Source organism: Sphingobacterium endophyticum, from assembly GCF_009733535.1.
In the GTDB taxonomy this organism is placed as follows: Bacteria; Bacteroidota; Bacteroidia; order Sphingobacteriales; family Sphingobacteriaceae; genus Sphingobacterium; species Sphingobacterium endophyticum.
In genome coordinates this window covers 57672-115342 of the sequence record NZ_SMMI01000004.1, presented here as the reverse complement: position 1 = coordinate 115342, position 57671 = coordinate 57672, and the positions used below count along the sequence as shown (strand labels likewise).

General features: G+C 35.6%; 50 protein-coding genes (2 of these 50 cut by a window edge). 28 read left to right on the top strand and 22 right to left on the bottom strand.

Going from position 1 to position 57671, the window contains the following annotated elements; genetic code table 11:
• Together E0Y80_RS06310 and E0Y80_RS06305 are read right to left on the bottom strand one after the other, a co-directional pair.
• Positions 1-560, bottom strand: the 5' portion of a protein-coding gene (locus tag E0Y80_RS06310) for an SMUG2 DNA glycosylase family protein (RefSeq protein ID WP_156306803.1). It extends 136 nt beyond the left edge of the window; only the first 560 of its 696 coding nucleotides appear in the window; its start codon is at positions 558-560; its stop codon lies off the left edge, out of view.
• A gap of 42 nt (positions 561-602) precedes the next feature.
• Positions 603-1736, bottom strand: coding sequence for an acyloxyacyl hydrolase (locus tag E0Y80_RS06305; RefSeq protein ID WP_231595976.1), 1134 nt, complete (start codon positions 1734-1736; stop codon positions 603-605).
• 121 nt (positions 1737-1857) lie between these two features.
• On the opposite strand from E0Y80_RS06305, the gene E0Y80_RS06300 reads away from it, so the two are divergent.
• From E0Y80_RS06300 to E0Y80_RS06260, 9 genes are all read left to right on the top strand, one after another.
• Positions 1858-2772: an AEC family transporter gene (locus E0Y80_RS06300; RefSeq protein ID WP_156306801.1), complete on the top strand. Its 915-nt coding sequence runs from the start codon at positions 1858-1860 to the stop codon at positions 2770-2772.
• Positions 2773-2872: 100 nt separating this feature from the next.
• Positions 2873-3838: a formylglycine-generating enzyme family protein gene (locus E0Y80_RS06295; protein WP_156306799.1), complete on the top strand. Its 966-nt coding sequence runs from the start codon at positions 2873-2875 to the stop codon at positions 3836-3838.
• Positions 3839-3878: 40 nt separating this feature from the next.
• Entirely contained in the window at positions 3879-5192 is a 1314-nt protein-coding gene (locus tag E0Y80_RS06290; RefSeq protein WP_156306797.1) for a Gfo/Idh/MocA family protein, read from the top strand.
• Between the two features lie 27 nt (positions 5193-5219).
• The gene (locus E0Y80_RS06285; protein ID WP_156306795.1) at positions 5220-6200 is read left to right on the top strand and encodes an FAD:protein FMN transferase; all 981 of its coding nucleotides are present in this window, start codon (positions 5220-5222) and stop codon (positions 6198-6200) included.
• Between the two features lie 27 nt (positions 6201-6227).
• On the top strand, positions 6228-7154 hold the full coding sequence (locus E0Y80_RS06280) for a hydroxypyruvate isomerase family protein (RefSeq protein WP_156306794.1): 927 nt from the start codon (positions 6228-6230) through the stop codon (positions 7152-7154).
• A 102-nt stretch (positions 7155-7256) separates the two neighbouring features.
• A complete protein-coding gene (locus tag E0Y80_RS06275) occupies positions 7257-8507 on the top strand; it encodes a nucleoside permease (RefSeq protein WP_156306792.1) in 1251 nt (416 codons plus the stop codon).
• Positions 8508-8524: 17 nt separating this feature from the next.
• The gene (locus E0Y80_RS06270) at positions 8525-10210 is read left to right on the top strand and encodes a GMC oxidoreductase (protein WP_156306790.1); all 1686 of its coding nucleotides are present in this window, start codon (positions 8525-8527) and stop codon (positions 10208-10210) included.
• Positions 10211-10228: 18 nt separating this feature from the next.
• The gene (locus E0Y80_RS06265; RefSeq protein ID WP_156306789.1) at positions 10229-11653 is read left to right on the top strand and encodes a Gfo/Idh/MocA family protein; all 1425 of its coding nucleotides are present in this window, start codon (positions 10229-10231) and stop codon (positions 11651-11653) included.
• A 10-nt stretch (positions 11654-11663) separates the two neighbouring features.
• Positions 11664-12233 (top strand): gluconate 2-dehydrogenase subunit 3 family protein, encoded by a 570-nt coding sequence (locus tag E0Y80_RS06260; protein WP_156306787.1) that lies wholly within the window; start codon positions 11664-11666, stop codon positions 12231-12233.
• A 45-nt stretch (positions 12234-12278) separates the two neighbouring features.
• Here the strand turns inward: E0Y80_RS06260 and E0Y80_RS06255 are convergent, their stop codons facing one another.
• Positions 12279-12986 carry an acyl-[acyl-carrier-protein] thioesterase gene (locus E0Y80_RS06255; RefSeq protein ID WP_156306785.1) on the bottom strand — a complete coding sequence of 236 codons (708 nt, stop codon included), beginning with the start codon at positions 12984-12986 and terminating at the stop codon, positions 12279-12281.
• A gap of 122 nt (positions 12987-13108) precedes the next feature.
• Here E0Y80_RS06255 and E0Y80_RS06250 point away from each other — a divergent pair, with 122 nt between their 5' ends.
• A complete protein-coding gene (locus tag E0Y80_RS06250) occupies positions 13109-13375 on the top strand; it encodes a hypothetical protein (RefSeq protein ID WP_156306783.1) in 267 nt (88 codons plus the stop codon).
• A 50-nt stretch (positions 13376-13425) separates the two neighbouring features.
• Here the strand turns inward: E0Y80_RS06250 and E0Y80_RS06245 are convergent, their stop codons facing one another.
• Positions 13426-14574, bottom strand: coding sequence for a calcium:cation antiporter (locus E0Y80_RS06245; RefSeq protein WP_156306781.1), 1149 nt, complete (start codon positions 14572-14574; stop codon positions 13426-13428).
• A gap of 513 nt (positions 14575-15087) precedes the next feature.
• On the opposite strand from E0Y80_RS06245, the gene E0Y80_RS06240 reads away from it, so the two are divergent.
• Entirely contained in the window at positions 15088-16560 is a 1473-nt protein-coding gene (locus tag E0Y80_RS06240) for a hypothetical protein (RefSeq protein WP_156306779.1), read from the top strand.
• Positions 16561-16565: 5 nt separating this feature from the next.
• Here the strand turns inward: E0Y80_RS06240 and E0Y80_RS06235 are convergent, their stop codons facing one another.
• Genes E0Y80_RS06235 through E0Y80_RS06215 form a run of 5 tightly spaced genes read right to left on the bottom strand, consistent with a single transcriptional unit; the run spans position 16566 to position 20987 of the window.
• A complete protein-coding gene (locus E0Y80_RS06235) occupies positions 16566-17750 on the bottom strand; it encodes a class I SAM-dependent methyltransferase (RefSeq protein ID WP_156306777.1) in 1185 nt (394 codons plus the stop codon).
• Complete coding sequence (locus tag E0Y80_RS06230) at positions 17743-19011, bottom strand: aspartate kinase (RefSeq protein ID WP_156306775.1); 1269 nt, start codon at positions 19009-19011, stop codon at positions 17743-17745. Before E0Y80_RS06230 ends, E0Y80_RS06235 begins: the two co-directional genes overlap by 8 nt.
• A 5-nt stretch (positions 19012-19016) precedes the next feature.
• A complete protein-coding gene (locus tag E0Y80_RS06225) occupies positions 19017-19868 on the bottom strand; it encodes a DUF3298 and DUF4163 domain-containing protein (protein ID WP_156306773.1) in 852 nt (283 codons plus the stop codon).
• A complete protein-coding gene (locus E0Y80_RS06220) occupies positions 19849-20298 on the bottom strand; it encodes a GNAT family N-acetyltransferase (RefSeq protein WP_197091500.1) in 450 nt (149 codons plus the stop codon). Before E0Y80_RS06220 ends, E0Y80_RS06225 begins: the two co-directional genes overlap by 20 nt.
• Positions 20298-20987 carry a YggS family pyridoxal phosphate-dependent enzyme gene (locus E0Y80_RS06215; protein WP_156306770.1) on the bottom strand — a complete coding sequence of 230 codons (690 nt, stop codon included), beginning with the start codon at positions 20985-20987 and terminating at the stop codon, positions 20298-20300. Before E0Y80_RS06215 ends, E0Y80_RS06220 begins: the two co-directional genes overlap by 1 nt.
• Before the next feature lie 77 nt (positions 20988-21064).
• Between E0Y80_RS06215 and E0Y80_RS06210 the strand changes: the two genes are divergently transcribed.
• The 4 genes from E0Y80_RS06210 to E0Y80_RS06195 all read left to right on the top strand — a co-directional run bounded on the left by E0Y80_RS06210 (position 21065) and on the right by E0Y80_RS06195 (position 28915).
• A complete protein-coding gene (locus tag E0Y80_RS06210) occupies positions 21065-21793 on the top strand; it encodes a DUF4296 domain-containing protein (RefSeq protein ID WP_156306768.1) in 729 nt (242 codons plus the stop codon).
• Positions 21794-21796: 3 nt separating this feature from the next.
• On the top strand, positions 21797-24175 hold the full coding sequence (locus tag E0Y80_RS06205) for an endonuclease MutS2 (protein WP_156306766.1): 2379 nt from the start codon (positions 21797-21799) through the stop codon (positions 24173-24175).
• Positions 24176-24623: 448 nt separating this feature from the next.
• Positions 24624-27776 (top strand): TonB-dependent receptor, encoded by a 3153-nt coding sequence (locus E0Y80_RS06200; RefSeq protein WP_197091499.1) that lies wholly within the window; start codon positions 24624-24626, stop codon positions 27774-27776.
• Between the two features lie 116 nt (positions 27777-27892).
• Complete coding sequence (locus tag E0Y80_RS06195) at positions 27893-28915, top strand: SDR family oxidoreductase (RefSeq protein ID WP_156306764.1); 1023 nt, start codon at positions 27893-27895, stop codon at positions 28913-28915.
• Positions 28916-29020: 105 nt separating this feature from the next.
• Here E0Y80_RS06195 and E0Y80_RS06190 read toward each other — a convergent pair whose 3' ends face one another.
• Entirely contained in the window at positions 29021-29725 is a 705-nt protein-coding gene (locus E0Y80_RS06190) for an LOG family protein (RefSeq protein ID WP_156306762.1), read from the bottom strand.
• 213 nt (positions 29726-29938) lie between these two features.
• Here E0Y80_RS06190 and E0Y80_RS06185 point away from each other — a divergent pair, with 213 nt between their 5' ends.
• Positions 29939-31216 (top strand): Gfo/Idh/MocA family protein, encoded by a 1278-nt coding sequence (locus E0Y80_RS06185; protein WP_156306761.1) that lies wholly within the window; start codon positions 29939-29941, stop codon positions 31214-31216.
• A gap of 98 nt (positions 31217-31314) precedes the next feature.
• On the top strand, positions 31315-31929 hold the full coding sequence (recR, locus tag E0Y80_RS06180; protein ID WP_156306759.1) for a recombination mediator RecR: 615 nt from the start codon (positions 31315-31317) through the stop codon (positions 31927-31929).
• 1 nt (position 31930) lies between these two features.
• Here recR and E0Y80_RS06175 read toward each other — a convergent pair whose 3' ends face one another.
• From E0Y80_RS06175 to E0Y80_RS06150, 6 genes are all read right to left on the bottom strand, one after another.
• Positions 31931-33142 carry an MDR family MFS transporter gene (locus tag E0Y80_RS06175; protein WP_156306758.1) on the bottom strand — a complete coding sequence of 404 codons (1212 nt, stop codon included), beginning with the start codon at positions 33140-33142 and terminating at the stop codon, positions 31931-31933.
• 18 nt (positions 33143-33160) lie between these two features.
• Positions 33161-34126 (bottom strand): bifunctional metallophosphatase/5'-nucleotidase, encoded by a 966-nt coding sequence (locus tag E0Y80_RS06170; RefSeq protein ID WP_156306756.1) that lies wholly within the window; start codon positions 34124-34126, stop codon positions 33161-33163.
• Positions 34101-34865 (bottom strand): 5'-nucleotidase C-terminal domain-containing protein, encoded by a 765-nt coding sequence (locus E0Y80_RS06165; RefSeq protein WP_231595975.1) that lies wholly within the window; start codon positions 34863-34865, stop codon positions 34101-34103. Before E0Y80_RS06165 ends, E0Y80_RS06170 begins: the two co-directional genes overlap by 26 nt.
• Positions 34866-34965: 100 nt before the next feature.
• Positions 34966-36201, bottom strand: a complete 1236-nt coding sequence (locus E0Y80_RS06160; protein WP_156306754.1) for an ROK family protein — start codon at positions 36199-36201, stop codon at positions 34966-34968.
• Positions 36202-36577: 376 nt separating this feature from the next.
• Positions 36578-37837, bottom strand: a complete 1260-nt coding sequence (locus E0Y80_RS06155; protein WP_156306752.1) for a PQQ-dependent sugar dehydrogenase — start codon at positions 37835-37837, stop codon at positions 36578-36580.
• Between the two features lie 34 nt (positions 37838-37871).
• The gene (locus E0Y80_RS06150; protein ID WP_156306750.1) at positions 37872-38438 is read right to left on the bottom strand and encodes a YqgE/AlgH family protein; all 567 of its coding nucleotides are present in this window, start codon (positions 38436-38438) and stop codon (positions 37872-37874) included.
• A 133-nt stretch (positions 38439-38571) separates the two neighbouring features.
• Between E0Y80_RS06150 and pdxH the strand changes: the two genes are divergently transcribed.
• From pdxH to E0Y80_RS06135, 3 genes are read left to right on the top strand one after another with little or no spacing between them, the layout of a single operon-like run.
• On the top strand, positions 38572-39222 hold the full coding sequence (gene pdxH, locus E0Y80_RS06145) for a pyridoxamine 5'-phosphate oxidase (protein WP_156306748.1): 651 nt from the start codon (positions 38572-38574) through the stop codon (positions 39220-39222).
• Between the two features lie 2 nt (positions 39223-39224).
• The gene (locus E0Y80_RS06140; protein ID WP_156306746.1) at positions 39225-39716 is read left to right on the top strand and encodes an NADH-quinone oxidoreductase subunit C; all 492 of its coding nucleotides are present in this window, start codon (positions 39225-39227) and stop codon (positions 39714-39716) included.
• A 5-nt stretch (positions 39717-39721) separates the two neighbouring features.
• The gene (locus E0Y80_RS06135; protein ID WP_197091498.1) at positions 39722-40915 is read left to right on the top strand and encodes an NADH-quinone oxidoreductase subunit D; all 1194 of its coding nucleotides are present in this window, start codon (positions 39722-39724) and stop codon (positions 40913-40915) included.
• 612 nt (positions 40916-41527) lie between these two features.
• On the opposite strand, the gene E0Y80_RS06130 is transcribed toward E0Y80_RS06135, so the two are convergent.
• Both E0Y80_RS06130 and E0Y80_RS06125 read right to left on the bottom strand, forming a co-directional pair.
• Positions 41528-41845 carry a GNAT family N-acetyltransferase gene (locus E0Y80_RS06130; protein WP_156306743.1) on the bottom strand — a complete coding sequence of 106 codons (318 nt, stop codon included), beginning with the start codon at positions 41843-41845 and terminating at the stop codon, positions 41528-41530.
• 160 nt (positions 41846-42005) lie between these two features.
• Positions 42006-43862 carry an AMP-dependent synthetase/ligase gene (locus E0Y80_RS06125; RefSeq protein WP_197091497.1) on the bottom strand — a complete coding sequence of 619 codons (1857 nt, stop codon included), beginning with the start codon at positions 43860-43862 and terminating at the stop codon, positions 42006-42008.
• A 161-nt stretch (positions 43863-44023) separates the two neighbouring features.
• On the opposite strand from E0Y80_RS06125, the gene E0Y80_RS06120 reads away from it, so the two are divergent.
• Entirely contained in the window at positions 44024-45799 is a 1776-nt protein-coding gene (locus E0Y80_RS06120) for an aromatic amino acid hydroxylase (protein ID WP_317163527.1), read from the top strand.
• Here the strand turns inward: E0Y80_RS06120 and E0Y80_RS06115 are convergent.
• Together E0Y80_RS06115 and E0Y80_RS06110 are read right to left on the bottom strand one after the other, a co-directional pair.
• Positions 45785-46681, bottom strand: a complete 897-nt coding sequence (locus E0Y80_RS06115) for a flavin reductase family protein (protein ID WP_156306741.1) — start codon at positions 46679-46681, stop codon at positions 45785-45787. The two genes, E0Y80_RS06120 and E0Y80_RS06115, sit on opposite strands and share 15 nt — an antisense overlap.
• A gap of 21 nt (positions 46682-46702) precedes the next feature.
• Complete coding sequence (locus E0Y80_RS06110; RefSeq protein ID WP_156306739.1) at positions 46703-47686, bottom strand: fumarylacetoacetate hydrolase family protein; 984 nt, start codon at positions 47684-47686, stop codon at positions 46703-46705.
• A gap of 333 nt (positions 47687-48019) precedes the next feature.
• On the opposite strand from E0Y80_RS06110, the gene E0Y80_RS06105 reads away from it, so the two are divergent.
• The 3 genes from E0Y80_RS06105 to E0Y80_RS06095 are packed head-to-tail and all read left to right on the top strand — an operon-like array spanning position 48020 to position 51575.
• Positions 48020-49177: a homogentisate 1,2-dioxygenase gene (locus E0Y80_RS06105; protein ID WP_156306738.1), complete on the top strand. Its 1158-nt coding sequence runs from the start codon at positions 48020-48022 to the stop codon at positions 49175-49177.
• Between the two features lie 17 nt (positions 49178-49194).
• Entirely contained in the window at positions 49195-50322 is a 1128-nt protein-coding gene (hppD, locus tag E0Y80_RS06100; RefSeq protein ID WP_156306737.1) for a 4-hydroxyphenylpyruvate dioxygenase, read from the top strand.
• A gap of 23 nt (positions 50323-50345) precedes the next feature.
• Positions 50346-51575, top strand: coding sequence for a Glu/Leu/Phe/Val dehydrogenase dimerization domain-containing protein (locus tag E0Y80_RS06095; protein WP_156306735.1), 1230 nt, complete (start codon positions 50346-50348; stop codon positions 51573-51575).
• A 56-nt stretch (positions 51576-51631) separates the two neighbouring features.
• Here E0Y80_RS06095 and E0Y80_RS06090 read toward each other — a convergent pair whose 3' ends face one another.
• A complete protein-coding gene (locus tag E0Y80_RS06090; RefSeq protein ID WP_156306733.1) occupies positions 51632-52027 on the bottom strand; it encodes a (deoxy)nucleoside triphosphate pyrophosphohydrolase in 396 nt (131 codons plus the stop codon).
• An 88-nt stretch (positions 52028-52115) separates the two neighbouring features.
• A complete protein-coding gene (locus tag E0Y80_RS06085) occupies positions 52116-53450 on the bottom strand; it encodes a DUF3472 domain-containing protein (RefSeq protein WP_156306731.1) in 1335 nt (444 codons plus the stop codon).
• A 308-nt stretch (positions 53451-53758) separates the two neighbouring features.
• Between E0Y80_RS06085 and E0Y80_RS06080 the strand changes: the two genes are divergently transcribed.
• From E0Y80_RS06080 to E0Y80_RS06065, 4 genes are all read left to right on the top strand, one after another.
• Positions 53759-55498, top strand: coding sequence for a helix-turn-helix domain-containing protein (locus tag E0Y80_RS06080; RefSeq protein ID WP_156306729.1), 1740 nt, complete (start codon positions 53759-53761; stop codon positions 55496-55498).
• A gap of 119 nt (positions 55499-55617) precedes the next feature.
• Positions 55618-56403 (top strand): DUF695 domain-containing protein, encoded by a 786-nt coding sequence (locus E0Y80_RS06075; protein WP_156306727.1) that lies wholly within the window; start codon positions 55618-55620, stop codon positions 56401-56403.
• A 32-nt stretch (positions 56404-56435) separates the two neighbouring features.
• Entirely contained in the window at positions 56436-57119 is a 684-nt protein-coding gene (locus E0Y80_RS06070; protein ID WP_156306725.1) for a hypothetical protein, read from the top strand.
• A gap of 3 nt (positions 57120-57122) precedes the next feature.
• On the top strand, positions 57123-57671 hold the 5' portion of the coding sequence (locus E0Y80_RS06065) for a hypothetical protein (RefSeq protein ID WP_156306723.1). It continues 27 nt past the right edge of the window; the window shows 549 of its 576 coding nt (coding positions 1-549); it begins with the start codon at positions 57123-57125; its stop codon lies beyond the right edge, outside the window.

The following is a 57671-nucleotide window of genomic DNA, read 5'->3' as shown; positions in this document are numbered from 1 at the left end:
TCAATAAAAATGGCGTTTCTTTTTCCTAACACAAAGACTTCATTCCGATCCAAACCCAACTCAAAATGTTTACGTAAAGTCTCAATCATATAATCTTTAACCATTAGAAATAATTGAGCATCATCATAATAATTAGCATTTATAAATTGTCCAGGTTTTACTTCCTTGATTATGGCTAATGGAAACGGAGAGTTTATATAAAAATCAGCATAAAAAGATTTTGCTCCTCCCAATGCTTGAATTACATCATACAGATATACGGATGATATTTCATGAGTTTTAGCACTAATCATCTTGATTCCGCAGATACTCTCCAACCTTTTAGTGTCAGTAAAGGGTACACCGGTAACACCTGCTCCATGTCGACTAGGATTTATACCAACTATAAACTTTCGAGAATTATTATCAGAATAATATTTATTATAAAATTGCTGCATAACATCCATGGTTTCTGGATTGTCGTTGAAGGGATTCATAACATAATATCCCCTAGGCAATTGTCCTGGATATTGAAGGTTTTTATTGAACTGAATGACCCTTTCAGCAAATTTTCTTAGCATAGTTAAACTTTTAAGGGGAACAAAACTATCCTTTAAAAGTTTCTATTTATTTCTATTAAATGTATAACCAACGGTCCATTCGATGAAATCAGCTTTTCCCATATGTGCCTTGATCGAAACTCCGGCATTTATGTTTTTATAAACATAATATCTGGCACCTGCACGGAGGAAGACTCGTCTTATTTCTCCATTAAATCTTTGGTTATGCAAATAATAGCCGACATTACCATTTAATACCAATCTTTCATTTAAGATATGAGCAACATATAATGAAGGACCGCCAGAAAGTTTGGAGCCAATTTTTCCGGATTTATCTCCTGCAATTTCAGCATCATTTCCAGAGGATGAATAGAATAAATCAAAACCACCTCCTAATCTCCATTTATAGGAAACATGTCTGCTGGCATATGCACTTAAAGTTGTTTTAAAGAATCTTTCGTCTGAATCATCTTTTAATTGCTTAAACCCAACCCCATAGTTTATATGATAAAGGATTTTCTTTGAATAGGGTTTTAATATTGAATCTCTTCTTATATCTAATTCTGGGTTCAATTGATAATTTACTGATAACGTTAATGGCACTAGATTAACACCCTTATTGGGAAGTCTTAATGCTCCATTTGAAAAGTGATGAAATGCTAATCCAACACCTGCTTTCCAATGCGGGTTAATTTTGTATTGTGTCCTAATCCCCAAATCAATAAAGACATTGTTTTTAGAGCCAATTACGAGGTTAAGTGGATTTTCATTTTCATTATAGGGTTTAAAGTTTCCTGACAATCCTAACCCAATTCTATAATCATAACTCCATCTACTATCTTCTTTAGGCGCAATTGGAGTTTGTACAAAACCGTATATGGCGAAAGGACTACCTAAGATATCTGTATTGAAGGTGCTCGAATACAATCCGATACCGTATATGGGGTAATTGTAAATTTGATAATATTGATCTTTTTTCGCTCTTTGTTTCCAGCCAATTTTAAAATTTAATCCATTGTAATATGCGCCTTCATAGGTGCTTGATTTTAATCCTTTCTGAGCTAAGATTCCTCCATTTTCTGTCTCAAGTTCTAATATTAAGGGGCTGGATTTTATTTCTTTCGTAAGTTCTGAAAGTTGACTATACCCTATAAAAGGAAAGATTAGGAAGGTAAAAAATATGAATAAGCGAGTCACAGAATAATATTTATGGAATTTACGATCAGAGGACAAAAATAGTAATAACTTTGGGGCATAGAACGCAGGCTATGTCATTTTTGTTTCAAATGATAGTTAATTCTTTAATAAATTTTAAATCGTGTCAAACTTTATCCTTATTATTTTTTGCCTTGCCGCCGGAATAATCAGTAGGAAATTCAATTGGGTCGCCAAAGATGGTTTTAAAGCGCTAAACGCTTGGGTTTTATACTTTGGACTTCCTGCAATTTCCTTCAATTTTCTTCCAAAACTTTCCTGGAATAATAGCTTAATATTTACGATGCTTGGGCCGATCCTTGTTTTATCGGGGTCAGTCTTGTTTTTCTATATTGTTGAGAAAGTTACCCGTATTTCAAAGAGAACGTCCCATACATTAATGTTAATTGCCGGTTTAAGTAATACCTCATTTGTTGGATTTCCATTAATTACAGCATATTTTGGAGTCGATGCACTTCCAATTGGTATTGTAAGCGATCAAATGACCTTTTTCTTATTATCAAGTGTAGGGGTTATCATTGCGATGAAAGGAAGTCTGAAAAAAAATAAACAAGTAGATTATAAATTCATTCTAAAACGAGTATTTACATTTCCTCCTTTAATTGGATGTTTGTTAGCTCTTATTATTCCTAAATTCATCGATATAAGTAGTCTTGATGATTTTTTTAAAATTTTAGGATCAACAGTATCTCCAATAGCTTTATTTTCAATTGGACTTCAATTGAATTTTGGAATTGTAAAAAGTGAGATTCCTAATATTTCCTATGCCTTGATCTATAAACTTATTTTAGCTCCAGCACTAGTTGTTCTAATTGCCTTAAGTTTAGGATTGAAAGGTGAAATAATTCAGGTATCTATGTTTGAAATGGCAATGCCTAGTTTAGTGGCAACCAGTATCATATTAAATCAATTTAAATTAAATACAAAAGTGGGCAATAGTGTGATTGGACTTAGTATTCCTATAGGTTTATTGACCACTTTCATATGGTATCAGCTATTGATTACTTTCTTTATGTAACCTAAATGTTATCGAAATATTTCTAGAATTGCTTATCTTTATTGCTATTAATTTAACGAAATACTAGTTTTATTTAAGTTTTAACATACTATAGTAGTTTATGAAAAGAGTTTTATTCTTTGCATTATTAGCAGGGATACAAATGTCTAATGCTCAGGATAAACATGAGCGTTATACGCAGAAGATTGAGGGGACGAGTTTGGAATTCACAATGGAAGCGATTCCTGGAGGTGAATTTAATATGGGAAGTTCAAAATCTCCCAATGCAGATGAAAAACCAGTTCATAAAGTAAAATTAGACCCATTCTGGATGGGTACTTATGAGGTAACATGGAATATTTTTGAACCTTTTTTATATAAGGATTACGAAATTACAAAATCTAATGATGGAAAAGTTCCGGCTGATGTTGATGCTGTAACAAGACCTACTAAGCCATATCTTGATATGACTTTTGGATTTGGCAAAGATGGACAACCTGCTTTAGCAATGACACATTATAATGCTATTCAATTTTGTAAGTGGTTATATGTAAGAACAGGTGTATTCTATAGATTACCGACAGAAGCAGAATGGGAATATGCAAGTAGGGCAGGTGCAGAAACTGAATATTTCTTTGGAGACGATGCTGCACAATTGGCTGATTTTGCTGTATTTAAAGATAATTCAGCGGGTAAAACTGCTAAAGTTGGGACAAAAAAGGCTAATCCTTGGGGATTATATGATATCTATGGTAATGTTTCGGAATGGACTTATGATCAATATGATGCCGACTTTTACAAAGCATCTGAAGGAAAGGTTGCTTCAAATCCGGTAAATATTCCGACAAAATTATATCCGCATGTTGTTCGCGGAGGATCATTTGAAAGTGAGGCGAAAGATTTACGTTCAGCTTCAAGAATTGCATCTGACCCATTCTGGAAACAATTGGATCCTCAGATTCCAAAATCTAATTGGTGGTTTCCTGAAGCACCATTTGTTGGGATGAGATTAGTTAGGCCGGTAAATCAACCGTCGCATGATCAAATTATGGAGTATTATGACAAAGCTCCAATTAAAGATTTTTAATCAAATAAAACCGTATAATACTCAATTTAAATCTATTTTCATGGAAAGTTTAAAACGCAGGGATTTCATAAAATCTTCTTCAGCCTTAGTAGGCGCTGCTGCATTAACTAGCAGTTCAGTAAGCAGCGTATTTGCTGCGGGTTCTGACGTTATAAAAATTGCCTTAATTGGTTGTGGTGGTCGTGGTACCGGAGCTACATTTGACGCTTTTGCATCTGGTCAAAACATCAAATTGGTCGCGATGGCTGATGCATTTAAAGATAATCTTGATTCAACTTATTCAACACTAAAAGAAAAATTTGGTGATAAGATTGATGTACCAGATAGCCGGAAGTATGTTGGTTTTGATGGCTACAAAGCAGCTATCAAAGATGCGGATGTTGTATTATTATGTACTCCTCCAGGCTTCAGACCTATACATTTTGAGGAGGCAGTAAAAGCAGGTAAGCATATTTTTATGGAAAAACCTGTAGCTACAGATATTCCAGGGATAAGAAGGGTATTGGCAGCTGCTAAGGAAGCAAAAGCTAAGAAATTAAATGTTGTTGTTGGTCTACAAAGACGTTATCAAACCAACTATAGAGAGGCAATTAAACGTATTCAAGACGGAGCTATAGGCGATGTGGTTTCTGGTCAAGTATATTGGAATAGTGGTGGCGTATGGGTTAGACCTCGTAAACCTAACCAAACAGAAATGGATTATCAAATGAGAAATTGGTACTATTTCAATTGGTTATGTGGGGATCATATTGTAGAACAACACGTCCATAATATCGATATTGCTAACTGGGTGAAAGGTAAAACTCCAGTTTCAATCCAAGGGACAGGAAGTCGTGCTCAAAGAACTGGAAAGGAATATGGGGAGATCTATGACAATTTTGCGATAGAACTAACTTATGATGACGGTGCTGTTGTTTACAGCCAATGTCGTCACTTTGAAGGTATTTCAAACCGAGTTGATGAAACATTCCAGGCTACTAAAGGTAGAGTGTATCTATCTGCTGGAAATCAGGCTGTTTTGTGGGGTCCAGATGGGAAAGAAATCTATCGACATGATCCTAAAGGAAATCCTAATGCATATCAACAAGAGCATAAGGAATTATTTGAAGCCATCGCAAAAGGTGAATATAAATTTGACAATGCTGAATATGGTGCACATAGTACATTGACAGGTATCATTGGTCGAATTGCTTGTTATACAGGTAAAGTTATTAAATGGGATGAAGCTATTCAATCGAATATCGATATCATGCCTACTACTTATTCATGGGATGCAAAACCGAAAGTTTTACCAAATGCTGAAGGTTTCTATCCTGTTGCTGTACCAGGTATCAATGTTGAAAAATATATCTAAGTGATAAAATTCTGTAATTTTATTACAATGATGTTAATTGGTTGCGGTGTTTATGCACAGCAACCAATTTCTTCTTTACAGAAACACGAACTATTCGGGAGAGCCCAAGGAACAACCTATACTATTACGTATTACTCCACAGTTCAAAGCATTTCACAATCATCCATCGATAGCATTTTTAATATTATTGATCAATCCATGTCCTTATATAAAAAGGATTCTAATATTTCTATTTTCAACGATTCCAAAACTGTTAAACAAAAGTTGGATCCTCATATGTTGAAAGTTGTGAAAGAATCTTTTCGGGTTTATAGGGCATCAAAAGGTTTGTTTGATATTACTGTTATGCCATTAGTATCAATCTGGGGATTTGGCCCACAAAAAGTAACGGATATTCCTGATTCGGCTAGAATCTTGGAAACGCTGAAAATTGTTGGTATGGACAAATTAAAACTTAAAGGGAATACTCTTATTAAAAAAGTTGAAGGAGTTCAGATTGATTTAAATGGAATTGCTCAGGGCTATACAGTAGATGCATTATATGATTTTTTGATTGAGAATAATATCAATGATTTTATTGTAGAGGTGGGGGGAGAGATACGATCACATGGGCTAAAACCTGGCAAGATACCTTTTAAAGTTTTAGTACAGAGACCTGAGATGGCAGGAGAAGGCAAGAGTTATGTCTTGAAATTAGAAAATAAATCTATCACAACATCAGGTAGTTACGAGAAGTATCGTGAAGTAAAAAATTACAAGTTTTCACATCATATAGATCCCAAAACGGGTTACCCTTTAAAATCACAAACTATTTCGGTTACTGTTTTAGCAAATTCAGCTATGGAAGCTGATGCATATGACAATGTATTTATGGCAATGAGGCCTGATGATGCAATTTCATTTGCGAATGCAAAAAATATAGTTGATATTTATTTGATGTATTTGGAAGATGGTGAGGTAAAAGAAGCCTATTCTTCTGGATTTCAAAAGTATTTGCTAACCGATTAAATACTTAATTTTAAAACTTATTCCTAAATGAAACGTTCAGATTTTTTAAAAAATAGTTCCTTATTGGTTGGAGCTTCATTATTTTCAAATGGACTCTCTGCCAAAGATCAATCATCAAACCTTATGGATACAAAATCAGCTAATCAGCCTTTTAAATTAAACTATGCCCCGCATCAAGGGATGTTCAGCGCTTCTGCTGGAAAGAATTTTTTAGATGAAATTCAATACATGTATGACCTTGGCTTCAGAGGGATTGAAGATAATGGAATGCCGGGACGTTCTGCAGAAGAACAAAAGAAAATTGGCGATTTATTAGCTAAGCTTGGTATGACCATGGGAGTTTTTGTAGTTCCTAAGGGTGGAAACGGTGCAAATTCTTTAGCAGCAGGTAAACAAGAATTTGTGGATGTATTCCTTAAAGGATGTAAAGAATCTGTTGAAATTGCTAAGCGTTGTCATGCAAAAAATGTGACCGTTGTGCCTGGTGATTATGTTAGGAACTTACCTATTGGTGTACAAACAGCAAATGTTGTAGAAGGATTGAGGAGAGGTGCTGAAATCTTTGAACCCCATGGAATCACAATGGTCCTGGAACCACTAAGTGATACTCCTGATCTATTCTTGAGATTTACAGACCAAACCTATGAAATTTGTAAGGCAGTTAATAGTCCATCATGTAAAATTCTTTATGATGTTTACCATCAACAAAAAAATGAAGGAAATTTAATTCCTCTAATGGATATGTGTTGGAGTGAAATCGGCTATATCCAAGTTGGAGATAACCCTGGAAGAAAGGAACCAACAACTGGAGAGATAAATTATAAAAACCTATTTAAGTGGTTGTATGAGAAGGGATATAAAGGCATAGTTGGTATGGAACACGGGATGTCAAAATCTGGAAAAGAGGGAGAAGAAACCTTGGTTAAAGCTTACAGGGAGGTGGATTCATTCTAATGCTAAAGGGATTTAGTAATGAAACAAATTCGTTATTAAATTTTGATATTAGCATATTATCTCTATCTTTAAAATGACAAGATTTTTATAAAACCTGTGAGAATGTCTTCATCTATTAAATTTAAACTATCTTTTATGATGTTCCTCGAATTCTTTATTTGGGGAGCTTGGTTCGTGACGCTCGGAACATTTTTAGGAAACAACTTAAAAGCGTCTGGCTTAGAGATTTCTAACGTATTCTCTACCCAATCATGGGGTGCAATTGTAGCCCCATTTATTATCGGTATGATTGCAGACCGATATTTCAATGCTGAAAGGATCCTAGGTATCCTTCACTTGGTAGGTGCATTTTTAATGTATCAATTATACCAAAGTGATACGATTTCAAGTTTCTTTCCATATGTTCTTGGCTATATGATCCTGTATATGCCAACCTTATCATTAGTTAATTCCGTTTCGTTTAGACAAATGAAAAACCCTGAAAAGGAGTTTTCATTTATTCGTATATGGGGTACTATAGGTTGGATTGTTGCTGGATTGTCAATCAGTTATTTATTTAAGTGGGACAATGCGCAAGGACTACAAGATGGTTTATTGAGAAATACCTTTATGATGGCCTCAATAGCATCTTTAATTATGGGATTATTCTCTTTTGTTCTTCCTAAAACCCCTCCTGTGAAGGCTGGCAATACCGGAGAAAAAGAAAGTATCTCGAAAATATTAGGATTAGATGCAGTTAAATTATTAAAGGACCGTAACTTTCTGGTCTTTTTTATCTGTTCTATCCTAATCTGTATTCCATTGGCATTTTATTATCAATACGCCAATCCATTCTTAACTGAAATCGGATTAGCGAATGCAACAGGTAAAATGACCATAGGACAAATTTCAGAGGCATTATGTTTATTGTTATTGCCAGTGTTTTTCACAAGGTTTGGATTCAAAAATACCATCCTTATTGGAATGTTGGCTTGGGTAATCCGTTATGCTTTATTTGCTTACGGGAATGCTGGAGAACAAACATTTATGTTATTAATTGGTATCGCTTTACATGGTATTTGTTATGATTTCTTTTTTGTATCTGGTCAGATTTATACGGATTCAAAAGCAGGAAAGGATAATAAAAGTGCAGCTCAAGGGTTAATTACATTGGCTACCTATGGTGTAGGACAGTTAATTGGATTCTGGGTGGCTGGTTATGTAAGTGATATGTACGTAAGTATTAAGGATACCGACTTGTCATTATTCTGGAACAAGTTATGGATTGTTCCTGCAGGCATTGCCTTTGTAGTAATGATTATTTTTGCATTGTTCTTTAAGAAAGAAACTATTCAAACTCAAACTGAAAACTAATTAAAATTTAAAAGATAATGGTAGACAATAATGTATATGATGCAATTGTTATCGGATCTGGAATCAGTGGTGGTTGGGCCGCCAAAGAACTAACTGAGAAGGGTTTGAAAACAATCATGTTGGAGCGTGGTCGCAATGTGGAGCACGTCAAAGATTATCATGCCAACAAAGACACTTGGGAATACGAACATAGAGGAGGTAGAACTGTTCAGATGGAGAAGGATTACCCGGTATTAAAACGTGATTACCCGTTAAATGAGAAGAACCTTGATTTCTGGGTTAATGAAAAAGAAAGCCCTTATACAGAAACAAAGCGTTTTGACTGGTTTAGAGGCTATCATGTAGGAGGTCGTTCATTAATGTGGGGACGTCAAAGTTACCGCTTAGGAGACCTTGACTTCGAGGCTAACTTAAAAGATGGTCATGGGGTAGATTGGCCAATTCGTTATAAAGATATTGCTCCATGGTACAGCTATGCTGAAAAATGGGCTGGTATTTCTGGAAATCGTGATGGACTAGATGTTCTTCCTGATGGTGATTTCATGCCAGCTATGGATTTCAATATCGTTGAAAAGGACCTAGCTGAGCGCTTAAAAAAGGAGTATGGTGGAAACCGTCATTTTATTATGGGTCGTACTGCAAATATTACCCAACCCCACACGGGACGGATTAACTGTCAGTATCAGAACCAATGTTGGTTAGGATGTAATTTTGGGGGGTACTTTAGCACCCAATCATCAACTTTACCTCCAGCTATGAAAACAGGTAATTTAACATTAAGACCTTTTTCGATAGTAACCAAAATTATTTATGATAAGGACACTAAAAAAGCTAAAGGTGTTGAAATTGTAGATGCTGAAACTAACAAAACATATGAATTCTTTGCCAAAGTAATTTTCGTATGTGCATCTGCATTTAATTCTACTTGGGTATTAATGAATTCAGCTACTGATGTTTGGGAAGGTGGATTGGGAAGTAGTAGTGGTGAATTAGGTCACAATGCTATGGATCACCATTTTCGTTTGGGTGCTGGAGGTCGAGTAGAAGGCTACGAAGATAAGTATTTCTTTGGAAGACGACCTACAGGTTTATACGTACCTCGTTTTGTAAACATCGCAAGTGATACGAAGAAACGTGATTATGTACGTGGATTTGGTTACCAAGGTTCTGGAAGCCGTGGACGTTGGTCTGGTGAGATTGCAGAAATGCAGGTAGGTGGTGCTTGGAAAGATGCGATGTGCGAACCGGGTAATTGGGGTGTAGGCTTTACGGCATTTGGTGAAATCCTTCCATACCATGAAAATAAAATCTCCTTAAATAAAAATGTTAAAGATAAATGGGGACTTCCTGTTTTGGATATGGACATGGAAATTAAGGATAACGAGCAAAAAATGCGTAAGGATATGACTGAGGAGATGAAGGAAATGCTTGAAAAAATCGGTGTTAAGGATGTAAATACGTATGATAGTGGTTATAATTTCGGTATGGGTATCCACGAAATGGGAACTGCTAGAATGGGTAGGGATCCTAAGACTTCAGTATTAAATGGCAACAACCAGGTTTGGGATGCATTAAACGTATTCGTAACGGACGGAGCGGCGATGACATCTGCTGGATGTGTAAATCCATCATTAACCTATATGGCTTTGACAGCAAGAGCTGTTGATTATGCAGTAAGTGAACTTAAAAAAGGAAATTTATAATTGACTAAACCCAATATTATGAGTAAGAATAATTCAAGAAGAGATTTCATTAAAAATTCTACAATAGCAGCAGCTGGAATTAGCATTGTTCCGAGACACGTCTTAGGAGGAACTGGTTTTACTGCTCCTAGTGATAAATTAGTAGTTGCTGGTATTGGAGCCGGCGGTAAAGGTGAAAGTGATATTAAATCATTTCACGATAGTGGCAAAGCGGATATTGCGTTCTTATGTGATGTTGACGAGCGTAGAGCGGCGAGCTCAGTAAAGCGTTTCCCTAAAGCGAAATTTTACAAAGATTACCGTGAGATGTTAGACAAAGAGCATAAAAATATTGATGCTGTTTCTGTTTCTACACCTGACCACAATCACGCGATTCAGGCTTTGGCTGCCATGCAGTTAGGAAAACACGTATATGTTCAAAAACCATTAGCTCACGATGTTTGGGAAGCTAGGGTTTTGACAGATGCGGCGAAAAAATATAAAGTTGTTACTCAAATGGGTAACCAGGGTGCATCTAATGATGGTCCAAGACAGGCACGTGAATGGTACGAAGCTGGCTTAATCGGAAATGTCCATACGGTTTACTGTTGGACAGACCGTCCAGTGTGGCCACAAGGTATTTCTTGGCCAACTCAGAAAGCAAATGTTCCAGCAGAATTAAACTGGGATCTTTGGTTAGGAACTGCACCTCAAAAGGATTTTGTAGATAAGTTAGTACCATTTAACTGGAGAGGTTGGTGGGATTATGGAACAGGCGCACTTGGCGATATGGGCTGTCACTTATTAGAGGTACCATTCTCGGTATTAGGCTTATCCTATGTTCAAGATGTTCAAGCATCTGTAGGTTCAGTATATGTTGATGAGTTCAAACGCGGGTATTTCCCAGAAAGTTGTCCTCCATCAAGTCATGCTACGATGACATTTCCAAAAGCAAAGAGAACAACAGGTCCTGTTACCCTTCACTGGATGGATGGTGGTATTCAACCAGCACGTCCTGAAGAATTAGGTCCTAATGAAGTATTTGGTGATGGTGGTAATGGTATTCTATTAATCGGTGATAAAGGTAAAATTCTTGCTGATACCTATGGTGAAAATGCTCGTTTACTTCCTACTTCAAGGAAAGAAAATGTAGCTTTGAAATATGAGCGCGTTAAGGGTGGTGCAGGTGGTCACTATGCACAATGGGTTGAAGCTTGTATTGCTGGATATGGTAAAAAAGAAGTAAGTGCACCATTTGAGATTTCAGGACCTTTAACTGAAGCTCTTTTAATGGCGAACTTAGCAATCCGTGGTGCAGATTTGCGCGTTGACGGAGGATATCCTGGACGTAACCTAAAGTTACTATGGGATAACGAAAATATGAAGGTTACTAACTTTGATATCGTTAATCAATTCGTTAAACGTAATTATCGTCAAGGTTGGGATATTAAATACACAATCTAATTTTAAGACAATGAATAGAAGAGAGGCATTAAAAAACGTTGCATTCATTGTAGGAGGTACGGTAATCGGCGCGAACTTGTTTTTACAAGGCTGTACTAGACCTGCTTCAAAAGAAGTTGCATCTTTATTCGAAGGCGATACTCCTGATTTCTTAGGGGAGTTGGCCGAAGCTATTCTTCCGAAAACTGAAACACCAGGTGCCAAAGAAGCTGGAGTTGGTCAATTTATCCCTGTGATGATCCGTGATTGTTATGAGGAAAAAGACCAAAAAGCTTTCTTGGAAGGTCTTAACGGTGTAGATGATCGTGCTAAAAAAGAATTCAAAAAAGGATTCGCTGAACTTTCTGCAGAAGAGAAGTTGCAATTTGTGAATAATTACGATAAAGAAGCTAAAGAATACCAAAGCAATAAAAAAGAAGAAGATTCAAATCACTTCTTTACGATGCTTAAACAGTTAACATTAACTGGCTTCTTTACTTCTGAAGTTGGAATGAAACAGGCGCTTCGCTATGTGAAGATTCCAGGGAAATTCGATGGTAATTATCCTTACAAAAAAGGAGAAAAAGCTTGGGCAATTTAGGCCTGCCAGTAAAATAAAAAAATCCCCAAAACATTGGGGATTTTTTTATTTCGAGACTCGCATTAGAAAATGTATTCTACCATCTTTTTGAATACAAAATGTTCTATCCTCAAATTCTAGGATTGAAATTTCATCGCCATAATTTAGTTCCTTTAAAAAATTCATTTCTAGCATTTTAATAGAACCTTTCAAAATTGATTTTGGATCCATTGCATCAAAACACCATTCCATATATTTGACATTGTTAGCATGGTTAACAATGTCTAAATCAGACAATTTAACTTTATAATTGCTTAACAAGTTGAAATCAACATTTCCCTCGACCTTCTCAACAGAATGTTTCGTAGATACTTTATCCCTGTAAAACTCCATATGATCGGTCCTTAATGCAAATATATCTGCTCTTCGAGTTTTAATATTGAATACAACCCATAGGCTACTTGCGGAAATAATAACCTCATCCTTATAAATCACCTCGAAATTACGGATGGATCTACTTCCTGTGAAATCTTGTATCCAGGTTTTAACCTTGATGGTTGAAGTATATTTGGGTAACTGATCAATCTCCATCAGCATTCGGCTTAGAACCCATGATTGCCTTACGTCAAACATAGCTTGATAACCAAAGCCTAAGATTTCTGCATGTTCGCTCGCTGTAATTTGAAGAATATTATTTAGTTCACTATATTTCAATTGTCCATTCGGATAACATTGCGTGAAATTCAATGTCCATTCCTTTTCGTATATGCCCATTTATGTTGTTCTGAATATAACGCAAATGTAACTAATTTAATATTCTGCCTTAAAATCTTGCTGAAATATATATTAATGTCTAAATTGACGTTAACCTTATAAACCTCTTAATTGATTGACGAATGACAGGAACATTAATTGAAAAAGAAGACGTAGATAAATTCAGATTTATCCCCGCCGAAATTGACAAAACCTCCCAATTTTCTAACAAACTACAAGGTGCAGTGCGTTTAGGTAATGAGTTTAAATCGAAGACTACTATCGTTTTCAATACGGAGGATGGACCAAAACGTATCGAAACGACGGTATGGTCCCTAACGGATAAGTATATTCAGATTAAACACGGAATTTTAATTCCTTTAAAATCATTAATAGAAATAGAATATTAAAATAGTTTCCAGCGCTTTTGCGCTGGAATGATTTTTATCTTGCGTTTTAATTAGGGATAAAAGATCAACATCAAAAAAACTGCGAACAATATTAAATGCATAATCCCAACTATGGGGATTGTTCTTTTTCCCGAAAAAGACAGCATACTCAAAATCAATGTAATTATAAATAGGATTGTTTCCGTAGGGGTTAATCCAAATAATACGGTTTTATTTGCTACTAAACCAATAATCAAGACTGCGGGTACTGTTAACCCTACAGTCGACACAAAAGCACTATGGCATAAGTTAATAGTTCGCTGAAATTCGTTGTTAATAGCAGCTTTAATTGCAGTCATAGATTCCGGAGTAAATACAATTATTGCAATAAGTACTCCCCCTAAAAATGGTGGCAAGCTCATTTCTTTAATTCCTAAGTCTACAAGGACCGCCAAATTATGTGATAAAAGTACAATGGGTAGTATCGTTGCTAACAAAACAATGCTACGTAAAATTATCTCTTTACTTTTTATTTGAGGTTTTTTATGATGATCGGAATTAATTAACTCTAGCGCTCTTTCGAATTTAATTTCCATTTTACCGATTTCAGGCTGAATATAGAGATGCCTATAAGTTTTCACCTGGAATAACAAGAAAACAGCATATAACACGATAATTAATCCTGAAATAATGACCGCTTGAGTAGGGCTGAATTCACCATTACCTTTTCCTTCGATAAAATTTGGTAACAACATCGACAAACCTCCTAGCATTATAATCATCGAAAGGTAGGTCAAAGTTCCCTGTGCATTATACTCCTGTTCACGATTTTTTATACCACCGACAAGAATACATAAACCAAGCACCAGGTTCATAATGATCATCATGACAGAAAATATGGAATCTTTTCCTATAGTGGGGTTTTCATCTGGCCCGAACATCATTGCCGTTATCAAAATAACTTCTATTGAGACAATTGATAACGTTAGTATTAATGTACCATAAGGTTCTCCAAGTTTATGGGCAAGTATGTCCGCTTCCTTAACTACTCCAAATGCAGCAACAATAATCGTTATGAGTACCAAAATAAATATTACTGCAGCCACTAAATTATGGTTATAAAATGTTTCGATACGGTTTCCAAAAAACATAAACAGAAGCACGATTAACCAAACTAGTCCTAATCGAATAATTGTATTTTTTGTTAAAATGTTTTCCATCAATTTCCTTAACCAAATGTGTAACTCTTTGAAAATTATTTTTGACATTGCAAAAATCCGCAATTTTGATAGAATAATTTTTTACATATGTTAAAAAGCAGCTCCTGACAAACCCTTGTCATTTTTGGTTATATTTTTGAACCAGTTCAAACTCATCTTATATAATCAGTCAGGTTTGGTTTTATATAAATTTAAAAAAAGAATTATGTTCGCTGTTAAAGTAGAATACCAGGTAAACGAGGATTATGAAATCGAGAATAAAAGGAGAATTTCGGTGTTCCTAGCAGAATTTAAAAATTTTGACCAGAACAGATTTAGATACTCGGTGTTTCAGGATAAGGAAAGTCATACATTTATTCATTTATCTGAGTATCAAGATGATGAAATTCAGAATCTGTTGTTAACTAATTCGGTATTTCTAAAATTTCAAAAAGAGAGGGATAAAAATTTAAAAGTTATGCCAATAATAACCTGGTTAAATTGTTTACCTTAGTTTACAAAATCATACTAACAATGTTAAAAAGACTAAGAATAATTCTACTTACGAGTTTATTTTTATCAAATTTTGCTGTGGCTCAAGACCTTGATGGTTTATTTAATAAAGTTAAAAAAGGAGCTAAGAGCATCTCAAAATCGCTAACCTGGGAACCTGGAAAAGCTGTTTCTACTTCGCTGAAAGATACATTAACTGGTTTTTATTGGATGAATGACCAGCTTATTGGACGGACCCCTGATACAATTTCGAGTTTCTCCTTGAAACCCGGATATTATAAAACTACATTAAGATCTTATTGCTTGCACGCTGGAACCTATGGTCCTTCAATAGGATCAGGATATCAGTTAGCTAATTTTGAAGGAACACAAAAGAAATTGATCATTTCCATTCTCGAAAAATCTGCAGAAAATCCAAAAATCAGTCAATCTGATGTTCAGACCTTAATTTGGGGAATTGAGGCTGGCAACAAATTCACCTCTTATCCTGCAGACTTCCAAGCTCGGGTAAAACCTCTGTTATCATTAAAGGATATTGCTTTAATGGAAATCAATGTAAAGGATATCGTAGAAAGCAACCTTCCTTCTGAAGTGCAGAGTTTAATGAATACCTATGCTTCATTAAGGCAAGAAATGCAATCTGCTCAGATGAGTTTTGATAAATTAGAGGATTTAGCGGTGAAGGTTGGTGCTCCACCACTAGGAGTGGGTAGCATTAGCATTGATGAGGGTAAGTGGTCATATCTTAATTCCGGTTATTATATTAAAGTTGATCCCCAATCCTATTCGACATCAGATGTCAGCCTATATAGGCCAGGATATGCCGATGTTTCGTATGATGCACAGAACAGGATTTCATCCTATGAGAATGATGGATATCGGGTTCAGGTCAATTATAAAGATAATGGTACTCCAGTACAGTTAGGGGAATATACTGCCAATGTTCAAAAAATTGAAAGCTATACTTTGGAAGGTCCAGGAATGGAAAAACAAACCTATCCTTGGGATGGTAAATATGTGGATTTGGGTATGGAATTCGTTAATGATGTTTTAAAAGGGGCTAAGGAGTTCAACTTAGATCAAATGCTAAAAGATAAAACAACACTTTCTTTAGATGAATTACAAAATGCTTATAAGGATATCAAAAAATGGGAAGGCAGGTATGATGATCTAAAGAAAATTAATGATGATTTTAACTTGGATAAAAATCCTCCTCAGGATTTAGATAAGTACATTAATGAGGCTGCTATTAATGAAAGAATCAATAAAGGTTTAGAAGTGGCCACAAATCCAATTAATAAAAAAGGGCAAAGTGAATGGTTGAAGAATCATTTTAAGATGGTTAGTGATTTCTTTTTTTATTCAATCTGTAAATTGAGAGGCGACGATTGTAGACCAGATAATGATCCTAAAAATCCAAAACTTCCGGATTATATTGCTCAACCAGGAAATACAAGCGCACAAAGACTTGGATTAAGCGAGTATAAAAAATAATAGAATTACTGAATCCTTGAGGATTCAATGATGATAAGATTATTATTGATGTCGGTGGTAAAAAATAAGTAAATTTTGCCACCGTCTTTTATTTTATGCTTTTTTCGAATTACCTCTACTTTTTCTGGAAAATTACGTATGGATATATTCGCTTGTTTATAAGGGTTATTTTTTTTCAAAGCTGAATAGGGAAGGATCTGTTCAATTTTAAATATCCTTCCTGGGAAATCGGGCTGCAGCAGTTCGGAGGTATACAGATGTGCATGTTGATGGATTTTGCCTAATCCATAGGCCTTCCCGATGGATTTAAAGGCACCAGCTTTGGTTATTGCCACATCTGGATCATATAGATAATATTGAGGCATAAGGAACCTACTTAATGTTGCACGCTCCTCACTATAGGTAAATTCAAAACTTTGTAATTGATCAGCAAATAAGCGAATTGCTCTGATCTTCGTTTCACCAATGTATCCTCTTTCCTGTATAAATAACAGCTCTTTGCAATCATTGTCCAAGCTAATAACATATACATAGCGTACATGGTTCAAACTTGAAATTGCAGTACTAATATCCAATAGCGGAGATAATTTACTGATGATGAATTTACTTTTCCTGAAAAATAAATCTTGATTAGCGACAATATTAGGTTCACAATCCTCTAACAAAAATACCTTAGTAAGGCTTACTCGTCTAGATGGATCCACATAAATGTAGTCATATGAGTTGTCGGGACAATTTTTTAATAATTCGATACCATCACAGGCTTTACAAACAAGGTTGGGGACACGAAGAATTGAGGCATTATAGGATACAATTTCTGATAATTTTTCGTTGATTTCACAATGTATAACCTCTTTTGCCTCTTGAGCCAGGTAACAACTATCCACACTGAATCCTCCAGTTAAATCTATAACTCGACTACCTTTTGCGATAAAAGTTTGTTTAATTAAGGCCGTGTGTTCTGAAGAACATTGCTCTAGATTGATTTTATCAGGATAATAAATACCATCGCTATTTGCCCAGGTAGGTAATTTCTTTACACTACGTTGCCAACCATCGATCTGGGAAGCTAATTCAGCTGAACTCACATGCGTAAAAGGACTTTTCTTTAAAGCTATTTCTGCGGGTGATTTTTCCCGATTAGCTTTAATGTACAGTTGAACATCCTTCTCTAAAATGTGTTTATTCATCTTTATTTTTCACAAGCATTTGGCAAGTGTAACTATCCTTAAGTTCGCGAATAATTTCCTTATTTACCAATACCCGATCTATTGTTTGTTGATTGTAGTAGCGAATTGTGATTAATTCTAGTCCAGCAGCTACTGAAACCTTATATCTTTTCTTTAACTGTTCTAATAAATTCAGCACATTTTCACCTGTATCATCCACAGCTACAGAAAAACTAATCGCGGAGTTATGCATCATATTAATCTTAATTCTGTTTTGATGAAAAGAATCAAATATATGGCTCAAATTGTCCTCTACGATAAATGAAAAGTCTCTTGGTTGTATATTAATAAAAACCTGGTTGACTTTAAAAATAAATGAAGGAACAGGTAAAGTCTGGTTTGTTGTTTTTATCTGAGTTCCTGGTTCTTCAGGATTAATAAATGAGCGAACATTAAGCGTTATCTTTTTGTTTTGGAGGGGCTTAATTGTTTTTGGATGTATAACTGTCGCACCATAATACGTAAGTTCGATGGCATCCGTATAGGATAATTCGGGAATTAGTTCTGTTTGATCAAACCATTTTGGGTCAGCATTCAATACCCCAGGTACATCTTTCCATATTGTAATATTTTCTGCATTTAAGCTAGCTGCAAAAATTGCGGCAGAATAATCAGACCCTTCTCGACCTAAAGTAGTGGTGAAGTTTTCCGATGTTGAACCTATAAAACCCTGTGTTACGATGATTTGATCATCTAAAATGCTAGGAAGTTCCTTCCGTATTTTATCTTCTGTTTTTTCCCAATCAACTTTTCCTTCCCGGTAGGTATTATCTGTTAAAATATAATTTCTAGCATCTACCCATTGCGTAGGCAAACCTTGGTAAGCTGAATAAGCCGCCACAATTTTAGTGGATAATAGCTCACCCACGGAAACGATTTGATCATATAAATAATCATATTCATCTTGTGGTTCTTCCTCCAATATCCATTCAATTTCAACGAAGGTATTTGCTATATCATCATATACCGGATGGTTATGATCTGGAAAAAGTTCATGCAATATGTTAAAATGTTCCTGCTTTAAATTCTCCAAATGATTAAAGCATTCACCATCCCTTTTGATATAGCTCTCTGTTATTTGTACAAGTTTATCCGTAGTCTTACCTATAGCCGAAACAACAATCAATAAAGAGGAATCTTTATATTTTTCTACAATGGAAACTACATTCCTAATATTATCTGAACTTTTAACGGAGGCTCCACCAAATTTAAATACCTGCATGTATGCTACTGAATTGAATTATAATACTCTTTTACGTTTTTAATGTAATTCTTCCCTGTTTCAGTCATACAATCCTGAATATTTTCAAATGGTATGGTTAATAGGGTAGGTCCTTCAGAGTATGGCTTTATTTCGTATTGATTATAATAAAACATAATACCTTCTTTTGAAATACCATAGTTAGCTGCTAAAGCAAAAGTGTCATTCTCAAAGAAATAATCACTCTCAAGGCTGGTTGTGTCTGTTAGGCCTTCCTCCTGACGAAAGAATCTCTCTGCAATTTTAGTAAATTCTTTCATCTTATTTTCAGAAATAAATGTATTCAATGCTAATTTCTTATAATTATGAGCATCGTATACATTCCAAAGTGTAAAACTATTTCCATGAGCCCCTCCTGAATATTCATACGTGATATTACTTAACATGATTAGGTAGGGATTGTTCATTTCAACAAATACATCAGTAGACTTTTCCCATGCAATTGGATATTTTACATTGTTTTCTTCAACAAAATTTCCATATCCTTCCAAAAAATTGTCAATATACTGATCTATAGTTGTTTCTCCTTCCAATAGAATATTTTCAAATACGTGTTTATTCATCGCACTGTCTTGGAATATAGGGTAGGAGACCTTGACAAAACTTGTGTCAATTTCTCCATCTCGTTCTGGAAAATATTTGCTGATTTCCCTGATTACTGTATCTCTGTAAATAAGGGAGTCTGTTCTTGAAGAAATATTTTGTCTATGCGAGTTTGCACCATCTGTTTTGTTGCTTTGACATGAAAGAAACAGCGCAATCAACAGGGTTGAAAATATAATTGTATTAATCTTTGTCTTAAAAATTGATATTAACATTTATCCATCCTCCATCAAAATTTGTGTCATACTTTTTGTAAAAATCAATAGCTGGAGTATTCCAATCCAATACCTGCCACATCATACCTGAGAATCCATTCTCCTTAGCATAAGAAATTGTGTGGTCTAACAATTCTTTTCCAATACCTTTTCCTCTCATCTTTTCTGTGACAATAATATCTTCTAGATATAAACGACGTCCCTTCCAAGTAGAATAACGGATGTAAAATAAGGACATGCCGATGATTTCTCCATTAAATTCACCCACAAAAGCCCACCAAACTGGATTTTTGCCAAATCCTGAATCAACAAATTCTTCCATACTAACGGTAACTTGTTCAGGAGCCTTTTCATAGAGTGCTAATTCCTTGATTAGCTCTAATAGCTTGCTGCAATCTTCTTTGACTGCATTTCTAATGACTAATCCCATTATTTCGCTTTGTAATGTTTGATGATTCGTTGACCAAAAATCGTACTTCCCAACCTAACCATATTGCTGCCTTGTTCGATGGCGATCTTATAGTCCGAAGACATTCCCATTGATAAGATATCAAAACTTTCTTCTTTTCGGAAATAAGTAGTTTTTATACCATCAAATAACATCTTTAGCTCATAAAATTCTTCTTTAATGATCTTTTCATTTTCAGTGTTGCTGGCTATACCCATTAAACCCCTGATTCGAACATTTTTTAATCCTTGATACTCTTCACTTCTTAGTAATTCAACCGCTTCGGCAAAGTCAAGTCCAAATTTTGTGTCTTCATCTGCAATGTATATCTGTAATAGGCAGTCGATTATCCGGTTGTTTTTAAGTGCATGTTTGTTGATTTCAGCAAGCACCTTTAATGAATCTACTGAATGTATTAAACTGATGAAAGGAGCAATATATTTAACCTTATTTGTTTGTAAGTGTCCAACTAGGTGCCATTCAATATCTTTAGGAAGGGATTCATATTTTTCAACAAGATCTTGTACCTGATTCTCCCCAAAAATCCTTTGACCAGCTCCGTAAGCTTCTAATATATCTTCATTAGGTTTGGTCTTTGAAATAGCCACTAAAGTAACCCCGATAGGTTGTAATTCTTTTTGTAATTCTGTAATATTCTTTGATATACTCATGATGAAAAAGGATTCGCATTGATGAAATTAACAAAGCTATATGCAAGCTTTTACGTATTTTTGTACAAATTTACAAAATGCATCGATTAATACTTGGTTTACTTCCGTTGTTTTTTATAAGCATTTCTTGCAAAAAGAATGTTCCTGAAGGTATATTATCTCAAGAAGACATGGTTGAGCTTATGACCGAAGTACATATTCTTGATGGGTATATTTCAAATATCCCCGTTGATAGTGCTAAAAAGGTTATTGATCCGCTCTATGAGCAAATTTTTGATAAATTTGGAATTGATTCAACGACATTTAATAAAAATGTAAATTATTATTTCGGCAACCCTGCTTTAACGTCTAAAACTTACGATCAGGTCGTTAAGCGATTGGAACAAAAAGAAAGAGGATTTTATAGCCGAGATTCATTAATTAATATCCATACTCAAGACAGTGTTAATAAAGTAACTCGCCTTCAAAATAAATTGGCTACTGTGAGTAATATGATTATGAATGCACTTGCAGATTCTACAGAGCTTACAATTGCAGAGAGGACAAGGAGATTCTATGAACCAGTTGGTTTAATGTATTATTGGGAAAAGAATTTGTTCGAAAAAAAGGTGCCTGTTCAGCAACCTGCACCTGACCTTTCGTCTCCTCCAAAATCTTCAGATTCTACACAAGTAATCTTACCAGTAGATAATCAAGGTGAAGAAATAAAACCAGTTGAACAAGTTGATTCAATACCATTCAATCGTAGAAATGAGAGGTTGAAACCGGTCAAAAGGCCAAGGGAAAGACCTACGGTAGTTCAATAAAAAATGATTTATCCACAAAACGCAGTAGAAAAGCTAGGCTTTACAGAAATAAAAGAACTCATTAAGGCTAAATGCTTGAGTGAGGCCGGAAAAGAAATGGTCGATAAAATCCAACCTCAGGTAAAATTGGATTTAATTGATCGGTTCTTGAGGCAGGCTAATGAATTTAAAGATTTGTTGGTACATGATGCACCCCTTCCGGTGGATCATTTCTATCCTATAAAAGCAATTATTGAAAAAGCAAAAGTTGAAGGGTCTTTCCTATTGGAAGAAGAATTCCATCGCGTACTATTATCTCTGCGGACAGTTTATGCTGTAATCAGGTATTTTAATGACCGTGCTCAGCAATATCCTAATTTAGAATTGCTTTTTGAACATTTACCTATTGAAAAGAATATCCTTCGAAGCATCGAACAGATCATTGATGAAAGAGGGAAAATTAAAGACAATGCCTCTAAGCTATTGTTAGAGATTACATCTCAAATATCAAAAGCTGAACAAGAGGCTCGCAAAAGGTTAGATTCTGTTTATAAACAGGCTCAACAAAATGGCTGGACAGCAGACGGTAGCCTGACTATTCGTGATGGTAGGTTATGTATTCCAATTCTTGCTGAAAATAAGAGAAAGGTTAAAGGCTTAATTCATGATGAATCTGCTACTGGACAAACAGCATATATTGAACCGGAAGAAGTATTTCATTTAAATAATAAGGTTCGTGATTTAGAGTTTGAAAGAAGACGAGAAATTGTAAGAATTTTGACCGCTTTAACGACTGAGATTAGACCTCATGTTCCCTTGTTATTTGCTTATCATAGTTTGCTAACTAAGCTCGACTTTGTAAGAGCCAAGGCTTTGTTTGCTTTGGATATTGATGCTGAGATGCCAGAGCTGTCCAAGGAAGCTGAAGTTTTTTTAGTCAATGCAAAGCATCCTTTATTATATCTGTCTTCAAAGGTTGAAGGACATCATTCAGTAGTTCCTCTAAATCTTAGGATTGATGCCATAGATCGTGTATTATTGGTGTCAGGCCCAAATGCAGGAGGAAAATCTGTATGCATGAAGACTGTAGGATTGCTACAGTTAATGTTTCAATCTGGTCTGTTGATACCTTGTGAGACAACTTCGAAATTGGGAGTTTTCAAGCAGTTTTTTGCCGATATTGGTGATGACCAATCTATAGATAGTGACCTCAGTACCTATAGTTCACACTTATCGAAGATGAAGCATTTTACAGAATTTGCGAATGCCCGAACATTGGTACTAATTGATGAGTTTGGAACTGGGACCGATCCATTATTTGGGGGGCCTATAGCTGAGGCTGTTTTGGAGGTACTAAATAAAAAGAAAATTCGTGGCGTTATTACAACGCACTATTCTAACTTAAAGGTGTTTGCCAGTAATTCTGAAGGTATTGAAAATGCTTCTATGTTATTTGACAATGAAGCTATGAAGCCTTTGTATATACTTCAAACTGGGAAACCTGGAAGTTCTTATGCCTTTGAAATTGCTCAAAACATCGGATTGTCTAAAGAGGTTATACATCTTGCTAAACAAAAGGTTGGTGTGCAACAAAAGAAAGTGGATACTCTATTGGTGGATCTTGAGCGTGAAAAGAAGGAAGTTTATGATACAAAAGTGGCTATAAATCTTCGGGAACGGGAAATTTTAGGGAAACAGACTGAGTTGAATGAGTTGCAAAGTTATTTAGAGGAAAATAAAAAGCAATTGCTTAAGGATGCCAAAGAAGAAGCTAGACAAATCATCAAAAATGCCAATAAGTTGGTTGAGCATACGATAGCTGAGATTAAAAATAAACAGGCTGATAAGGAAGAAACTAAAAAACTTCGTGCAGGTCTTCATCAAGCGAATGAAAGCTTAAGAGAGAAATCCCATAAAGAGGTTAAGAAGCCGCATGTATTATCCCAAGAAATCGTTGAAGTTGAGGTGGGGGATTGGGTCAAAATTATTGACAGCGGGAATGAAGCTCAAGTCATTGAAATTGCAAAAAATAATTTGATCCTGGCGCTCGGTGATTTAAGGACGGTGGTTAAAAAAAATAAGGTTGAAAAGTTAAGGGGTAAGGAAAAATCGAATGCCGCGAAACGATTTAAGTCTGTGACTTCTGATAGTGTGGCGGATTTTAGTCCTGAAGTTGATGTTCGAGGAATGCGTACTGAAGATGCTTTAGGTAAGATTGAAAAGGTTTTAGATAGGGCTGTTATGATTGGTTATCCGTCCTTAAAAATTGTTCATGGGAAAGGAGATGGAATTCTTCGTAAATTTATTCGCGACTATTTAAGGAAATATAATCAAGTAAGTAGGTTTGAAGATGAGCATGCGGATAGAGGAGGAGATGGAATCACCTATGCATATATAGATTAATCAGGAATTGTCATAGATTAAAGGAGCTTTTAAGGCTCCTTTTTTGTTTAAGGTTTTTCAATTTATTTTTCTGTGGTTCAGGGTGATTTGGGGCTGTATGTTTAAACAGCTATTAAATATTAAAAGATGATTAAAAGTTCAAGGAATTCGCTGAAATTTCCATTTAGTTGTTGCGGAAACTGTTAAAAAAATAGAAAAAGGAAAAAACTTTTCCACATTTTTGAGAGTGTTAAATTTTGTTAAAATATCAATTTACAATCGGTTTCGTTATAAAATTTTCAATTAATACAGGTAGTTGTTTAGAAAACTATTTAGTATTTCAATTTTTGTTTACTCGAATAAGCCAAATAAATGCAAAAAGGTGGTTGTGAGAATATTAAGTTTATGTTAACAAACATTGAAAGTCATTCTGACTTTTTACTTTTGTGCAGAATTAATAACAAACCGTATGAAGAAATCTTTACTTTTCTTTGCTCTGGTACTTGCAAGTTATGGAACCATCCAAGCTCAGGTTACCACAAGTAGTATGACTGGTGTTGTGACCCAAACAAATGGAACGACAACTTCAGGAGCTACAATCAAAGCAGTCCACACACCATCTGGAACAACCTACACGGGTTCTGCAAATGAGGCTGGACGTTTTAATCTAGCCAATATGCGTGTTGGCGGTCCTTACCGTATTGAAATTACATATATCGGTCAAAACCCTATCGTTTACGAAGACGTGTACTTACAATTAGGTCAACCATTTGTTTTAAACCCAGTTTTCGGTGAATCTGTGGGTACAGAAATCGATGAAATTACAGTAGTTGGTAAAAGAGCCGGAGAAGAAAAAACTGGTGCATCGACTGTAATCAGTAAACAACAATTAGAATCACTTCCGACTTTAAGTAGAAGTTTACAGGATTTTACTCGTCTAACTCCACAAGCTACAGGAAGTAATTCATTTGGAGGAGCGAACAATCGTTATAATAACATTACCATTGATGGTGCTGTTAATAATGATGTGTTTGGTTTAGCTGGATCTGGTACACCGGGTGGACAAGCTAGTACTCAACCTATATCTTTGGATGCGATTCAACAAATTCAAGTTGTTCTTGCTCCTTATGACGTTACCCAAGGTAACTTCACTGGTGGTGGTGTTAACGCAGTAACGCGATCAGGAACAAACACAGTTGAAGGATCTGTTTATACCTTCTTCAGAAATCAGAATACAATCGGTAAAAACGTGTTTACTGATGAAAAATCCACTAAATTCTCTGACAATCAATATGGTTTCAGAATTGGTGGTCCTATCATTAAAGACAAATTATTCTTCTTTGTGAATGGTGAAATGGGAAGAAGATCTGCACCATTAGCAAATAATGCTGGTGAACCAGGATCTGCAATCTCTGATGCAACTGCTGCTTTAATCGCTAAACACACTTTAGATACTTATGGATATGATGTAGGTTCATACGGTCCTACAGATGTAAGAACTCAAAACAACAAGATCTTTACTAAAGTTGATTGGAACATTAATGAAAAACATTCATTATCTGTTCGTTATAACTTTATTGATGCTTTTGATGACAATATTAGCCGTTCAGGTTCTTTCTTCAGATTTGGAAATAATGCGTACCAATTTGCTAACAAACAGCATGTAACGGTTGCGGAATTAAGAAGTAATTTCAATAACCAATTCTCGAACAACTTAATCGTTGGGTATTCAGCGATTAGAGACAGTAGAGAAATTGCAGGTGGCTTATTCCCTCAGATTACCATTTCTAATTTGGATGGTAAATCATCGAACTCTGCAGAATTCGGTTCTCAAAGATCTTCAGTTGCTAACTCATTAGATCAAAATATTTTTGAGTTTACCAATAATTTCAAATGGTACAAAGGTAAACATACCTTCACTTTTGGTACTCACAATGAATTTTTCAGTTTCAAGAACTTATTCATTAATAACTTAAATGGCCGTTGGGACTTCAAGAGTGTTGAAGATTATATCAACAACAAACCAGATAGAGTTAGAGCAACCTATTCATTAATCGCTGGAAATGACAGACCATCTGCTGAATTCTCGGCAGCACAGCTTGGGTTCTATGCTCAAGGGGAATCTGAATTCATCGATAATTTAAAGTTAACTTACGGTATTCGTGTTGATGTTCCTATCATTGGTGACAAACCTTTAAGAAATGAAAAAATTGAAGCTTCATTTCCAGGATACAGAACTGACAATACACCGAGTGGAAAATTATTGTGGGCTCCTCGTCTAGGATTCAACTATGATGTTCAAGGTGACCGTTCTATCATTATCCGTGGTGGTGCTGGTATCTTTACAGGTCGTGTTCCTTTTGTTTGGTTATCAAATCAATTTACAAACAGCGGAATGTTATTTGGAACTGTTGACGCTTCAGGTGATAAAATTAATGCTGGAAATGGTTTTGATCCAAATATTGAGAATCAAAAGAATATGGGTTCTGGATCAACTCGCGCTGAGGTTAACTTAGTAAACGAAGATTTCAAAATCCCTCAAGTCGCTCGTTTTAACTTAGCAGGTGATTTCAAATTACCTTATGGTATTACGGCAACCTTAGAAGGTATCTATTCTAAAACTATTAACAACATCGTTTATTCGGATATTAATATTAAAGGTGAGAACGGAACTGTTCCTACTGAGTTATCGAATGGAGCTGACTTACGTCCTTCTTACAGAGGAAGCAGAGTTAATAGTGGTGACTTTACCAATGTTATCTTAATGGATAACTCAAATAAAGGTTATACGTATAGCCTAACTGCTCAATTGTCGAAATCGTTTAATAATGGTTTTAGCGCAATGGTAGCCTATACAAATGGAGGTTCAAAATCTGTAAATGATGGTGCAAGTAGTACAGCATTATCTAACTGGGAATTTGTACAAATTGTTAACAATCCGAACAGTCCAGATTTAACAAATTCAATCTTCAATATTAAGCACCGTGTGATTGGTAATGTTGGATATACCATCAACTATGGTCGTGACAATATGTTCGCAACTGGAATTAACTTATTCTATGCAGGAAATTCAGGACAACCTTTCACATACCTATACAATGGTGATTTGAATGGTGACAATGCTTTCTCAAACGACTTATTGTACGTACCAAGAACTGCTGCTGACATCAAATTAATTCCGTTAACTTCGGGTGGTACAACTACTTCTCCGGAAGATCAATGGAAAGCGCTTGATGAGTACATCAATTCTGATAAATACCTTTCTTCAAGAAGAGGTCAATATGTTGAAAGAAATGGTTCATTTATGCCATGGCAACATCAATTTGACTTAAGAATCACTCAGGACATCGGTGCACTTATCAAAGGAAACAAAAACAGATTACAAATTACATTTGACGTATTCAACGTTGGTAACTTGTTGAACAAAGAGTGGGGTAGAAACTATTACGTAAGTAATCAAGCATTAACTCTTGTGAATTATGTAAGAAGAACAAATAGTTCTGGTGCGGTTACTCAAGAAGGATTTACTTTCAAAGCTCCTACAGACAACCAACCATATTCTGTTTCTGACTTAGCATCTAGATGGCAAGGACAAATTGGTATCCGTTATATCTTCAACTAAGATTTAACTAACCTTAGATATAAATCCCTTAGTAATTTACTAAGGGATTTTTTTTGTGCCTAAAACAATTTTAAATTTTAAATGTTGTCGAAAGAACTATTAATAAATTCAAAATAATGAATGAGAAAGAAACAGTATTGGTAACTGGGGGGTCCGGTTTCATTGCATCCTATTGTATAATCAGTTTATTAAAAAATGGCTATAAGGTTAAGGCTTCGTTACGGTCCTTGGCTAAAGCTGAATTAGTAAAGAATATGTTAAGGCAGGGTGATGTGGATTCATTTGATGATTTATCCTTTGTTGAGGCTGATTTGGATAATGAATCAAGTTGGATTCCTGCTGCTGAAGGATGCCAATATGTAATTCATGTTGCGTCTCCAACCCCTTTTACCAATGCAACATCAGAGGATGATTTTGTTATTCCTGCAAGAAATGGGGTATTATATGTTCTTAGGGCTGCAAAGAAGGCTGGAGTAAAAAGGGTGGTACTAACTTCTGCATTTGGAGCTATTGGTTATGGAACAGTAAAGACAACTCCCTACACTGAGGAAGATTGGACCGTTTTGAATGAAACGGTTTTTCCTTATCAAAAATCAAAAACACTTTCTGAAAAGGCCGCTTGGGATTTTATAGAAAATGAAGGGGATGGGATGGAGTTAGCAGTTGTTAATCCTACAGGTGTTTTAGGGCCAATTTTGGCAGAAGATTTTTCCCATTCAATACAAAATATTAAGACCATGTTAAACGGCGGAATGAAAGCCTGTCCAAAAATTATTTCAGGATATGTAGATGTACGGGATGTTGCGGACCTTCATTATAAAGCAATGACCCTACCTCAGGCGAAAGGTCAACGATTTATTGCCACCGCTGGAGACCTATCTCTATTGGAAACGGCTAAAGTTCTCCATAATAATTTAGGAGAACGAGCAGCAAAGGTTCCAACCAAGGAATTACCGAATTGGCTTATCAAATTACTTGGAAACTTCAATCCAAAACTAAAGGCTGTCGCTCCTTATTTAGGGATGGTCAAGAAAGCAAGTAATGAGAAAGCTATTAAAATGCTTGGATGGAAACCTCGATCAGCAGAAGAAGCCGTATTAGCAACAGCTAATAACTTATTTGATCTTAAGATAGTTTAATGAAATATATTTATTAACCACTTTCTTGCGCCAGCAAAGTAAGTGGTTAAATAAAAAGAGTTTCCATGTATCCAAAATGATAGATCATGGAAACTATGAAATTAATTAAAAGTTAGGTTTCAACAGATACTTATCATAGAATCTAAAGATATGTTCAGTTGCTTCTTCAGCGGTGTCAACCATTCTATAGAGATTAAGGTCTTCCTCGCTAATATATTTATTACCAAGCATGGTGTTTTTTATCCAATCAAATAGTCCGTTCCAATATTCTGATCCTACCAAAACGATTGGAAACCTTGCGATTTTTCCGGTTTGGATTAAGGTTACTGCTTCAAATAATTCATCCATCGTTCCGAATCCGCCCGGAAGAACGATATATCCTTGGGAGTATTTCATGAACATGACTTTACGGACAAAGAAGTAATTAAACTCTAATAATTTGTCGCGGTCAATGTATTTATTATGGAATTGTTCATGGGGAAGTTCGATATTTAGACCTACGGATTTTCCTCCGGCAGTATAAGCGCCTTTATTGGCTGCTTCCATGATTCCTGGACCACCACCTGAAATCACACCGTACCCGCGGTCTGCCAGCAACCTTGCAATTTCCACAGTCATCTGATAGTATTTATGCTCATCCGGTGTTCTAGCGGATCCGAAAATCGAAACACAAGGGCCAATTTTAGCCAGTTTCTCAAATCCATCCACAAACTCAGACATAATTTTAAAGATTTGCCATGAGTCCTTTACCTTTATTTCTTGCCATGTTTTGTTGGCAAATGAATTTCTTATTTTATCATCTTTAACCATGTGGTCTTCATTTATTTTTAGTGTAGGAAAGCGGTTTGCTCACCGTTTTCGATGTAATATAAGATTTTAAATCAAAATTATCTAAAGCAGTAATATTGTTATTATTTTTATAGTTTTTTATAAATAATTCAATGAAATTTTGAATTATTAAACTCTTTTTATAAATTTATGTCACGTAAACCTGTGTACATCTATTAATTTCATAAACCTCTAATGAATAGAAGAGACTTTATTGGCAAAACCGCAGTAGGTGCAGCTGCAATTACTATTCTACCTCGTCATGTACTTGGAGGAAATGGTTTTTTAGCACCTAGTGATAAGATTAATTTAGGTTATATAGGTGTTGGAAAGCAAGTTCCTACATTATTGCATGGATTAATGAAGCTGCCAGAAACGATGGTGATCGCTGCTGCAGATGTTGACCGTACAAAACTTGATCATTTTTTACTGGAAGCCAATAAGTTAAATGCTGCTAAATCAGGACATCAAGTAGAAGGATATGGAAATTATAGGGATTTGTTAGCCCGTAAAGATATTGATGCGGTTGTTATTGCATCGCCTGATCATTGGCATGCTATGCATGTGATTGACGCTGCCAAAGCTGGAAAAGATATTTATTGTGAGAAGCCATTGGCCTTGACAATCGATGAAGGTAGAGCGATGGTAAATGCAGTCCGTAAGCATAAGAGAGTTCTGCAGACGGGTAGTATGCAACGATCTCAATATAACTTTAGACAGGCTGCTGACTTAATTCGAAATGGATATATTGGTGAAATAACAGAAGTTAATGTATCGGTAGGTGAACCCGTTAAGGAGTGTGACTTGCCTTCTTTAACCGCTCCTGAACATTTGGATTGGGATTTTTGGGTAGGTCCTTCCTTGTATAGAGGATATAATCCGATTCTAAGTCCCTTGTTGGGTGCACCAGAATGGTCGAACTGGAGGTTATATCACGGTTTTGGTGGTGGTTATATTACGGATTGGGGTGCACATATGTTTGATATTGTGCAGTGGGCATTAGGAATGGATAGTTCTGGGCCTGTATCATTTACACCTCCGGATATTCCTCAAGCAAAAGAAGGTTTGTACTTTACCTATAAAAATGGGGTTAAAGTCCATCATAAATCTTGGGGTAATTTCAATGCCATACAATTCTTGGGTACTGAAGGAAAGATTGAAGTCTCCAGGGAATTTTTAAGGTCCGATAAACAAAATTTACCTAAGCTAGAAATTGCAGAAAAGGACCGTAAGGTTTATTATTCTGATAATCATTATAAGGACTTTGTCGATTCGATAAAGAGTCGCAAAAAGCCGATTTGTGATGTCGAGATAGGTCACCGAACAGCAACTGTTTGTAATGCTGCCAATATTGCCTATCAACTTCAGAAACCTATAAAATGGGATCCAAGAAAAGAAATTTTTGATAATCCTTTTGCAAACAAACTGAAGGGTAGACCATATCGAGGAAAATGGGATTATTTGGATTTTTAATTTAGAGCACACATAGATTTGTTTCATAAACCGATGCGCCAGATATTCGAAAGAATTCTGGCGTATTATTTTGGTCAATATTTTCGTAATTTTGAGCTATGAACTTCTCGTCAAAATTATTAGAGCAAGCTGTTGAGGAATTTGGAAAGCTTCCCGGTGTTGGAAAGAAGACTGCATTACGTCTGGTTCTCCATTTATTAAAGCAGTCAGATGCCGAAGTTTCTCAATTTACGGAATCTCTGGATAAGCTTAAGCGCGATATCAAATATTGTAGAACCTGTTTCAATATTTCAGATTTAGAGCAATGCGAAATATGTACTTCAGTGAAAAGAGATAAAGGATTAATTTGTGTTGTTGAAGATACAAGGGATGTAATGGCTATTGAGAATACAAATCAATATAGTGGGGTATATCATGTTTTAGGTGGATTAATTTCACCCATGGAAGGTGTTGGGCCTGCAGATTTAAAAATTGAAGGTTTAATTGATCGTGTACGAACAGGAGAGATTAAAGAAGTGATTTTAGCACTAAGTGCGACGATGGAAGGGGATACGACTATATTTTATCTCTACCGAAAATTGAAAGAATTCAACTTGCAAATTAGTACGATTGCTAGAGGGATTGCATTCGGTGGAGAATTGGAATATGTAGATGAAATTACGTTGGGGCGATCTATTGCAACACGTGTACCTTATGAAAGGAATGTTGGATAATTTAAGCTTTCATTTTGCTGATAATCCAGTAAAATCCTATTCCACAGAAAATCAAGACTAATCCAGCTGCAGTCCATAAGGTATTATAGCCGAAATGTTCGGCTGTAAAAGTTCCTAAAAAAGGAGAGAAAATATTAGCCGCTGCAAATGATAAGGAATTAAATCCCATGTATGCACCTTGGTTACTGCGGCTCGCTCTATTGATCGCTACAGTTGCTGTAAATGGTAGGGTAAGCATTTCTCCTGTTGAAAGGAAGAACATGGCTAGATATAGCCAGGCCATTCCAAAATTGCCCGTCAACATTAGATAGGACATTCCTGAGATGGTAGTTCCCCAAAGCATAATTTGCCTAACAGAAAATCTATGTTCTACCACATGAACCAATACCATTTCGAACAGGACGATAACCAAACCGCTGAATCCCAGCAAAAGGCCGATTTGGTCTGAATGCAGATTGTGAACCTCTTTATAGTATAGGGGTAATGTGCTTAATAATTGGAAAAAGGCCATTGAAAAGAGACAACAAAGCACGTTAAAAATGATAAATAATCCATCTTTATAGGCATTCCTTACTGGTTTGTCTGCTTCTTCCGCTATTGTTTTGTGTTGGTTAACTTCGGTTCTAGCTTTTCGGTTTCTAAAAAAATAAATAAAAACAATGGCTGCACAAGCTGCAGCGATAGCATTTCCATAAAATATCCAGTTGTAGGAAAATTTTGCCAAAAAACCTCCCAGTGCAGGACCGATTGAAAATCCTAAATTTACCGCCATCCGGTTTAATGAATAAGCTCTAGTGATGTTTTCGGGTTTTGCATATCGTGCAACTGACACCGAGTTGGCCGGTCTAAAGGTATCTGCCACTAAGGTCAGTATGAATATCATCATTGCTAAACCTTCAAAGGTTCTGAAATGGGGAAGGATTAAAAAAAGTGGAATTACTAAAATTAGGCTCCAAGTTTGAACTTTGAAGTTTCCAAATTTATCTGTAAGCCAACCACCCAGCCAAGAACCACAAACTGAACCTAATCCAAAACATCCAAGTACCAAGCCAATTTGGGTCTTGCTGAATCCCAATTCCGATGACATATAAATCCCCAGGAATGGTATTACCATTGACCCAGCACGGTTGATTAGCATAACTAAGGCTAATAACCACGCTGCAGGCGATAATCCTTTATAGGAATTGATATATAGGCGGAAAAGTGCTTTCAAAATATAATGGAAAAAGGGTTATGCTATTTTTACATTGTTGCTATCTAAACTTTTATCGATACTATAAGTAGTTGCAATACTTCTCTTAGTTCCCCTCTTCTTGTCTAAAATAAAATCAATTCTTCCTAGATTGACACCGGAAAATCCTGTCTGATTAACCAGGGTAATCTCATTGTCTAGGTTTTTAACCTCTGTAGGTTTGTCAAGGAAAGTATGGGTATGTCCACCAATGATTAAATCAATATGTCTTGAGTTTTTGGCTAACATTAAATCCGATACTTTTTCTGTTTCGTAACTATATCCGATATGTGATAAGCAAATGATTAAATCACATTTTAAATCATGCTTTAGTTTATGCGTGTATTTAGCAGCAACTTCAATAGGGTCTGAAATTTTGACACCTTGGTAACTCCTTGGATCAACCATTCCGTTTAGATCTACCCCTACGGCAAAAACGCCAATCTTAACAGCATCACGTTGGAATATGAGGTAATCTTTGGTTTTTCCTTCCATGATGGTGCCGGTAAAATCATAATTGGAAGTAACAAATGGAAAATTTGCCTTATCAAAATGCTTTAATAATCCTTCTAATCCATTATCGAACTCGTGATTTCCAAATGTTCCAGCATCGTATCCTAATTTCGACATTAATTCTAATTCCACTTGTCCGTCAAAAACATTGAAATAGGGGGTCCCTTGAAACATATCCCCAGCGTCAAATAACAGGACATTCTTTTCTTCAGATCGTATTTTGTTGATTAAGGTGCTTCGACGTGCTACTCCACCAAGTCCTTGTAATCTTGATCCATCCATCGGATATGGTTCTATTCGGCTATGCACATCATTTGTATGAAGAAAAGTAATCTTAACTTCTTTTGATTTACTGTATCCAAAAAATGGAATGGAGCTTAATGTTGTAGCAGCACCAAGGCTTACCACAGCTTTAATAAAGTTCCTTCTACTCAATGATTTTAACTCTTCCATCTAATTTTGATTCTACCTGCTTACCTGCTTTTGTTAATTCCTTGACATAATCAATCAAACCTTCCCTAACCCTTTCAGAGGTCGTCAACCTGTAGGTTGGAGAATTGATACCTCTTACTAAGTCCCCTCCATTTGCAATGAAGTCATAAGTGACAAGTTTATAGGTCTTATTTGGATCTATTTCCTGACCAGCAATCTTAAAGCTTTGAACTTTTTTATCCTTGATTAACATTTCAACATTTCCAACCGGTTGACCATTTGTTTCAGCAATAAAGTCTGCCAGTACCTTTACATCTGATCCTTTAAGTTCGAGAATGGTGATGTAATTTTCGAAAGGCATGACTTCAAAAATAGATCCTACCGTGACATCTCCCTGTTTTATTCCTGCACGAATTCCATCTTTGGTAGCCAGTGAGAACTGAACATCTGGATCTACTTTCCGACCTATTGATAATAAGGCATCAACAAAGAAATTACTAAGTTTGGATTCAGGAATATTCCGGTTCTTGATTAAAGCCTCAGGAGCATGTCCCAAAACTTCATTCATCTTATCTTCCAGTTGATTTTTGTAGGGAAGGATATAATTACTTATGATGCTGTCTTCAGGAATCTGATTATTGATTGCCAACATTTGTTTGTTGGTCACAGTAGACTGATAATAAGTAGTCTTACAGGAACTGAAGACCAAAAGTAAAACCATCCAGGGTAGGAGGTTATACTTTGATAGCTGTGAACTCATGATATAAAATTATACGCAAAGGTATTAAGATTGGCTTGAATCCAAAGAGAATAAAATTTAAAAATTGGAATAATAAATGGATAATTGAGATAGTATTTACTTAGTTCATTCCCAGGCGATCTTCAAAATAACAATTTACAAAATGCCTAGCTAGGGCAAAGGCTTGTCCATTATCTCCTAAAGTCGATACCTGTAGGCTACATCCTGATGCTATCTTGCTCATTGAATAGGTTTGAATCTGTTGTTGTATTGGAGTAATCATAAGCATGGATGTTCTTGCAAAACTACCAGATAGGACAATTGTTTCTGGGTTGAAGACCTGCATAAAATGAGCGATTGCACGTCCTAATTTACTGCCTAGTTCAGAAATTAATTGAATGGCATATTGATCCCCATCAAGGGCAGATTGAATAATATGATCAGGAGTCAGCTGTTTGTTCTCGTACTTTGAAACGATAAGCGTAGGAATTCCCAGATCAATATCTTTAGTTGCTTTGTTTACTAGGGCATTTCCAGAAACTAAAGTTTCCAAACATCCTCTTTTACCACAGTAACATAATTCTCCATCATCTGCAAAGCTGATATGCCCCATTTCCCCTGAAAAACCATTTTTGCCATAATATATAGATCCATTTGATATTATTCCTAAGGATATGCCCCAGTCTAAACGGATTACTAAAGCGTCCTTTTTGAATTTTAATTTTCCATAGAACTGCTCGGCCAGGGTAGCAACTTTTGCATCATTTATTATTTTGGTATTGATGTTGAACTCCCGGGTAAGGTGCTTTTCAAGATTAAATCCTGGTTCATAAAAATAGGTGAAGTTTTCTCCAGTATAGCGATCGACTAAACCGGGCATGGAAATCGATAAACCTGAAATTTGCTCCATCAGCAATTTATGGTCTTTGAGAAATTTTCGAATGAGCATTAAAAATGCGGGCAGTTCCCGAAGATCGGTTGATAATTCGAATGGATAATAATTTGAGTCAATTATAATATTGCTGTTGTTGTCCACTAATGAGATACGTGCGGATTTTCGATTAAGTTCAACAGTAAGGACTTTAAAAAGTTTGTCACTCAATTGGTAAAGATTGGGTTTTCTTCCACCTAATGATTCACCGCGTTCATGTTGGGTTAAATACTTCTTATCCACCAATTCGACCATAAGGTTGTTTAATGTCGGAAAACTTAGTGCTAAGCGTTTCATTAAATCATTTACAGAAGCTTTGTCCAAATCGTACACAGCCTTTAATAAGAAGAATTTTTTCCTTGCTGATTTTGCGGTCTTTTTGGATAATTCCGATGGATTGATAAGAAGCTTTTCTATAAATTTCATGCTCGTCTGCGTTTTAAACAAATTATGGTAAATTTTTAATACTAGATTCTGGCTTGGTTTTGTTAGAATCAATTCTATAAAATTAAACAAATGAATAATTATTTAAAAATTTATCTAAAATAAATAAAATAAATTATATTAAAATTAAAAAAAGCTACAATTCAGACCTTAATATTGATTTGATTTAAAGAAGTTGTTTGTGGGACAAAAATATTAACAGGATAGTGTGGGTGATAATCCGTTCGCTTGCTGGTGGATAATGCCCAATTAATTAGTAAAAATTGAGATTCAGATTTGGGGCGAAGGTAAAAGATATAAAAAATGAAGTCGCATCAAATTAATGATGCGACTTCTTTATGTTGCGGGATATATTTTATTACTTTTTATCCACTTTATACAATTTTCCACCATCGGTAACTGAATAGAGAGCTCCGTTTTTACCTTGAATAACATCTCTAAAACGTTCACCTTTATCAGCAAGAATTCTTTCTTCACCAATGACTTTGTTGTCCTTGATGACAATTCTGGCAATATGTGTACTGCTTAATCCACCAATGAAAAGATTGTTTTGCCATTCTGGAACATTTGAACCTTTATAGAAAGTCATCCCACTAGGAGATAAAACAGGGTCCCAATAATATACGGGTTGTTCTAATCCTTCTTTTTGTTGGATTGGAGGATTGCCAATAGCATCTCCTTTATATTCGATACCATAAGTAATTGTTGGCCAACCGTAATTGTTTCCAGGTTTTACCAAGTTAATTTCATCTCCTCCACGTGGGCCGAATTCTGAATCCCATAATTCTCCGGTTGTTGGATCAATGGCTAATCCTTGAACATTTCTATGGCCATAGCTATAGATTTCAGGTTTAGCATCGGCTTTTCCAGCAAAAGGATTTCCTGCTGCTGGTTTACCTTCTTTAGTGATTCTAAGGATTTTTCCTAAAGCAGAATTTAATTGTTGTGCTTGAGGTCGAGTTTCTAAATCAGAACGTTCTCCGGTTGAAACGAATAAATTACCATCCTTATCAAATAAAATACGGCCACCATAATGTAATTTACCATTGTAAGTTGGCAATGCTTGATAGATAACCGTAGCACCTTCAATTGTTTTTTCATCTGCAGAAAGTTTACCTTTTGCTACAGCGGTGTGATTCCCTCCAGATACAGGTTCCGCGAAAGTCCAATAAACCATTCGGTTACTTGCAAAATCAGGGTCTAAAGTTATCCCTAATAGACCACCTTGACCTTGTGTATCGACTTTAGGAATTCCAGTAATTGCCTCGCTTATTGTTTTTGCTGTTGGGTCAACAATACGCATAGTACCTTCTTTTTCGGTTACTAAAAGTTTACCGTCAGGGAGTTCTGCGATTCCCCAAGGTGATTTAAGTCCCTCAACAACTACAGTACCTTCAAAAGGGGTTGTTGTTTTTACTCCTGCAATTCGTGTTTGGCCTTCAAATGCGGGTTTATAGTCTGCATTCCCTGGTTTAGTTTCAACAGGAGGGTATTTTGTGGTGTCTTGACTGGATGCGGTAGAATCCGAAGGCTCATGACCATTTGAATTTGCCCCAGAACATGAAATGAAAGCTGTCGCAGCTGCGAAAAACAATACATTTGAGAAGTGTTTCTTCATGTTTGTTGGTTTATGTTTAAGTTTATTCTTCTAATTAATTGAACTCCGGTCGCTTTGGGAAGTTTGCAACATGGGCATATTTTGGCCCCATACTGATGATGGCTTCCTTCCATAAGTTTTCGCCGTCGGTAATAAATGCTAAATCGATGTTGAATGAATTATGGACTGCCCATGAATTTTGTTTGATCTCTCCATCCAATTGGCCTGGACTCCAACCTGAATATCCTAGGAAGATTTTCACTTCTTCGCTACTAATCAGTTTTTCATTGATTAAATATTTTAATCGTTCAAAATCACCACCCCAATATAAGTCATCGACTATATGTGTTCCACTCTGTAATTTATCAAAGGCTTTGTGCAAAAAGAATAATGCATTTCCTTCAACCGGACCTCCAAAATAGAGTGGCATTTCGGTATTATCGATTTCATCAAGTACATCGGATAATAGTAACATAGAACGATGATTCAATATGAGTCCCACTGTACCGTCGTTTTCATCATGCTCGCACAATAGAATAACGGAACGTTCAAAATTCTGATCAAGCATAAAAGGCTCGGACAAAATTAAACTGCCTCGTTTTGGAATATATTCATTGAACATAAGAGGATAGATGTGTTAATTATCAAATTTATAGAATATCCTGATTATTCTATTGTAAAATAGCAATAATTTTTCATTTCAGATACTATTAAAAATGTATATTATGTTAAGTTTGTAGGAAATATCCTTAGCCATGTCCATTGAACACAAAGAAATTGCTGCCATTCGTGAAGACTATGCTAAAAGCAGTTTAATCGAATCGGATGTATTGCATGATCCCATTCAACAATTCAAAAAGTGGTTTGACGAAGCTATATCTTCTCAGGTCACAGAGCCTACAGCGATGGTTCTTTCTACCGTAAATGAAAAGGGATTTCCATCTTCGCGGGTTGTTCTTTTAAAAGATATAAAATCAGAAGGATTGAGTTTCTTTACAAATTATAATAGCCGTAAAGGTCAGGAGATTCTTCAAAATCCACATGTATCCATATTATTCTTTTGGCCGGAGTTGCAACGTCAGGTTCGATTTGAGGCGAACGTTGAGAAGCTTTCAAAAGAAGATTCTGATGAGTATTTCGCATCGAGACCACGAGGAAGTCAAATTGGTGCTATAGCTTCTCCACAAAGTGTTATTATACCAAATCGTGAGTCTCTTGAAAAGCGCGTTGCTGAGGTAGAGCTTGAAATGGGTGATTTAGCTATTCCAAGACCGGAGTTTTGGGGTGGTTTTCTGATCAAGCCGGTACGTGTTGAATTCTGGCAAGGTAGGAGCAGTAGATTACATGATAGAATTGTTTACATCCTTGAAAATGACATTTGGACTATTAATCGTTTAGCCCCTTAAACATGCTTTTAGAAATAAAGAACCATATAGAAAAGAATATTCATCCCGATGCGATTGTAGATTTGCAAGAAACTGGCCTTCAATCCGCATTATATATTTCAAAAGAATATTTGAAGTCTGTTTGCTTGTTTCTGCGTGATCATAAAAATTATTATTTTGATTTTCTAGCTAACCTTACGGCAGTCGATTATTTTCCTGAGGACTATTTTGAGGTAGTCTACAATTTGACATCGATTCCTTTCCAAAAGCAATTGACCTTGAAAGTTAAAGTGAATGCTATTAGGGATTTAAAAGATTTACCTGAAGTACCTTCGGTGTCGGAGGTTTGGCGTACCGCAGACTGGCATGAAAGAGAAGCCTATGATCTTATGGGAATATTCTTTACAGATCATCCCGATTTACGAAGAATTCTCATGCCCGAGGATTGGGTTGGATTTCCATTGAGAAAAGATTATCAAGATCCAGAAACATATCATAATATCCCTGTGAAATAGGCATCATGAACGAACTCTACCAACAAGCATATAAAAATTATCAGAATAAGATATCCACTGTTTCTTCACAAGAAATGGTAATCAATATGGGTCCTCAACATCCATCCACGCATGGTGTTCTTCGGCTGGAACTAATTACGGATGGTGAAATCGTAAAAGATATTATTCCCCATGTAGGATATCTGCATCGATGCTTTGATAAGCATGCGGAATCCATGAATTACGGAAAGACAATACCCTTTACGGATCGATTAGATTATTTAGCGTCAATGAATAATGCGCATGGGTTTGTGATGGGAGTGGAAAGAATGCTCGGTATTCAAGACAAGCTTCCTAAAAGGGTTGAATATATTCGAGTGTTGGTTACGGAATTGAACAGGATTGCATCACACTTAATTGCTATTGGAACATATGGAATAGATATTGGAGCATTTACGCCTTTTATGTGGTGCTTTAGAGATCGCGAACATATTATGAATATGTTGGAATGGGCATCTGGATCCCGGATGCTTTACAATTATATTTGGGTTGGAGGCTTGTTTTATGATATACCTGTGAATTTTGAAGAACGTTGTCAGGAATTTATTGCTTACTTCAAGCCGAAATTGGTGGAACTAGATGAGTTATTGTCAAACAATCAGATTTTTATACAAAGAACGGCGAATATTGGAGTTCTTCCAGCAGATGTAGCGATAAATTATGGTTGTTCCGGACCAATGTTAAGAGGATCAGGAATAAAATGGGATTTAAGGCGTGTGGATGGCTATTCGGTTTATCCCGAATTGGAGTTCGATATTCCAGTTGGCCAAGGTATAATGGGATCCATTGGCGATTGTTGGGATCGCTATAAAGTCAGGGTGGACGAGGTTAAGGAATCCGTAAGAATAATTGAGCAGTGTTTACCAAGATTAATGCAGGACTTCAAAAGGACTCCAGATTTTGATCCTCGGGGTCTTGTACCTAAAAAGGTTAATCTTAAAGCACAGGAATATTATGTTAGGGCAGAAAATCCTAAAGGTGAATTAGGTTTTTATTTTGTAACCCAAGAGAAGACTGATATTCCAAAAAGGATTAAGGCAAGGGGACCAAGTTTCAATAATTTGTCCGTATTACCTGAATTGGGGAAAGGGGTATTGATTGCGGATCTGATTGCAATATTGGGTTCGATTGATATCGTGCTTGGTGAAGTCGACCGTTAAAATAAACATGCATAAAAACGCAAAAAAAAATTAGGAATAATCGATTAAATACTTATATTTGCTATCTCATAATTTAAGTTTATAATTGGTTAATAGTTAGGGGAGCAATTGCCAGATTGCTTCCCTTTCTTTTTCTACTGTAATTCTGAATCAAATTCATTATAAATTATTGTAAATCAGTTTATTAAATTGGAAAACGAGGTATTTCCCCACATTGTTATTCATAAGTTTTTTTGAAAATTATCCAACCTGATTAATTCTACTCTTGGTATACTCTAGGTCTACTCTTGGTCTACTCATGGTCGATATTCATCCGCACCTTGTTATGGCCTAGTAAGGACCTCGTCCGCTCATGAGCGGACGAGCTGTAGACAATGTCCAACCAATGTGCGGACCATTCACGAGCAAAACACGAGCAAAACCAAAGTGAAACCAGTAATGGAGCCCATTAATGCTTGTTTGTGCAGAAGGAGGAAATAATTGGAAACAGGTAGTATAGAAAAACTAAAAATCTGATCAGATTATTTTGGAAAAAATCAGATGTCGATTTATGCAGTTTTTATGAAAATGCCCTCTAATGAATTTAGAGGGCATTATGTTTTTTAAGAGTTTTTAAAGTTCATCATATTTTGGGAATCTTGTTGAGACAAGTTCCTTCCACTGTGGATTTTTCTTAATAAATGCGAAAACATAAGGACAATATGGAGATACTGTTTTTCCGGATTCCTTTATAAAGTTCAAGGTTTTTTCTACCAATGCAGCTGCGGTTCCACTACCGGCTAGTTCAGAAGGTGCTTCGGTATGTATTAATGCGATTGTGCTATTCGTTTCCTTGAAGTCAATAAATGCGATGTGTCCATCAACATTCAATTCAAATCGACTTTTTTCTTCGTTCTTCGTTAGAGGTAGGTTGATAAATTTATCTTTCATATCAAATTAACAAAATAATTAATGTAGAAGTTTTAAATAATTCTATAAAGATAGGGGGAACAAAGCGAACTAAAATTGATGTATGATAAGAATTGGTTGAATTTATCAACCAATTCATCAGAAATAAAGAAAAGAATTTTTAATTTCTATTCTGTGAGCTTTAGTCATCTATATGATAAAGTTCTTCAAACTCTTTTTTATATTTTTCTAGGATTACTTTTCTTTTCATTTTTAAGGTTGGGGTCAACTCTCCGCTTTCTATAGTAAATTCATCAGGCAGAATAATTGGTTTTTTGATTTGTTCCCAATTTCCAAAATGTTGATTAGCTATCTGCACTTCTTTGTTAATTTTACGGACGATTTTTGCTTCTGTCAAGAATTTATCCTTAGGCATTCCTTTAAGTTCTGGAGCTTCAGTTTTAGACCAATCTTGTAGGTGTGCATAATTAGGGACAATAAATGCGGAAGCGAATTTTTGACCATCGCCAATCACCATTGCCTGTTCAATATAATTTGATTCTAGCAGTTTCTTTTCGATAGGTTGAGGGATAACGTATTTTCCACCTGAAATTTTAAACATTTCTTTTTTACGGTCGATAATTTTCAAAAAGACTTCATCTTCCCAAATTCCGATATCTCCGGTATGGAGCCAGCCATTAATGATTGTTTTATCGGTTTCTTCTTTGTTTTTGTAATATCCCTGCATTACGTTAGGACCTTTTACAAGAATTTCACCGTCATCTGCTAATTTAATTTCCACATATTTAACGGCTAATCCTACTGTTCCTATGCGAATTCCTTTCAGGTAATGATTGACAGAAATTAGAGGTGATGCTTCGGTCATACCATATCCTTCATATAGGGGAATTCCTGCTGCCAAGAATACTCTCGCAAGTTTTGCTTGCAGGGAAGCACTCCCAGAAGCAACAGTTTTTAAATGACCGCCCAAGGCTTGATACCATTTATCCAGGACCAGGCTTTTAGCGATTTTAAGTTTGATATTATAGGCAAGAGATCGTTTCTCAGGGTTAGGATCGAATTGTTCGGCTACATCTACGGCCCAATCAAATATTTTACGTTTTATACCGGTTAATTCGAGGCCAGTTTTCATTATTTTTTCATAAACTTTTTCCAAGATTCTTGGAACAGCGGTCATTATATGCGGTTTTACTTCCCCAATATTTTGGCCAATTTTATCTAGTGATTCTGCGATATGAATTGTTATACCAATATACATGTATGTATAAATGACCATTCTTTCATAAGCATGGCAAGGAGGTAAAAAAGTTAAGGCTCTGTCATAGGCTTGACAAGGAGTGATTTCTCTAGCTGCCAGAACATTAGAAATAATGTTATGATGGGTTAGCATTACACCTTTAGGTTTCCCAGTAGTACCAGAGGTATAAATCAGGGTGGCCAGGTCTGAGTTTTTAATTTTTGCTCTAGATTCAATTATTGTTGACTCAGGGATATAAGCTCCGACGGTTTTTAATTCATCCCAATTACGTATACCTTCATGATTTTCCATGCAAAAAATATACTTTAGGGTATAGATTGATTCAGTAAGTTTTGTTAGTCTATTAAATAGACTTTTAGTACTCACGATACAGAGTTTGATTTCTGCATCATTGAATATAAATTGATAATCGGTATCACTTATATTGGGATAAATAGCGACTACAACAGCGCCAATTTGTTGGATTGCGAAATCTACAATATGCCATTCAATGCTACTATCGGCGATTAATCCAACTTTATCATTTGGTTTTACTCCTAATTCTATTAATCCTTTGGAGACTGCATTTACTTGATTTAAGTATTCGACAGAAGTCAATGTTTTCCATTCGCCATCTAATTTGTGCGCGAACATATTTAAATTTGGAAATAAATCCACCTGCCTAAGGGCAAGGTCAAAAAGTCTAAGGTTTTCGTCCATAACAAAAATAATCCTGCCTTCAGTTTTTAAACAGGAGACTCCAACATGCATAACAGGATTGTTAGCAAAGAAGTTTTGCAAAAGTAGGAAAATGTTAAGCGAAGAATTAAATAATTTATTTTTTGCCTTAAAAGCCTTATCCAAGGCTAAATTCTCTTCTTTTTTAAGAAGATTTAGATTTTATTGAGATTGTGTTATTTTGTTGATTTAGTTAAAAGTTTTAAGTTTGTATAAATTTAATTATGATGAATACCTATAATAATCCTGTGTTGGAGAATCTTCCTAAGCATTTGCGGAGGTATGTTGTTGAGCAGAATTACGATCGCTATAGTGCAATTGACCAGGCAATATGGCGTTATGTTATGCGGCAGAATTATGCATATCTAAAAGACATTGCATTTTATCCCTACATTCCAGGATTAAGTAAAGCGGGATTGACGATTGAACGAATTCCAAGTTTACAATCGATGAATGATAGATTATCAGAGATTGGATGGGGGGCAGTGACTGTAGATGGATTTATTCCACCAGCGGCCTTTATGGAGTTTCAGGCACATTGCGTATTAGTAATTGCTGCTGATATTCGTCAGATAGAGCATATTACCTATACACCAGCTCCTGATATCATTCATGAATCCTCTGGTCACGCTCCAATCATAGGGGAGCCTGAGTATGCCAAGTATTTACAATATTTTGGTGAAGTAGGTTCGAAGGCGATGAGTTCGGCAAAAGATTTCGAATTGTATGAAGCTATACGTGCGCTGTCCATTATCAAAGAGAAGGATAATGCCAGGGAGGAGGAGATACAGTTGGCAACAGATAGGTTTAATGAAATTTCCTCGAATATGGGGGAGCCTTCAGAAATGGCGTTACTCAGCAGATTGCATTGGTGGACAGTAGAATATGGGTTGATTGGGACGGTTGAAGATTTTAAGATTTATGGTGCGGGGTTATTATCCTCAATAGGTGAAAGTGCCACATGCATGAATTCAAATGTGAGTAAGCTAATTTATAGTTTAGATACGTTAAACTATTCATATGATATAACTAGGCCACAACCGCAATTATTTGTAACTCCAGATTTTGCATATGCATATCGGATATTGGATGAATTTGCAGAAGGAATGTCATTTCGGGTAGGAGGAAAATTAGGAATGGAACGAGCTGTTGCTAGCAATAACATATGTACTGTTGAACTTAGTTCGGGATTGCAAATTTCTGGAAAATTTGTATTTCAAGGTTTAGGTGAGGATTTGCTTGGAGTTAAAACAGTTGGAGCAACGGCATTGGCCTTTGGAAATAAAGAATTAGAAGGACATGGGAAATCCTACCATGTTGAAGGATTTAGTTCGCCAATTGGGAGTTTGTTAGGAGTAAATAAAAAGCTTGAAGAGTGCAGTTTTCAAGATCTGGATTTGATGGGAATAAGGATTGGGAATTTAAAGAGCTTATATTTTGATTCAGGAATATTGGTATCTGGAAAAGTGGAATCTATATTATTTTCGGATAGTGGACAGTTACTGTTGATTAGTTTTTCAGGATGCAATGTTATTCACGAAGCTTCGGGGGAGTTTCTATTTAAAAGTGAGTGGGGGATATACGATATGGCAGTTGGCCATTCAATCGTTTCGGTATATTCTGGAGCTGCGGATAAATTTGCATTTGATCCAGACATAAATCTTTCTTCGATTCGTACAGAAAAACAGGTTATTTCATCAGATCAGCAGGAATTACATGGGTTTTATGCTTCGATTAGATCTGCTAGGGAAAATGGGTTTACCAATAATCAATTGCCAGAGATTTACGACAATTTAAGGGAAAGCTATACGAAAGATTGGTTAGCAGTTATAGAACTTTATGAACTTGCTATTTATAAAGGAGATGGAGAAATGGCAGATAGGTTAGAGGAAGATTTGTTAATTAAGGCCAAGGAGAACCCTGACCTTTCAAAATTAATTTCTGATGGGATGCTTCTTGCAAAGACCCAGCCCATAAACTTGGAATTAGTTAATAAGTAATACTTGCCATGCTTGGTCGATAAAACCATCGTCCAACAATTTAGCTGCATATCGTTGGATTTCATTTTGCAATTGAATTTTATCCTCTTTCCACATTGATAGGAGGCTATTAATATGCTCATCGTTTAGCATTGAATTGTCTTTTTGAGGAATTTCTTGGACATTAGCTAGCAATCCCAATTGATTTCCGGTAAGGATTGATGAATTTCTAATTGATTCAGGTAATTGGTCAACACCAATTCCTAATTTTCTAAGAGGTTTTGGGACTTCAAACAAATTTTCCTTTGTAATTCTGCAGTACCAATTTCCACCAAGTCGAGCGACCAAATCAAGGGCAGCTTGGTCCATATTGTTGTTCTCATCCAAATATTGGCTTTGGATATGCATACAAATAATTTCGGCTAATACGAGGTTACCAGTTCCTGCGCCTTCTTGAATGGTTATAATATCCCTCACCTTACATTCTAATTGTATAGGTGATTCAGCGACCCTTGGGGGACGAATGAATTTTGATTTAAGAGGAGTGAGTCCGGATTTTTTAAACTCATCCACTTCCTTCGGATATTCAGTACTTGCGAGTGAGGTTTGTTGAACCATATCAAAATTCACTATATTAATGACAACCTCATTTACTTCCCTGATATTAGCTAAAGTATGTTTGTCTTGACCGTCTCTCATTCTAGTTAAGGGAGAGAAAACACATACAGGTGGATTAGTCGACATAAAATTGAAATAACTAAAAGGGCTTAGGTTCACATTTCCATTTTTATCGACCGTTGATGCAAAACAGATTGGCCTAGGAGCAACTCCATATTTTATAAGATTATCGAAAAGGGTTCCATTAGTTTCTTGGTCAAATGTTTTTATTTCGTTGAACTGCATATTAAGAATATAAAGGGTTTATTATTCAGTTATTTCTTCCAGGAAGATTTTATTTTCAAGAGTTCCTAATTCCGTAACTTCCATTTTTATTACATCATTAGGTTTTATCCAACGTTCCTGAAAATTAGGATTAATTCTTTTACCGGTCCCGTTAATTTCGAGGAGGCAACCAGTTCCAACAGTACCAGATCCAATTATATCACCTGGGAATAGATTTACGCCATATGAGGCACGTTCAATTATTTCTGCGAATGTCCAATGCATAGAATCCAGATTTCCATTGGAGACCAGTTCATCATTAATCCAGCATTTCATGGTTAGGTTATAGGCATTACCAATATGGTCAATAGGGGTTTTAGATTTATATTTTTCTAATTCATCCATTGTGACCAAATAAGGTCCGAACATACTGGCAAAATCTTTTCCTTTAGCAGGGCCGAGATTTAATTTCATTTCCTGCAATTGTAAGTTTCTAGCACTTAAATCATTCAAAATCATAATTCCAGCAATGTAATTATCGGCGTCAATTGCTTTAATATTTCTTCCTTGTTTATTAATTACGATAGCGACCTCTAATTCGAAGTCCATTTTTTCAAAGTGTTTTGGCATACAATAAATAGGTCCAGGACCTTGGATCGCTTGATGGTTTGAGAAATAAAAGACTGGGAATTGGTCGAATTCAGGAATCATTTCAAGGCCTCTATTTAATCTAGAGGTTTCTACATGTTGTCTAAAAGCATAAGCATCTCTAAAAGAAGTTGGGTTTGGTAATGGGGCGTTGAGTGTAATTTCCGAAAAATCTAGGCCTTCATTTTGAAAGCCATCAATTTTAATGAAATGATCAAGTTCTTTTTTAGTTAATTTTAATCCTTCGGGGCCGAGTTTAATCCATTCTAATGCGGTATTAGGGAATTTATTAGAGATCATATGACTAGGAAAAACTTTTTGGTCTACTACAAATCCTAATTGTTGATTTCCATTTTCAAGATATGTTACAATTTTCATAATGAATTTTTGAAAACTTTGCTTTAAAATTTACAATGGTTATAATATTATGGATATAAGAAAATTAATATCATAATACCATATTAATTTTCGGAATATCTATGTAAATATAGAGTTATAAATTTTATCTTTGAAATAATTGATACCCAATATGAACTTAAGCAACATGAAGCGAGATAACCTTCCACAAGGTTTAATGCCTTATATAAAGGCATTGATAGCCGAAGTTGTTTTTGCCCAATACTAATATTTATAATATTCTTATCCTATTCGCTAATTAGTAGAAATCTAATTAGTGCCTTAATCAATTTTTCATATTATAAACTTAATATTATGCCAATTTATCATCATATGGGAAAAGTCCCATCCAAACGGCATACCGTTTTCAGAAAGGACAATGGGGAGCTATATTCAGAGGAGCTAGTTTCTACGCATGGATTTTCAAGTGTATATTCTTTGGTATATCATTGTCAACCGCCTACGATTGTAAAAGAAATCAGGGATCCTTACGATGTTTCCCCTCGGGTTGGAAGGTCAAAGCACTTAAAACATACGAGTCTAAAGGGATTTCAGATAGTTCCAAAAGCAGATTATTTAGAGAGCCGAGTTCCGGTTTTAGTAAACTCTGATCTACATATATCCTTGGCTGCACCACAAAGTTCCATGGGGGATTATTTTTATAAAAATAGCCAAGCGGATGAAGTTATTTTTATACATGAAGGATCAGGTAGATTGAAAACGGGATACGGTTCGATAGAATTTCATTATGGGGATTATTTGGTTATTCCGAGAGGTGTAATTTATCAGATTGATTTTGATACTGAAAAGAATAGATTATTTATTGTAGAATCGTTTGATCCTATTCGAACACCAAAGCGATATCGGAATGAATTTGGTCAACTGATGGAACATTCTCCATTTTGTGAGCGTGACATCAGGAGGCCGGAAAACCTTCAGACCTACGATGAAAAGGGGGATTTTGAGGTTAAAATTAAGAAGGAAGGCTTAATTTATCCATATATCTATGGAAGCCATCCATTTGATTTTATAGGCTGGGATGGATATCATTATCCATGGGCATTTTCCATTCATGATTTTATGCCAATCACCGGTATGTTGCATCAACCCCCACCGGTTCATCAAACTTTTGAGACCAATTCATTTGTACTGTGCAGTTTTTGTCCAAGAATGTACGATTATCATCCACAGTCCATTCCGGCGCCTTATAACCACAGTAATGTAGATTCTGATGAAGTTTTATATTATGTGGAAGGGGATTTTATGAGTCGGAAGTCAGTTGAGCGAGGACAGATTACCTTGCATCCTGGCGGTATTCCTCATGGTCCACATCCTGGTACTGTTGAAAAGAGCATTGGACAAACTAAAACAGATGAATTAGCTGTTATGATTGATCCATTCAGGCCTTTGATGTTAACGGAGGAGGCTTTAGGAATTGAAGACAAGGATTATTATAAATCATGGTTAGATTAAATCAAAAATAATAAGATATGACAGCAACATTTGCGGAGAAAATTGCAAAAGCCCAAGATTTTTTACCGATCAACGGGACAGATTATATAGAATTTTATGTAGGGAATGCCAAACAAGCGGTGCATTACTATAAAACAGCGTTTGGATTTCAATCTGAGGCATATGCTGGCCCAGAGACAGGGATTCGAGATCGAGCATCCTATGTACTTCGGCAGCAGAAAATCAGGATCGTCCTTACAACAGCATTACGGTCAGACAGTGTGATTTCAGAACATGTAAAAGCGCATGGAGATGGGGTTAAAATTCTTGCTTTATGGGTTGACGATGCAGAGAAGTCTTTGAATGAAACGGTGAATCGGGGTGCAAAGGTATATCAGGAATTGGAAATTAAGCATGACGAATATGGTGAAGTGAGGACAGCAGGGATTTATACCTATGGAGAGACCGTTCATATGTTTATTGAGCGAAAGAATTATTCAGGTCCATTTATGCCTGGCTATAAATCGTGGCAGAGTGATTATCAACCTGAGGAGACAGGTCTATTGTATATAGATCATTGTGTTGGCAATGTTGGATGGGACAGGATGAATGAGACGGTTCAGTGGTACCAGGATGTCTTAGGATTTGTTAACATATTATCATTTGATGATAAGCAGATAAATACGGAATATTCAGCTTTGATGAGTAAGGTTATGAGTAATGGGAATGGATATGTCAAATTTCCGATTAATGAACCAGCAGAGGGCAAGAAGAAATCTCAGATAGAGGAATATTTGGAGTTTTACGAAGGGGAGGGAGTTCAACATGCAGCATTAGCGACCAACGATATATTGGGGACTGTAAAAGCTTTAAAATCACGGGGAGTTGAATTTTTAGGGGCTCCACCAGAAGCGTATTATGATATGTTACCAGACCGAATTGGGGAGATAGATGAAGAGATAAAAGCTATTCAAGACTTAGGAATTTTGGTTGATAGGGATGAGGAGGGCTATTTATTACAAATTTTCACGAAGCCAGTAGAGGATAGGCCGACATTATTTTTTGAGATTATTCAACGTAAGGGGGCACAAAGTTTTGGAGCAGGAAATTTCAAGGCATTATTTGAGGCCATTGAGCGAGAACAAGAGAAGCGAGGAAATTTATAATTGATGAGATGAACTTGATTGTTATGAAAGAATTACTGCAAGCTTTTGAGAAGAAACAGCCAGAAATAGTATTTGAATGGAAAGATACGGAGACAGAAGCAGAGGGCTGGATAGTTATTAATTCATTACGTGGTGGTGCAGCTGGAGGAGGAACACGTATGCGTTTAGGTCTTGACCGTAATGAAGTTGAATCACTTGCCAAGACGATGGAGGTAAAATTTACGGTTTCAGGTCCAAGTATAGGAGGTGCGAAATCAGGAATTAATTTTGATCCTTCAGATCCTCGCAAACATGGAGTTTTGGAGCGTTGGTTTAAAGTAGTAACCCCATTACTAAAGAATTATTATGGTACTGGTGGAGACTTAAATGTAGATGAGATTTACGATGTTATTCCATTGACTGAACAATTTGGATTATGGCATCCACAGGAAGGTGTGTTAAATGGTCATTTTGATATCCGAGAAAATGGAAGAATTCATCAGATAGGTCAGTTAAGGTATGGAGTTTCCAAGGTATTGGAAGATCCGCAATATAGTCCTGATTTAAAAAGGAAATTTAAAGTTGCGGATATGATTACGGGTTACGGAGTATCTGAATCAGTAAGGCATTATTACAGTTTATTTGGAGGAGATATTTCGAAGAAGCGGGCAATCATTCAGGGTTGGGGAAATGTAGCGGCATCAGCAGCTTTTTATTTGAGTAAAGTTGGCGTTCAAGTGGTTGGGATAATTGATAGGATGGGAGGTTTAATTAATCCGGATGGATTTTCTAGAGAGGAGATACAAACCTTATTTTTAAGTAGAAAGGGTAACAGCTTAAGTTCAGATTTTATGGTATCATTTGAGGAGGTAAATTCGAGAATTTGGGATTTGGGGGCAGAGATATTCATTCCAGCGGCAGCTTCTCGATTAGTTTCTAAAGAACAAGTTCAGCAAATGATAGGTCATGGGTTAGAGGTAATTGCATCTGGGGCGAATGTTCCATTTGCAGATCGTGAAATATTTTATGGACCCGTAATGGAATATGCAGATCATCATGTTGCGGTAATTCCTGATTTTGTTGCAAACTGTGGGATGGCAAGAGTATTTGCCTATCTGATGCAGCCAAATATTGAAATCAGCGATGAATGTATTTTCAATGATGTTTCAGCCGTTATTCGGGATGCAATAGAGAAGATTTATTCTTATTTACCTGATTCAAGGACAAATTTTTCTTCTAGAGCGTATGAATTAGCACTAAGGCAGTTGTTATAAAAAGAAAAAAGCATGGGGGTTAGAATACCACCATGCTTTACAAATATTTTTGGATATTATACTTCTTCTCTTCTTGTTCTAATATATTCTTCTACTATTGGGAGATCAGCGTTAGCCCAATCAAATCTAAATAATTCGGTTCTGTCTACCCATAGGACCTGTTCATGTTCATTAGCTTTCAGCTCTCCATTTTTAATTGTACAGACAAAAGGGTAGAGTGTTAAAGAGAAATCAGGATAATGATATTCCACTTTAGTAAGCTCTTCGAGGATTTCGACATTTATATTGATTTCTTCAAGGACCTCTCTTAGCAAACATTCTTGCAAGGTTTCTCCCTCTTCCAATTTTCCTCCTGGAAACTCCCATTTTAGAGGAAGTTTCATTTCGGCAGATCTTTGACAAATTAATAATTGTTGATCTTTTTCTATTAAGGCACAAGCAACATGTATCATCAAAGTAAATATACTAAATTGAGGGTGGAAAGCTTTAAAATTTTAAATAAAGTATGGTTAAAAATATTAAGTATTAAAAATAAGGCTTTTACGGTAATTTATTAAAGTCGATTTGTGGATTTTGATTCGAGTTTTCGAAAATGAATTTTGAGTTCGGTGTCACTAATTCATTAAAGAATCCTCCATTTTTAAGAAAAAATCCATTTTGATTTTTACCACCAATTGCGTCTATACGTTGCTTGGCTTTGTAAGTATTGTCGACGGTAAATTTAGCTTGATCCACCTTTTTCCAATTTCCGGAAACAGTTTTTACCCATTGATTTTTATAATTCGCAGTTCGTTCAAGATATCCATTGTTAGGATAAAAATTTTCCAAAAAACTATGGAATCCAGTGAGATATTTATTGGTTTTAGGTCTTTTAAAACTTGCAATCAATTTCCATTGGTTAATTTCTGGAGCAAAAAACCAAGCGGTATAATCTGTTTTTCCATTTCCATCAGGTTCAGCTTTGAGCAAGAATTTGTAGTTAGTTCCGGCTTTCCAGTTGTATTTGAGAAAACTTTGTCCACCAGATCCTTCATTTCCAAATTCTCCAGTATGTACGTCATTTCCTTTTTTATTAAGGATAATTTTTTGATCATCAGGAATTGCGTTCGGGTCATCGGTGGAAAAAGGGCTCCATACTGAGAATAATATTCTTCGTTCATTTTGGGAGTTTACCTGGAATCCGAAATAACCTTCACTGAATCCATTGGCCATAAAATATGAACCAATAGGGTCAGAACCTTGAGGAACTTCGATTTCAGAGTAATAGTAGTTTATATTTTCTGTAGTTGGAATAGTATATGATAAGTGACATGAAGGACCTCTTCTTGCCCAATAATAGTATTCAGGATCATTGCTATAAATTACTCCCATGCTAGTTGCATTTCCAGAAATAGAGAAGCTTTCAACCTCGGCGAAGGATTGGCCAGTTTTTGTTAAACCTTGCAAATCAATTTTTACATATCCGGTATCGACTTTGAAATCTCCAACAATGTGATTTGGACCTTGATTAGACTTTAATGTTATTGTTTTCTGTTTATCATTGACGGAGACTTTTATTTTGCTTGTAGTTTCATTGTTTGCCTTATTGGTATTCAATGTCAATTTTAAGGTTCCCGCTTTATTAATTCTTACATAAGTACTGATCATACTTTTTTCGGAGGTCCAATTTACGAGACCATTTTTCGAGATGGTTTCTCTTGAATCATTTGCGATGGTTGTTACGAATGCATTTCCATCCAGAGGAACAATATAGGTTGAATCATTTTCGGAAAGCTTAGGAGAGCCCGTCAATGATTGTTTAGCACAAGCGAAATTCAATACAAGAAAAACAAAAAAGGGGAAAGCACATGGTAATCGAAATCTAGATATTTTCATTTGGTTATTTATAAATTTATTGAAGATAATGAAGGATGAATTGAATTAAAAATTTTAAATGAAAGCAAACGATTGATTAAAATTTCGATGGAAAGTATTGTTCGGTCTTGAGATAATATAAATAGATTTAGATTGTATGTTAAGACATCTAAATTTAGTATTAAAAAACCAATCTATTTATGACAGTTCTACCTCATAGTTGGTAAAAAAAATTATATTTACGCAAATAATTGAATTGATTTGAATATTTCTTACAATTCATTTACTTGGTGATTTCTAATCCTATGAATTAAACTGATGGTCAGTGCATGAGAAAGAGTTTTTTATTTCAATTTTATTTCATATTTATAATCTTATTAACTGACAGTTTTGTTACAAATGGTCAAAGTAAAAGCGATAGTCTGAGTAAATATTCGATTGATGAACTTTTTGACAAGGCATTTGAAACACGTTCCACAGACTATTTAGATTATTTAAGTAAGAAGAAGTTAAGCCAAGATGAGGAGAAGGATCTGTATCGTTGGTATTATTTTCTAGCCTCCACGAACGGTAAATTAGATCTCACCTTACATTATTTGGAAAAGTTAGATTCCATTTCCAAATCTACAAATGACCCGATCAATCAGTTTCTTGCAAATTTAGGAGTAGCAGAAGTTTACTATAAAAAATCTGATTATGAGCAAAGTAAGCAATCATTTGAACGGGCACAGAAATTCATAAAGGATTTTCCTGAAGGAATAGAAAGATCACTTGCCAATGCTGAGTATTCTTATTTCTATTATTTGAGTGGGAACTTTGATGTTTATATAGTTGAATTAGAAAAATCAATTTCAGATTTAAGGAAGTTAAGGAAAAACATTTCGGAATCTGAAAGCGCATATTTGGAAAATTCCATAGCCACAATCGGAGTTAATCTTGCTTGTGGCTATATAATGAAAGAAGATTTTGATCAGGCTGCGTTAAATTTAAAAGAAGTTGACAGCATTTATGCAACAAATTTCAAAGATGCTGTAAACAGTACTTCAGTACATACTTTATTAGTGAAGGGTAAGTATCATTTTTTCAAGAAGGAATTTGAAAAGGCGATTCCATATTTTGAGGAAGTTATATCAATCGATAAGGATATTGACTTTCAAGAAGAGGCTTATATGGCACAAGTATTTTTAGGAATTATATATTACCAATTAGGGGACTATCCGACCTCATTGATGCATACCGAAATTGCAATTAATCATCCAATGGTTGTTGCAGATTATGTGAAGTATGAGATGGAATCTTACCGCTATGCATATTTAGCAAGCAAGCAATTGGGAGACACAGAAAAGTCGTTGAAGTATTCTGGGTTATTTATGGAGCAGGATGAGGAATTAAATGACAATAAAAGATCTAATTTCATTAATTCCTTCATTAATAATCTGGAAGTTGGTAAACTTCAAGATGATTTATCTGCAAAGAATAGCACTAATTTTTTATTAAAGTATATCTTATTTGGGTTAGCGGTATTAATTGCAGGATTGGGAATTATTTTGTTTTATCAATTTAAGGAGAACAAAAAAAATAAACAGAAGATTTCAGATTATTTAGCTCAATTAAACGCAGATAGCCAGAAAAAGAATATAAGTCAGGACAAGCGAAAGGACTTATCTTCAGAAGAAGTCAATGAGCAAGGTCAAAGTCAAGAAATAGATGAGAAGACGGGTAAAATTTTAGATAAGTTAGATGAGTTTGAGGAAGGCGATCTATACGTAGATAGTCGGATGAGTCTTGCCTTTTTAGCCAGTTATCTATCAACTAATACGATTACACTTTCAAAAATAATTAATACCTATAAACAGATGAATTTCAATGATTATATCAATGGTCTACGGATTCGATATATTATTGAGAAGATAAAGAATGAGCCAAAATTTGAGCAGTATAAAATCTCCTATTTAGCTGAGGTAAGTGGCTTTTCGTCCCATAGTATTTTTAGCAAAGCCTTTAAAAAAAGTACAGGAGTAACTCCATCACAATTTTTGGACTATCTTAAAGAAGAGGTTGATAAATAGGGTTTTATTAACATAGGTCTACCTTAATTATATAAATCAATTAACACAAAATTCGAACTGCAATTGATAGATCCATATTTTTGGGTGATGCATTTTTATGTTATATCAAAAAATAAGGGATGTTTAAATTATTTAGGAAAAAAGCAGATTTGCCATTTCATGAAGAAAATTGGCAGGTTTATACATCTAGCATTAATAATCAAATAGCTTCGATCATAGTTGATCTAAATGTTGCAGATCTTGCGCCCATTTCGAATCTTACAGAAGTTTTTTACTTGATTATACCTTTTGATTTTCCATCGGCTGAAGGCTTGCCGACGATGGAGAGCTATAAACATATTAATGAGGTTGAGGATAAAATTGCGGATCTCAAATTTCGATATGCTCCGCAATTATTGCATGTTGCCACTATTTCAATGAGTTCTGAGCGGTTGCAAATGTTTTATTGTCATAAAATAGGCGATGCCAAGGATTTTTTAATCCAGATTGATAAAACCTTCTTAGAGGAATTAACATTTCAAGTAGACCATCGGGAAGATAAGAAATGGGATGATTACTTTACATTAGCCTATCCAACAGCATTTCAAATGGAAATGATAAAAAACCGATCCAATCTTCGGGCTCTGGTTGATGCTGGGGATCGATTAAGTAAAGAAAGGCTCATTTATCATAATCTAAATTTTGAGAAGGAAGAAGATTTAAATGAGTTTTTAGATTACGCTAGGCAGGAGCAATTTAGTTTAACCTCGAAAGTTCTCAGCCAGGAAAAATGGCGGATCTGCATTTCGCGATTAGATTTCCTTTCTTATGAATCGATAGACAGTTTATGTTTACCAATTTGGGAAAAGGCACAGGTTTACAATGGTAACTATGATGGTTGGGAAACCGATTTGATTTTAAGATAGAAAATAATATACATACACTAAAAGGAAAAAAAATGTTTATAAACGTTCAACGAGTTGAAGAAGGGTCATTTGCTGCGGATCATTTGCAAAATCCAGTTAATCCAAATAATTTAATGGTGTTAGGAATTTACAGGAATTATATAGGTACAGCATTTAGTAAGGGTTATTCAAAGAAGGCAGCACCTATTTATTGGGATACAGTAACGGGGAAAACTATTTCAAGGCGGAAATGGACATCAGATATGATTAGCTATGCGAATAAGTGTTTAGGGGAAGTTAGGCCAGCTCCATATAAGTTTAAATTAACTGTTATAGGATATATCTTTTTATTGGGAATTATTGGCTTATTTGGATATTTGATTTATGATAGTGTAAAACCTTCTGTAAATTCATCGGCAGCAGTTGCGTCAAGTTTAGAGCAAAAGATTGAAGGAGGAGATCTATATTATGGTCGATTTATGGAGATTGATCCAACCACTAAAATGAGTAAACGAGCAGGTTATGGATGGTTTAAAGTGATGGATGCAGGAGCAGAGAGCATGTTAGTATCAATGAGTACTGAAATGAGTAGTACACATAAACCATCAAATGAGATGAATAGTAGTAGTTTTGAAAAAGAATCCATTCCTATGGAAATAAAGAATCAGGAGAGTTTTCAAATTGACCTAATTTCAAAAGATGGTTCCTACGAAATCACTTTTTCTGAAAAAAAATAAAAGATGGGAATTAAAGAAGGAATTACAGCAAAGCAAGTCGTGAAAATATTTTTAATCTGTTTAGTAGTTGGATTTTTCTTATTTGTGTTTGCCCTCTTTCAGACCTGTAAGACCAAGTCTACAAACATCAGTAAAAAGGAGCCATTTAAGGATTTCATAGGTAAAGAATTAGTATTAAAGAGGCCAGTTCGATTATTTATGGAAAAATATCCTACACGAAAGGATTATCCGTATGTATTATCAGATACGAATATGCATAGTTGGTCAACCTATACATCGATGTTGCAAGCTGATGTCCTTGAGATTAAATTGAGTGATACAATTTCGGAAAATTCAAAAATAATATTTGACAAAGCAATTCAATACACGCCAGGAGTTTCGGGCTTTTCGAGGTCCAAACTTTTTGGAACCTTGAGCAGTACAGAAGGAAAAACATATAAGGTTGAGGTTTCCTGGGGCAAGTTGAACTCCAATCTTGATTGGAAGGGCAGTCAAAAGGCATATAAATTTGAGTTAGCCCCTTGGCAGAGCGAAGCTGACACAGCATCCTAT

Bases quoted from the DNA above. Each gene is read 5' to 3' on its own strand.
- E0Y80_RS06210 (WP_156306768.1), top strand. From the start codon at position 21,065: ATGCATCGATTAATACTTGGTTTACTTCCGTTGTTTTTTATAAGCATT.
- E0Y80_RS06205 (WP_156306766.1), top strand. From the start codon at position 21,797: ATGATTTATCCACAAAACGCAGTAGAAAAGCTAGGCTTTACAGAAATA.
- E0Y80_RS06235 (WP_156306777.1), bottom strand. From the start codon at position 17,750: ATGAATAAACACATTTTAGAGAAGGATGTTCAACTGTACATTAAAGCT.
- hppD (WP_156306737.1), top strand. From the start codon at position 49,195: ATGACAGCAACATTTGCGGAGAAAATTGCAAAAGCCCAAGATTTTTTA.
- E0Y80_RS06255 (WP_156306785.1), bottom strand. From the start codon at position 12,986: ATGGGCATATACGAAAAGGAATGGACATTGAATTTCACGCAATGTTAT.
- E0Y80_RS06220 (WP_197091500.1), bottom strand. From the start codon at position 20,298: ATGGGATTAGTCATTAGAAATGCAGTCAAAGAAGATTGCAGCAAGCTA.
- E0Y80_RS06130 (WP_156306743.1), bottom strand. From the start codon at position 41,845: ATGAAAGATAAATTTATCAACCTACCTCTAACGAAGAACGAAGAAAAA.
- E0Y80_RS06265 (WP_156306789.1), top strand. From the start codon at position 10,229: ATGAGTAAGAATAATTCAAGAAGAGATTTCATTAAAAATTCTACAATA.
- E0Y80_RS06260 (WP_156306787.1), top strand. From the start codon at position 11,664: ATGAATAGAAGAGAGGCATTAAAAAACGTTGCATTCATTGTAGGAGGT.
- E0Y80_RS06115 (WP_156306741.1), bottom strand. From the start codon at position 46,681: ATGCAGTTCAACGAAATAAAAACATTTGACCAAGAAACTAATGGAACC.
- E0Y80_RS06070 (WP_156306725.1), top strand. From the start codon at position 56,436: ATGTTTATAAACGTTCAACGAGTTGAAGAAGGGTCATTTGCTGCGGAT.
- E0Y80_RS06225 (WP_156306773.1), bottom strand. From the start codon at position 19,868: ATGTTAATATCAATTTTTAAGACAAAGATTAATACAATTATATTTTCA.
- E0Y80_RS06195 (WP_156306764.1), top strand. From the start codon at position 27,893: ATGAATGAGAAAGAAACAGTATTGGTAACTGGGGGGTCCGGTTTCATT.
- E0Y80_RS06185 (WP_156306761.1), top strand. From the start codon at position 29,939: ATGAATAGAAGAGACTTTATTGGCAAAACCGCAGTAGGTGCAGCTGCA.
- E0Y80_RS06270 (WP_156306790.1), top strand. From the start codon at position 8,525: ATGGTAGACAATAATGTATATGATGCAATTGTTATCGGATCTGGAATC.
- E0Y80_RS06080 (WP_156306729.1), top strand. From the start codon at position 53,759: ATGAGAAAGAGTTTTTTATTTCAATTTTATTTCATATTTATAATCTTA.
- E0Y80_RS06285 (WP_156306795.1), top strand. From the start codon at position 5,220: ATGATGTTAATTGGTTGCGGTGTTTATGCACAGCAACCAATTTCTTCT.
- E0Y80_RS06215 (WP_156306770.1), bottom strand. From the start codon at position 20,987: ATGAGTATATCAAAGAATATTACAGAATTACAAAAAGAATTACAACCT.
- E0Y80_RS06095 (WP_156306735.1), top strand. From the start codon at position 50,346: ATGAAAGAATTACTGCAAGCTTTTGAGAAGAAACAGCCAGAAATAGTA.
- pdxH (WP_156306748.1), top strand. From the start codon at position 38,572: ATGTCCATTGAACACAAAGAAATTGCTGCCATTCGTGAAGACTATGCT.
- E0Y80_RS06240 (WP_156306779.1), top strand. From the start codon at position 15,088: ATGTTAAAAAGACTAAGAATAATTCTACTTACGAGTTTATTTTTATCA.
- E0Y80_RS06165 (WP_231595975.1), bottom strand. From the start codon at position 34,865: ATGAGTTCACAGCTATCAAAGTATAACCTCCTACCCTGGATGGTTTTA.
- E0Y80_RS06160 (WP_156306754.1), bottom strand. From the start codon at position 36,201: ATGAAATTTATAGAAAAGCTTCTTATCAATCCATCGGAATTATCCAAA.
- E0Y80_RS06170 (WP_156306756.1), bottom strand. From the start codon at position 34,126: ATGGAAGAGTTAAAATCATTGAGTAGAAGGAACTTTATTAAAGCTGTG.
- E0Y80_RS06275 (WP_156306792.1), top strand. From the start codon at position 7,257: ATGTCTTCATCTATTAAATTTAAACTATCTTTTATGATGTTCCTCGAA.
- E0Y80_RS06110 (WP_156306739.1), bottom strand. From the start codon at position 47,686: ATGAAAATTGTAACATATCTTGAAAATGGAAATCAACAATTAGGATTT.
- E0Y80_RS06290 (WP_156306797.1), top strand. From the start codon at position 3,879: ATGGAAAGTTTAAAACGCAGGGATTTCATAAAATCTTCTTCAGCCTTA.
- E0Y80_RS06190 (WP_156306762.1), bottom strand. From the start codon at position 29,725: ATGGTTAAAGATGATAAAATAAGAAATTCATTTGCCAACAAAACATGG.
- E0Y80_RS06135 (WP_197091498.1), top strand. From the start codon at position 39,722: ATGAACGAACTCTACCAACAAGCATATAAAAATTATCAGAATAAGATA.
- E0Y80_RS06250 (WP_156306783.1), top strand. From the start codon at position 13,109: ATGACAGGAACATTAATTGAAAAAGAAGACGTAGATAAATTCAGATTT.
- E0Y80_RS06140 (WP_156306746.1), top strand. From the start codon at position 39,225: ATGCTTTTAGAAATAAAGAACCATATAGAAAAGAATATTCATCCCGAT.
- E0Y80_RS06120 (WP_317163527.1), top strand. From the start codon at position 44,024: ATGATGAATACCTATAATAATCCTGTGTTGGAGAATCTTCCTAAGCAT.
- E0Y80_RS06245 (WP_156306781.1), bottom strand. From the start codon at position 14,574: ATGGAAAACATTTTAACAAAAAATACAATTATTCGATTAGGACTAGTT.
- E0Y80_RS06090 (WP_156306733.1), bottom strand. From the start codon at position 52,027: ATGATACATGTTGCTTGTGCCTTAATAGAAAAAGATCAACAATTATTA.
- E0Y80_RS06295 (WP_156306799.1), top strand. From the start codon at position 2,873: ATGAAAAGAGTTTTATTCTTTGCATTATTAGCAGGGATACAAATGTCT.
- E0Y80_RS06075 (WP_156306727.1), top strand. From the start codon at position 55,618: ATGTTTAAATTATTTAGGAAAAAAGCAGATTTGCCATTTCATGAAGAA.
- E0Y80_RS06280 (WP_156306794.1), top strand. From the start codon at position 6,228: ATGAAACGTTCAGATTTTTTAAAAAATAGTTCCTTATTGGTTGGAGCT.
- E0Y80_RS06105 (WP_156306738.1), top strand. From the start codon at position 48,020: ATGCCAATTTATCATCATATGGGAAAAGTCCCATCCAAACGGCATACC.
- recR (WP_156306759.1), top strand. From the start codon at position 31,315: ATGAACTTCTCGTCAAAATTATTAGAGCAAGCTGTTGAGGAATTTGGA.
- E0Y80_RS06155 (WP_156306752.1), bottom strand. From the start codon at position 37,837: ATGAAGAAACACTTCTCAAATGTATTGTTTTTCGCAGCTGCGACAGCT.
- E0Y80_RS06150 (WP_156306750.1), bottom strand. From the start codon at position 38,438: ATGTTCAATGAATATATTCCAAAACGAGGCAGTTTAATTTTGTCCGAG.
- E0Y80_RS06085 (WP_156306731.1), bottom strand. From the start codon at position 53,450: ATGAAAATATCTAGATTTCGATTACCATGTGCTTTCCCCTTTTTTGTT.
- E0Y80_RS06200 (WP_197091499.1), top strand. From the start codon at position 24,624: ATGAAGAAATCTTTACTTTTCTTTGCTCTGGTACTTGCAAGTTATGGA.
- E0Y80_RS06230 (WP_156306775.1), bottom strand. From the start codon at position 19,011: ATGCAGGTATTTAAATTTGGTGGAGCCTCCGTTAAAAGTTCAGATAAT.